This window comes from Chloroflexus sp., assembly GCF_034431535.1.
In the GTDB taxonomy this organism is placed as follows: Bacteria; Chloroflexota; Chloroflexia; order Chloroflexales; family Chloroflexaceae; genus Chloroflexus.
This window is the reverse complement of sequence record NZ_DAOUDC010000042.1, coordinates 1-45361: the sequence shown is the minus strand read 5'-3', so window position 1 is coordinate 45361 and position 45361 is coordinate 1. Positions and strand designations below refer to the sequence as shown.

The following is a 45361-nucleotide window of genomic DNA, read 5'->3' as shown; positions in this document are numbered from 1 at the left end:
AAGGTGGCAGTGGGGGCCGGGGGTGAGGGCCATCAGCCCGCGCAGCGGGTTTCGTAACCCTAGCCCGGCCCTGAAGGGCCGGCTCCCCTTCGCCCCAGCGGGGGATGTGGCCCCCGGCCCCTCAACCCGCTGGGGGAGGGGAGCTATGAGTATAGCCACCAAAAGCCACAAGAGTCACAAGGGTTGTTATGTGGCTTTTGTGTATGTTCGTGGCTATTCCTACAACATCCCCAGCGCGACTGCGCCAATAATCAGCACCCCAGCCACAATCCGGTAATAACCGAACACGGTGAAGTTGTGGGTGGCGATATAGCGCAGCAACCAGCCGATACAACCATACCCGACAATCATCGCCACTGTTGCGCCGAGCAACAGCCGGCCCCAATCGGCGGCCTGAATCTGGTCAAGGCTGCCGATCAAGTCAACCAACGTCGCCGCGCCGAGCGTGGGAATAGCAAGGTAAAACGAAAATGCCGTCGCGGTGGGCCGGTCGAAGCCGGCCAACAATCCGCCGACAATTGACGCGCCAGAGCGCGAGACACCCGGTACCAGTGCGAAGATTTGGGCGATGCCGACCGTCAAGGCCCGCCGGTTCGAGACGGCGGCAAAGTCAACCGCGGCACTGGTGCAGCCCTTGGCGCTACCCCGTTCGATCCAGAGAAAGATGATCCCGCCGATGATCAACGCCGCCGCGATGACTAACGGCGACTCGAACAGCACTGCTTTGATGAAATCACGGGCCACAATGCCTACCGCTGCCGCCGGCACAAAAGCGATGATTACACCGAGCCAGAGCTTGCGCGCCGTGGCGATCGCCGCCGGCTCGCCGCGCCCAATCAGGGCCTGGGCTTGGCCGAGCAAATCGCGCCAGTAAAAGAGCAACACCGAGCAGACGGTGCCGAACTGGATCGCAATCTCAAAGGTGCCGCCAATGCTGCCCTGATAGTTGAGCAATTGGCTGGTCAGCAAGAGGTGCGCGGTCGAAGAGATCGGCAGCCATTCGGTGATGCCTTGCACCATCCCCAACACCACTACCTGCCACCAATCGGGGTTGGCAGGCGCGGTGATGAGTAAGGCGAAAGCGAGCAAGACGGCAAACCCGATAAAGAGACTGGAACGGGGCAACGCGATCGATTGTGTTTGCATGATGGAATTCAAACCTTAATTGGTTACGTGAAAGATGGATCGAATACCTGTGCCAGCAGAGCGCAACGCTCAGTATATGAGAGGGTGTCTGCCGCTAAATGGAACGTTCTCTTATGGAATGCGGCAGTGATACTGCCGCACTCCATAGATGGCTACACACCCTCATCCTCATTCAACACCATCTCAATTGATGCCGCCACTGCCGCGACCGTTGCGCGAATATCCGCCTCGCTATGCACCGCCGAGACAAACCCGCTCCGCCCGCGCATCAGATCCACGCCATTAAGGTGCAGCGCCATACGCAACCGGCGCAAGAGCTGGACATCGCCGCCGCGCTTGAGCGTCGCGAGCGGCAGATTGCGCGGGATGTCGCCGGGGGCAAGATCAGTGGCTGGATCGACAAACACGTGGAAAATGGATCCATCGCCGAAAGCCGTCCACCCGCGCAACCCCTTGCTCGCAAAGAGTTCGTTCAGCATCTTGACCAGTAATTCGCCGCGTTGCGCCGCGATCGCGCCGAGTTCGCCGGTCGCGACGGCGCGCAGCATTGCGATCCCCGCCGCCGCTGAAAGCGGGTTAGCGTTAAAGGTGCCTTGTTGGCGAATGCGCCCGCGCGGCCCGTGCTCGTCGTGGGCCAGCAGGTCGAGCAGCTCGGCCCTGCCGGCCAGCGCGCCGCCGGGCAAGCCGCCGGCCACAATCTTGGCCAGACAGACCAGATCGGGGGTGATACCGGCCCGCGCGCAAGCCCCGCCGGGTGTGACGCGAAAGCCGGTGACGATTTCGTCGGCGATGAGCAAGACGCCGTAGCGATGGGTAATCTCGCGCAGGCCGGGCAGGAAATCGGCAGGCAACGGGATTGAACCATACGATGCGCCGGTTGGTTCGAGGATCACCGCCGCCACATCATTGCGCGAGGCTAGCGTTGCTTCCACTTGCTCAAGATCCGTTGGCAAAATCATCAAGCTCGCCAACGTCTCTGGCAACACGCCGCGATTAGGATCATCGGGGTCGGCGCCGGGTACCAGCGCGTCGTGCCAACCGTGAAAATGGCCGGCAAACCGGATCAGTGTCGTCTTGCCGGTGGCGGCGCGGGCAAGGCGCAGCGCCAGCGTGGTTGCTTCGCTGCCCGAAGCGGTAAACCGGATGCGCTCAGCTCCCGGAATCAGCGCGGCGATCAAATCGGCCCATTCCAGCTCCAGCCGGTGGCTAGCGCCAAGATGGGTTGACACCGGCGCTTGCCGTTCGATCGCCTCGACAATCGCCGGGTGGCCGTGGCCGAGCAACAGCGCGCCGTGGCCGCACCAATAGTCGATCATCCGATTGTCATCCACATCCCACTTATACGGCCCGTTAGCGCGTTCCATGAAGAGAGGGAAAGGATCGGCGTAGCGACCATCGTGAGTCGCGCCGCCGGGAAAGCGTTGCAAGGCGCGTTCGGCCAAGACAGCCGAACCGGCGAATCGTTGGCGGTAGAGTTGTTGGAGTGACATACGCATTACATCCCTACGCTGAGGCGATAGATCAGCGCCGCCGGCAAGCCATAGCTGCGCATCTGTTCTTGAGTGCGTTGCACATCGTAAGCTACCCGCTTAAACGTCAGGATCTGCTTGTCGGTGTCGAGGATAGCGTAGGCGGCTCGTGGATCGTGATCGCGCGGCTGGCCGACGCTGCCGGGGTTGATGAAGTAGCGCGCATCACTGGTGAGCGTAATGTGGCTATTTCCTTCCGGCATGATCCGCTCGCACCGGTCTTCGTCGTTGGGGCAACGAAAGGCAAACTGGACGTGCGAATGCCCGATGAAGCAGACTGGTTCGTGAAACCATTCGAGATTGGCGAGCGCCTGCGATGGCATGAGCAGGTATTCCCAGATCGGTTCGCGCGGACTGCCGTGCGCAAGATAGTAGCGATTGTCAGCCGTGTGGGCTGGTTGGAGCGGCAACATCCATTCACGGTTCGCCGGTTTGAGTTGGGTGCCGTTCCAAAGATTAGCCCGCCGGGCATCAGGGTTAAAGTCGTTGAGGCTAATCTTACCCAGACAGGCCAAATCGTGGTTGCCGGTTAAGATAACCGTGGCGTGCTTCTGCATCAATTCAATGCACTCGTTCGGCGCCGGCCCGTAGCCGATCGTGTCGCCAAGGCACCATAACGCATCAAACGAACCGGCATCGGCTAGCACTGCTTCAAGTGCGACGATGTTGGAATGAATATCAGAGAGGATCAGAATCCGCATATCTTTACGTTTTGACGATGCTCGCAGCCAGATCGTATAATTGGCAGCGACCCGGTTATCAGGAGCGTCGCCGTTATGGTTGAACCGTCAGGACACTGCCCGTACCTTGGATTAAAACAGAATCAAGCGATCCGGTTTGCGTCGCCGACACCAGAGCATCGCTGCTATGCAGCCGGGCAGGCGCAAGAGATTCCTCAAATTGAACCTGACTATCAAGTTCGCTATTGCTTGTCGGCGTCCCATGTACGTTGCCCATTATACATGGGGATGCCATTACCTACAACGTCCACCCCGCTGGCAGCGGCTGCGCCGTCCGGGGCAGCGCCGGCTGCGCTAGCGCCGGTCTCAGCCTCACCTGCGAGCGGTCTGCGGGCATGGTTCGCCGATCTAGCGCCGCGTGATCGCGTCATATATGGTGGATTATTGGCAGTGTTACTGTTGGTCTTGTTCGGATATGCGCTGGGCGGCATTGCCTTTGTTGGCGCAATGCTCAATCCAACCACCGCTCCGACTGTAACCGGTTCCACGGTCGCGCCGCCGCCGACGGCAACTTTGACGACGCCTTCACCGACTGCTACCGAGTCTTCCTTACCCACCGTGACGTTGTCGCCCATAGCGGCCGCTTCGCCAACCGCAACTCTGCTCCCTTCGCCGACAGCGACGCCTTACGAATTGATCCCGGTGACGAACACGCCGACGATCCCGATTATTATTCCACCGCCGCCGGTATTCTTCACGGCCACCCCGACGCCATCGCCGGAATTACCACCGACCGAGCTGCCAGTTGCCACGCCAGACATACCACCGGCAGAGACGCCAACGGTACCGCCAACGGAAGCGCCCACAGCGGCACCCACCGAAGCGCCGGTGGAAGTGCCAACGGAAGCACCCACAGCGGCACCCACCGAAGCGCCGGTGGAAGTGCCAACGGAAGCGCCCACAGCGGCACCCACCGAAGCGCCGGTGGAAGTGCCAACGGAAGCGCCACCGCCTACGGCAACCCCTTAAGTGAGGACGAATCTGAAGTGCGGCAGTTCAACTGCTGCACTCCAGACTCCATGGTATGGCTGCGCTTTTACCCCGCCGCCGGCGCAGTTGCTTGGGGCGCTGGTGCAGCTCCCAATTGCTTTACCAACTGGTCGCCAAGGTACAATATTTGCTGTACAAAGGGATGTTTTGGTTGCTCGAGGATCAGCGGCATGCCCCGATTGACAGATGTCACGACCAGTTGGCCGCCGCTAATGACGTGGAAGTTGATCTTGCGCCGCAAGACGCGCTCGATTTCACCGACGCCGATCCCGACGCCTGAATTGGTCCGATTCAAGACAACGCTGATCGCGTTGGGGTTGATGCCTAACTGGTTCGCTAAGCTAAGGAACAGACTTGTGTTCTTGAGCGGGCCAATTTCCGGCGTAATCACCAGCAAGACGCGATCGGCCCGATCAAACACTGACAGCGTGCGATCGTCATAGCTCGTTTGGCAATCAACGACGACATAATCGGCGCTAACGGCCAGCAAATCAAGGATCTGGGTGATGTGATCGGGATTCACCAAGTCCGCCTCTTCGGGGCGGGGCGGTGCCAGCAGGGCCTGCAAGCCGGAAGGATGGGCCAGCAGCACCTGATTGACCATTTCACGCTCAATCTCATCGCCGCTGCGCACAATGTCAACAATGCTGCGGGTTGGTGCAATATTTAGGTGGACAGCAATGTCGCCGAAGGTGAGATCGGCATCGAAGATAATCACGCGCTGGCGGGTACGCAAGCGAATGGCGAGCGCCAACGATACCGCAATGGTGGTTTTGCCGACGCCGCCTTTCGCGCCAAATACGGCGATAATTTTTCCCTGCCGCAATGATGCGCTCGGCGCTTCGCTGGCCGTGCGGGCGAGCAAGTTTTTCACCCGATAAACTAGCTCTGGCGGTTCAAACGGCTTGGCGAGATAATCATTCGCGCCTGCTTCAAAGCCAGCGATCTTGGCGCTAATATCGCCTTGTGCCGTCAACATCAAGATCGGCAGCGTTTTGGTCAACGGGTGCTGGCGCACGCGCTTGCAGAGGGTATAGCCATCAATGCCGGGTAGCAGCACATCGCAGATGAGGGCATCAGGCGGAGCTTTGTAAATCTGCTGCAAGGCCTCTTCGCCGCTAGCTGCCCGCCGCACCTCGTAGCCGGCATTGCGCAACATCACCTCAAGCATCTCGGCGACAACGTCGTCGTCATCAACGATGAGCAGTGTTGGCAGTTTCATGAATGACTCCTCTCGGATGCAGACAGGCGATCGAGCAGGGCTGGCAAAGCCCCCGCTGCTAGCGGGAGCAAGAGATAGTCATCGGCGCCGAAGGCGATCGTGGCAGCGGCGCGCGGTTCAGCCGCCGCCGGCGCGATCGTCACGACCCGCGCCGCAGGAAAATAATCGCGCAGCGACATCAGGTGCGGGGTTCGCACCCCTTCGATCTGGGTCATATCAACCAGAATCAGGTTGGGCGGAATGGGCGATTCGTACTTGAGCGCATGTTCAACCGTGTTGATCACATCGTATATGATGTTGTGTTCGGTTAGGGCTTGGCGCAGCAACCGGCGCTGAATGCCATTGGCGCTGATGAGCAGCGCGCGCCAATTGAATTGCTGGCTGGCCGTCGAGGGGACGGTTGCGGCTATTGTGATTGCCGAAGGGGCTTCGCTGCTGGTCGTGTCAACCACCACCCGGTTGCGACCAGCCCGTTTGGCTTGGTACACGGCGGCGTCAGCGGCCTGCATCGCCTCGATCTGACTGCGATGCTGCGGATAGCCGGCAATGCCGGCGCTAAAGGTGACACTGAACACACCCGCCGTCCCGTAGTGGCGCAGGGCGGCAAAACTGTTGCGAATGCTATCAATCAGTGTGCGCGCTTCAATGACGGACGTATTAGGTAAAGCGACCAAAAACTCTTCGCCGCCGTGCCGCCCGATCAGATCGCTCTTTCGTAACCGTTGGTGCAAGAGCCGGGCAAAGCTGCGCAAGACCTGATCGCCGACAACATGGCCATAGCTGTCGTTCACCCGTTTGAAGTGATCGATATCGATGATCGCGATGGCCAGCGGTTGTTGCAACCGTTCGGCGCGGGCAAACTCGCGCGTTAATTCCTCCTCGACGGCCTGATGGTTGAGCAGGCCGGTCAGCCCATCGCGTAAGAGAAAACGCTGAATGGAGCGCGCCCTCCCGGCCCGAGCCGAAATTGCGGCGACCAGATCCTCTGGCGTGATCGGTTTCGAGAGAAAGTCATCCGCCCCCAGCGAGAGGGCTGATTGCTGTTGGCTGCGGTTGGTTTCGGCTGACAGAAAGACGATCGGTATGCCAACGTAGCGATCTTGTTGGCGAATGACGCTGGCCAGTTCTTTGCCGCTGCAAATCGGCATGTACATGTCGAGAATGATTAAGTCGGGTTGAAAGGCCTGCAACTGGTCGAGCGTCTCGCGCGGGTCGGCAACCGCGCGTGCGTACATCCCGGCGGATTCCAGACTCTGCACGCAGCGCCGACCAAAATCGGGATCATCATCAACGATCAACACTCGCAGCGGCATATTCTCTTCCGCGCCGGTCAGGCGATCAAGCGCGTCGATCAACCGGCCAGCGTCTACCGGCTTGGCAAAATAGGCATGCCCGCCGCTGCGCACTGCCGCTAAGCGGGCCGTAAAGTCATCCCGTTGCGAGATATAAATGACCGGCACCGGCGCCGTGCGCTCGCGCTGAATGGCGGCAATCGCCTCGGTGCCGGCGAGATCGCCGCTGGGAAAAACGACATCCATTATAATCGCCGTCGGGTTGAGCGCGCGTACCAGCGTTGGCAAGCCTTCCAGATCATTGGCGAGATGGACATCGTAGTCGAAGAGCCGAAGCTGTTCGCTCAAATTGGTTGCAAAGTCCTTATCGTCTTCCACCAAGATAATCGTATGCGGGCGACCGTTCGGTTCCCGTGATGCGGATACGCACGGATAGATGGTTGGCTGTTGGGATGGTATTTCGGGTGGCGGCACCGGCACCGCTGGTTGATCGGTAGGGGTTAGCGCTGGCGCCTGCGCTGGTTCCGATGCCGATTCCGGCAAGACGGTCGTAACTTTGCCTTCCTTCACCATCCGCTGCAACAGCATCATCTGCTGGGCTAAAGCATGGCGTGCGGTGGTATCGAGCGGCTGGTCATGTTCGAGCCACGCTTTCAAGCCAATATCAATCTCGCGGGCAACCGCACCCAAATCGGCAAAACCGAACATCGCCGCCGAGCCGGCCAGTTTGTGAGCAAGTTGGCGGGTCTCCATCCCAGCCGTCTTATCCCACTGGCTCTGCTCGAGCTGGCACCAAGCCGCCACAATTGCCTCGACCCGTTCGTTAATCTGCGCGGCGTAGCGCCGGCGTAACGCTTCAAACTGTTCAGCAGGATCGGGTTTCATAGGCTTTCGTCCAGATTGCAGCCACCTGCGCTGATAACGTCATCGGATCAAATGGCTTCGAGATGACATCGGCTGCTCCGAGCGCCAAGTATTGCTCGACTTCGTGGCGCTGGACGCGCGCCGTCATAAAGACCACTGGCGTCTGCGCCAGCGCCGGTTTCTTGCGCAGTTCGACCAGCGTCGTCGGGCCGTCTATCCCCGGCATCATCACATCGAGCAGGATCAGATCAGGCGCAAATTGTTCAGCTACCACCAACGCTTCAGTGCCTGAACTGCACATCTGCACAGTGTAGCCGCCAACCGCTTCTAAGGCTAATTGGGCCACCATTTGAATATCAGGATCGTCTTCGACGAAGAGAATTTTCTGGAGTGATGCCATGCCAATTCTCCTTTATTTAGTCAATGTGGGCGAGGTTGCGGTTGGAGCAGCCTGATCGAGCAGGCGCGTCACGGCGGCCAAGAGTTCAGTATTCGTCGTGCGTGATTTGACCAACGTGACGGCGACGCGATTGGCAATGTCCGGGTCGAGATCGCGCACCGAGAAGAGGATGACTTGCAGCGGCGGTTGCTGGCTCTCGATCAGTGGCAAGAGTTCGATCCCGTTGCCGTCAGGCAAATTCTGATCGAGAATGACTAGATTAAACGCTTGGGTATGCAACAAGTGCTGTGCTTCAGCGATGGTGGCCGCCTGTTGCACCTCAGCAATATCAGCTAATAACAGCCGCACGACGGCGACCACATCACTATCATCCTCGATATGCAGGACTTGGGGCCGGTTCGCGCCAGCGCGCCGCGCTGCCCGGCGCAACGCGATGAGCAGCCGTTGCTGATCAATCGGCTTTTGCAACCAGTCTACCACATCAACGCCTTCCCCGCTGATCGTTTGTTCTTCGTCGGCTCGTGCCGATACCACCACGACCGGGAGATTGCGCGTGCGCGCTTTGTCGCGCACTTCGCGGATAAAGGCGCTGCCGTCTTCGTTCGGCCACATCAGATCGAGCGTCATCGCCCGGTAGTCGCGTTGTTGCAAGAGTTCGCGCGCCTCGGCCAAAGTGTGGGCAACGTCGGTGGCATAGCCGGCTTGCTGCAACATCAGTGACAGCAGCGCCGCAATGTCGGGATCGTCTTCGCAGATCAAGATCCGCGGCGCATGCTGCGGTGTTGCCGGTATCGGCAAGGAGGTGGCGTTTGCCCGATATTCGAACAAATCAACGTAGAAGCTTGTGCCGACGCCGGTGGCGGTGACGAAGCCAATCTGGCCGCCGTGCCGCTCAACGATGGCCCGGCTGATGCTCAGGCCAAGGCCAGTGCCGCCTTGCTGGCGCGTGTTTGATGAGTCGGCCTGCGCGAATTTCTTGAAGATGCGATCGCGGAACTCGACCGGAATTCCCGGCCCGTGGTCGGTAACGGTCACGCGCACCCGCCCCTGTGGTTCGCGACCGATCGCCACTTCCACTTTGCCCCCCGCCGGCGAGAATTTGACCGCGTTGGAAATCAGGTTGGTGAAGACCTGCGTCATTCGATCGGGATCAACGTACACCTGCACATTGGGCAGGGTGGCGGTCAATTCAATCTTGACATCGTATTGCTGGCCGTAGCCGCGATTAGCTTCGATCGTCTGCCGCACCAGCGTATCAAGCACGACCGGTTGCAGCTTAAACACCATCTTGCCCGACTCGATCTTCTCGATGTCAAGGATGTCGTTGATTAAGCGCACCAGCCGCTCGCTATTCTTGAGCGCAATATCAATCATCGCCGCAGCGCGAGGCGGCAATTCGCCGGCCACCCCTCCCGCTAGTAAGCCGAGCGAGCCGCGGATCGAGGTCAGCGGCGTGCGCAATTCGTGCGAGACGACCGCCACAAACTCGTTCTTCATCCGCTCGACTGCCCGCCGTTCGGTCACATCTCGGAAGAACCAGACTCTACCGTAGTAATCGCCTTCGGCACTGATGACGGGTGCGCTATAGCGCTCGAACGTGCGGCCATCTTTCAGCTCGATTTCGGTTTTGCCGGTCAGGTGTGGGTTCGCGTAGAGTTCCTCGATCTCGTTGCGCACCCGCTCTGGATCGCAGACTTGAGCCAGCATAGCTTCCATACTGGCCACGCAAGTCGCCTGTTCAATCGGCAGATCTTCGAGACCCCACATCTCGCGGAAGCGCCGGTTGGCATAGAGGCAGCGTCGTTCGGGCGAAACGACCAGCACGCCGTCGGGTGAGGCTTCGGTCTGGCATTCGAGCAGCGTCTTCTGGAAACGCAACTCTTGCTCGGCCAAGCGGCGGGCCGTAATGTCGTGGAAACTGGCGACAACGGCATACATCTGCCCGCGTTCATCACAGAGCGGTTGGGAATTGATCGAGATCCACGTCAGATCGCCGCTTGGTTTGCGCACCCCCATAATCACATCACTTTGCGGGCGTCCGGTGGAAAGTGTGATCATTGCTGGGTGCTCTTCGCCGGGGAAGGGGCTGCCGTCTTCGTGAATCGCCTGCCAGCGCGGATCGAAACTAGTGCGGCCTATCAGTTGGTCGTAGGTCAAGCCGAGAATCCGTTCGGCGCTAGCGTTGCAGGTCTCGATCATGCCAGCCTTATTCATCACCACGATCCCCTCGCTCATCACGGTGATGACCGAGCGATAGCGGGTCTCGCTGGCGCGTAGCTCTTCCTCGCTCTTCTTGCGCGCGGTGATGTCAAAACGCACCGAAAGGTATCGTTCAGGTTTGCCATCTTCGCCAATGAACGGCACAATCGTTGTATCAACCCAAAACAAGTGGCCATCTTTGGCCCGGTTGCAGATCTCGTTGCGCCAGATGTGACCAGATTTGATCGTGTTCCACATCTCGGCAAAAAACTCCGGCGGATGCACGCCCGATTTGAAGATACGGTGATCCTTCCCGATTAACTCATCGGGCCGGTAGCCGGTGATCGCGCAGAACCGTTCGTTCACTTCGAGGATACGCCCTTCGGGATCGGCAATCGACAGGATCGCTGATTGATCGAGCGCATTCATCACGTCACGACTCTCTTTCAGCGCCGCGCGCAGCATGCGATCCATCTCTTTTTGATGGGTAATGTCTGACTCGATCGCGATAAAGCGGGTGAGATTGTGCTGATCATCGTAAACCGGCGAGATGTCAAGCGCGAGCCAATAGTGCCGGCCTTGCTTCGTGTAATTGACGATCTCGACTTTGATCGATTCCCCGTTGCGCAGCGCTTGGCTGATCGCAGCTACCGTAGTCTGATCGGTTGCCGGTCCTTGTAAAAACTCACCCGGTTTCCGCCCGCGCACTTCGTCGAGGGTGTAGCCGGAAATGCGGGTGAAGCCTTCGTTGACCCATTCGATCAGACCGTTGCGGTCGGTGATGATCACCGCGTTGTCGGTATAACGCGCCACCAGTGACAGCATGCGCAGTTGGTCAGCTTCGCGGCGGGCGCTGCGGGCAAAGGGGCGGATGACCAGCAACCCGCCAGCCGTCAAGAGCAAGAGGATCATCACCAACACACCCGCTTGCATCAGCGAAACCTGATCGCGCAGGGCTTGGCTTTGCATGAGTAAGAGACTGCTAGTGGCGCTCAGATCGCTCTGCACTGAGATCAGGTTGGTCTGAATGGCGCGCAGATCGAGGTTATCCCGGTTCAGTTGATCGAGTGGCGCTTCAACTAAGTTGTTGACGTAAAACAGAAAGCGATCAAGTGCCGGAGTCAGATGATTAATCGGGGTTGCCGGCGCTTCCTCTAGCAATCGTTGGTGAGTCTGGTGCAGTTCAGTGCTCAGTGTGCGCAGTTCGGCCCGGATCGACGCCGCTTGTGAGGCATTGGCATACAGGGCGAGCTCAGAGGCAAGCAGCGCCGTTTGCTGGGCGCGGATCTGCTGGCGGTGGGTCAGATCGAGCAGCGTATCGTACTGCGAGAGCCGCAGCGAATTGATCGCGAGCAGCGAGTAACCGCCGATCGCGAGCAAAGCAATCATCACCAGCCCGCCAATATACGTGCGCGTCAGTCGTTGAATCGGTGAGATGTGCGCCATAGTCAAGCCTCTTCGCGGAGGGCGGCAGGGAGGGTGAACCAAAAGGTTGCGCCCTGTCCCGGTGTGGACGAGACATCGATCACGCCACCATGAGCCATCACCACCTTCCGGGCAATGGCAAGCCCAAGCCCAGTGCTCTTTTCGCCGCCGGTTGGCCGGGCTGATAACCGGCTAAACGCTTCAAATAGCCGGCTGCGTTCATCGGGGCTAATCCCCGGCCCTTGATCGGAGACCGCAAATTTCCACCAGTCGCCGTCACGTTCGGCGTTCACGGTAATGGTGCTGCCGGGAGGCGAGAATTTGACCGCGTTCGAGATCAGGTTGTCGAGCACTTGGCGGAGACGCAATGGATCGGCATACACCGTGCCATCAATCGCCGTAGACAGTTCGATGCGGGTTTGTTTGGGGTTTGCTAACAACTGGTGGCGGTTGATCGTCTCTTCCAGCAACGGCTTGATCGCCACTGGTTCGGGTGCAATCGTCACGGTGCCATTCTCAATCTGGCTCAGATCGAGCAGATCGTTCAGCATTGCCAGCATGTGTTGGGTTTGGCGATAGATGTCATCGAGCATGCGCTGGCGCTCTTCCGGCGGGCGCTGTAATTGTTGGTTGCGCAAAATAGCGGCCATCATCTGGATAATCGCTACCGGGTTGCGCAAGTCGTGGGCCACCATGCCGAGCAGGTTGTTCTTGAGCGCCGACAAACGGCGGAGTTCGGCGTTTTGCTTTTCGAGCAGCTCTTTCTGCGCCGCGAGTTGCGAGACGAGGTCGCCTTTTTCCACGATCACCGACAACTGTTCAGCGATCTGCATATAGCGTTCGACGTGCTCGTTGGTGTAGGTGTTGTCTTTAACGCTCGAAAAGAAGATAAAACCGACCGGTACGCCGTTGGCGATCAGCGGGCAGGTCAGCGACGAGCGAATCCCTTCGTTGACGATCAGACGGGTTGATTCCGATTCGGGCTTGCGGCGCAAATACTGCACGAGATCGTTGATAATGCGCGGTTGGCCGGTCTGCATAATCGTCTCAAGGCTGCTACCGGCCATCGGCGCTGAGTAACCGCGTTTCAAATGGACTGCCGGCAAGCTGGTGCGAGCCCAGCGCGCGCGCAATACCTTACCACCGTCTTCGAGTAGAGCAAACCCGATCCGCTCGTAGGGAATCACTTCACGAAAATCGTTGTAGACGCCATCGAGGATCTCATCGAGCAGGAGACCGGCATTAATGCGGGTGGTAATGCGGTGCAGCGTCTCAATCTCGCGCTGGCGGCGGGCAAGGCTGGCCGCCAGTTCACGGAGCGAGGCCGCCAGCCGGCTGATCCGTTCGTCGTGACTTTGCACTGCTGGCACCTCAATCGCGAAGTCGCCATCGCGCAGGTGTTCGGCAATTTCGACGAGCCGTTCGATCTCATCGGCCGTGTGATCGGTGATTGATGTCATAGCGCGGCTCCTCGGAGTAGTGCGGCGACTCTTTGGTGTATTATACGTCGCTAATCTTTCCATAACATTGCTGTTTAGCTACGAAAGGCGCGAGTTGCGACAATTGCGCCTATAACCGATCAATTGGTGCGTTTTTCGCTGCACCAATTTGTTACAATACCATCACGCAAGCACCCACCTTGCGCTGGTGATGCTATGAAGAATAAATCACTTCCAACCCAGTACCGTGTTCGCTTGACTGGCGGCTATATCCTGATCGCGACGATTTGGCTCTTGATCGTGCATTTCTTGATGCAGCAGAGTCAAGCGCTGCCGTCTTGGACGCGATTGCCGCTCGATATCAGTTTTATCGCCGCCAGCGCCTTGTTCGGCTATAGCCTCATTACCCAGCTTTGGCATCAAATCGACTTGCAACGCGGCTTGAGCCGTTTAGCCACCCGGCTGCATCAACTATCCATTAACGCGCCGCCGTCACCGCTCTTCGAGCAGGAAGTGTGCCGGTTGGCGATCGAAGAGGTTGGCTTGCGCCTTGCGTGGATTGGACTGGTTGATCCGGCGACCCAGCAGGTTGTGCCGGTAGCGCGCTGGGGGCCGGCCAGCGATTATGTGGATGTAGTGCAGATCCGGTTGAGTGATGCTGAGCGTAGTCGGGGCCCGACCGGAACGAGTTTGCGGCTCGGCCAGCCGGTGGTTGCCGCCGATATTGCAACCGATCCGTGGATGAAGCCGTGGCGTGATGAAGCCTTGCCGCGCGGGTTGCGATCGTCGGCGGCGCTGCCGCTGCATATTGATGGCCGGGTGATCGGCACGCTGAATCTGTATGCTGGGCAGCCGAACTTGTTTAGTGACATGGTGATTGATATCGGCATGTTGTTGGCCGGGAATTTGGCCCGGATCGTCGAGTCGCGCCAACGTGCTATGGAACGTGATGCGGCTCAAGCGGCATTTCAGCAGAGCGAAGCCCGTTTTCGCCGCTTGGCCGAACAAGCGCCCGATATTATCTTTCGCTATGTGCTTACACCACAGCCGCAGCTTGATCTCGTCAACCCGGCGGTACGCGATATTCTTGGCTATGAACCGGAACAATTGCTCGCGCAGATGCCGGCGTTTAGCGAATTCATTGATCAACCGCAGATCGAGCAAGTTGAATGCCTGATCGCCCAAGGCCGCGGCCAGACTCTGCTGCATACCCGCCGGAGCGATGGCCGGTATGTCTGGCTCGATGTGCGTTTTGTGGTGGTTGATGGCGCTGTCGAAGGGATTGCGCGCGATGTGACAGTGCAGGTCGAAGTGGCGGCCCGGTTGACGCGCTACGAGTTGCTAAGCGCCCATGCCCGCGATATTGTCCAGTTTATCCGCGGCAGTGACGGCCAAATCCTCGAAGCCAATACTGCCGCCGAACGTGCCTATGGTTATAACCGGGCCGAGCTCTGCGCCAAGACGATTTTTGACTTGCGTTCGCCTGAGACGCGCCAGATCATGCATGATCAGATGACGAAGGCTAATACGCAGGGGATTTTGTTTGAAACGACGCATCTGCGCTGCGATGGCAGCGTGTTTCAGGTTGAGGTGAGTTCGATCGGCGCTGATATTGGCAACGAACGAGTGCTGTTGAGCGTGATCCGCGATATTACCGAACGCAGAAAAGCCCAAGCCGAGCTTGATCTGCTGCGTACGGCACTGAATGCGTCAGCGCAGGCGATTGTGATTACCGATATTCACGGTGTGATTGAATGGGCGAACCCGTCGTTTACTGTGCTGACCGGCTATCCGGTTGCCGAAGTCATTGGCCAGCCTACCCGTTTGCTGCGCTCAGGTAAGCATGATCAGTCGTTTTACGCCGCGATGTGGGCGCAAATCCTGAGCGGCCAACCATGGCGAGGCGAGCTGATCAATCGCCGCAAAGACGGTTCGCTCTACTACGAAGAGATGACCATTACGCCGGTCAAGTGTGATGGCATGATCGAGCATTTCATTGCCGTGAAGCAAGATGTTTCCGAGCGAGTGCAACGCGAACAGAAGCAGGCAATGATTGATGCGTTGGCTGAGGCAATGCGTCCGGCCCAAAACCGGACTGAGTTGGCGTGGGTGTTGGGGACGCAATTGCATGAAATAACCCAAGCCGATGCGGTGGCCTTGTGGCGGAAACTGGACGATGAATGGCAGATCGAGCAAGTGTGCGGCGATGCCGTCCGCTTTGATCGGTTGGCCGAGCAGTTGCCAAGGTGGCAGGAGCAGTGGGAACATCGCCCCTTGTTGCGCGAATCGGCCCCCGTTGATCTGATGCCCAATGGTGACATCGTTGTCGTTCCATTCCGCTGCGTTGATTGCACTAACGATCATTGCCATGCGGTGGCGACATTGATCTGCGCACATCCTATCTCGGAACAAATTGTTGATATCTTGGTGGCTGCTGCCGAGCGGGTTGGCAACGCGCTGCGCCGCACCGAGTTGTTTGAACAGATTCAGCGCGCTAATGACGAATTGCACGCGGCCTACGATGCCACCATCGAAGGTTGGGCCCGGGCCCTCGATCTCCGCGATCACGAGACTGAAGGTCATTCGCGCCGCGTGACCGAACTGACGATGCGCATCGCCGAGTGGATGGGATTTTCGGGCGAAGAGCTGGTGCATATCCGGCGGGGTTCGTTGCTGCACGATATTGGCAAGATGGGCATCCCCGACGCGATTTTGAATAAGCCCGGCCCGCTCGATGAACGGGAATGGGCGATTATGCGCACCCATCCCACGCTGGCGGTCTAATTGCTGCGCCCGATTGCCTTCCTTGCTCCGGCGCTGGCCATCCCGTGGTGCCACCACGAGAAATGGGATGGCACCGGTTATCCGCGCGGTTTGCGCGGCGAGGATATTCCTTTGGCCGCGCGGATCTTTGCCGTGGTGGATGTTTACGATGCGCTGACCAGCGCTCGCCCGTACCGGGCAGCTTGGTCGCCGGAACGCGCGTTGACTTATATCGGTGAACAGGCGGGCCGTCATTTCGATCCGCACGTGGTTGAGGTGTTTTTGGCGCTCTACGCCGAGAATGGGTATACGTGGGACGGGTTTGCCAGCGAGGAATCACACTATGCTTGATCGCTGTAGTACCGATGTGACGCTCAGCAAAGAGGAATATCAGCAGACTGCTCCTGAATTGCAGGCGCGGCTCTTTGATCTTGAGCAGATGTTGCTTGATGCTCGCATCCCGACTATTTTCGTCTTTGAAGGTTGGGCCGGCACGGCCAAGGCCCGCACGATCGCTACCCTGACTCGCCGCCTCGATCCGCGCGGTTTTCGTGTGCATTCTATCACGCCTCCCCGCACCTATGAACAACAGTATCCGTGGTTGTATCGCTTCTGGCTGAAGGTGCCGAGCTATGGCCAGATGACCTTCTTTGATCGATCGTGGTATCGCGAGTTGCTGGCCGCCTACACCACCAAGGGCGATCGCGATCAGTGGCGCACCCGGTGCGAAGATGCGGCAATCTTCGAGCGCCAATTGGCTGACGATGGCGCGCTGATCCTCAAGTTTTGGCTGCACATTACGAAGAAACAGCAGTCGCGCCGGTTTGCTAAGCTCTTGGCCGATCCGCTCAATGCGTGGCGTGTGACCGAAGAGGATCGCTGGCAGAACCGGCATTACAAGCGGGTCTATCGTGCCGTCGAAGAGATGCTGGTTCGCACCGATACCGCCTTTGCACCGTGGCACATCATTCCGGCGGCTGATAAGCGCTATGCACGCTTGACAGTGCTGCAAATCATGGTCGGAGCATTGGAAAGCCGGTTAGGGATCACTGCCGCCGATCGCGGCACCAGCATTGACGATAGTGGGGTGGGGTTGCGGCGCTACAATGTAGCAATCCGGATGCCGGTGTTGGGTGCGATTGATAGTAAGCCGGCAGCAGTGGTGGCTATGCCTATTGCCACGACGAATCACCAGATCGAACCGATCCCGACGCCAGTCGTTACCACGCCGGCTGTGCCGCTGCTGCGCGCAGCCGGGCCGTTGCAGCGCGTCGATCTGAGTTTGCGCCTTGATGACGATACGTATCACCGCGAGTTGAAACAGTTGCAGGCCAAACTGTATCTGCTTGGTTTGCAAGTCTACCATCAAAAACGTCCGGTCGTGTTTGTGTTTGAAGGCTGGGATGCCGCCGGCAAAGGCGGCGCTATCCAACGCCTGACAGCCGAACTCGATCCACGCGCCTATACCGTGCATGCCATTGCCGCGCCTGCCGGCGACGACAAAGCGCGCCACTACCTCTATCGCTTCTGGCGCCGCTTGCCGCCCCGTGGCCAGTTCGCCGTCTTCGATCGTTCGTGGTATGGCCGGGTGCTGGTCGAACGAGTCGAAGGCTTTGCTCGGCCCGATGAGTGGCGGCGGGCCTTTGCCGAGATCAATCAATTTGAGCGCCAGTTGGTCGATTTCGGCGCGATTATTGCTAAATTCTGGCTGCATATTAGTCCTGAAGAGCAACTGCGCCGGTTTGAAGAGCGCCAGCATGTGCCGTATAAGGCTTGGAAACTGACCGATGAAGATTGGCGCAACCGTGAGAAGTGGCCGCTCTATCTCGAAGCCGCCGATGAGATGTTGCTCCGTACCAGCACACCGGTTGCGCCGTGGACGATCGTCGAGGCGGAAGATAAGAAGTACGCCCGTATCAAAGTCTTGCGCACAGCAGTGCATGCGCTTGAATCGGAGTTGGGGCCGGTGAAATTGGAGTAGGATGCGATGTTTGCTAATCGATGGCTGCGTTGGAGTATAGCCATTATAGCAGGGTTGATGGTCGCGATCGGCTTGGAGCTGGCGCTTGGCCCCGGCGGTGGCGGCATGGGTGTGGCCTTGAGCCTGATCGGCGGCGGCGTGATTACTCATTTGCGCCAGCGGGCCGCTATCTCGTGCCGGATCGATGGCCCGCGTCTGCGCCCGTTGCAAGTCAGTGCGTTTGGCTTGATGGGCCTTGGGGTGCAGTGGTACCAGTTGTACGGCAACGGCGCGGTCGCTACCCTCAGCGCATTCTGGCCGGCGCTCGGCGCATCGTGGTTGCCGTTGGCGCTGGTGGTTGCCGGTGTGGGTTGGTTGGCCTTCCTGAGCATCGGCAGCGATTGCCGCGATGAGCAGTTGCTGGCCGCGATGGGCGAACACGAACGCCCGTAAGGGCAATGCATGCGTCGCCCTCAACATGCGGTACAATAACCCTATCATCCGCGTTAAGTGGCACGAATCCGCCTATGCAGACACTCTGGCACGCTCTCGATTCGCAAGCCGAACGCCAGCCTGGTCGCGTTTTCTTGCGTTTTGCCGATCAAGCGTGGCGCTACGCCGAAGCAGCCGGACTAGCCCGGCGCGCCGCTGGTGTCTTTGCCGAGCTTGGCGTGCGTCCCGGTGATCGGGTTGCGCTGATGCTCGGGAATACACCTGATTACCTGTGGGCATGGTTTGGCAGCGCGTGTCTCGGTGCCGTGACAGTGCCGATCAATATTCACCTCAAGGGTGATGTGTTGCACTACATTCTTGACCATGCCGGCGCAACGGTGCTGGTCATCGAGCAGTCGTTGCTCGATCGCGTCGAGACGATGCGCGATCGCTTGCCGGCGTTGCGCCATCTCATAGTTCGGGGTATGGCAACAGCGCCGGGCAGCTTCGCATGGCACGATCTGCTCGCCGCTGCGCGGCCCGCCGATCCTTCTCCCGGCAATGCGACCGATCTGCACAGCATTCTCTACACCTCCGGTACTACCGGCCCGCCCAAAGGGGTGATGCTCAACCACCACGCTTATCTCCACTCGGCGGCGCTCTTTGCCGATGTCATGATCGGCGCGACGGTGGATGATGTTTTTGGCACCAGTCTGCCGCTCTTTCATATTAACGCGCAGGCTCATACCGTGTTGCCGGCGATCTACCGCGGTACGACGATCGCGCTGCTCGAACACTTCAGCGCCTCGCGCTACTGGCGGCAATTAGCTGATCTAGGGGCGACCATCTGCAATCTGCTGGCTGCGATGATCCCGATCTTGATGAAACAGCCGTCATCGCCCGATGACCGTACCCACTGGGTGCGCATCGCGGCCTGCGCGGCCACCCCGCCCGATCTGTGGCGCGCATTTGAAGAGCGGTTTGGCCTGACGATTATCGAAGGCTATGGCCTGACCGAAACTACCGGTTTCTGCGTCGCTAATCCGCGTGACGCGGTGCGAGTGGGTACCTTCGGCACCGCTATGCCGGGGTTTGAGCTGGCGATCGTTGGTACCGACGACACCCCGCTTCCGCCCGGCGTTCCCGGCGAGATCGCGATTCGCCCGCAGCGCGAGAATCTTATCATGATGGGGTATTACCGGCAGCCTGAACAGACCGCGACGGCAATGCGCGGCGGCTGGTTCCACACCGGCGATCTGGGTCGGCTCGATGAGGCGGTGTATGCGATCTTCATCGACCGGCTCAAACAGTCGATCCGGCGGCGCGGCGAGAATATCTCATCGTGGGAAGTCGAGCAGGCCGTCAACACGCATCCAGCCGTGCTTGAGAGCGCCGCCGTCGGCGTGCCGAGCGAATTAGGAGAAGAAGAAGTCAAAGTCGTGGTGGTGCTGCGCCCCGGCGCGACGCTCGATCCGCTCGAGTTGGTGCGCTGGTGCGAAGAACGGCTCGCCTATTTCGCCGTGCCCCGCTACATCGAATTCCGCGACAGCTTGCCCAAAACGGCGACTGAGCGGGTCGAGAAGTACAAACTCAAAGCTGAGGGGGTTGGTAACGCATGGGATCGCGAGGCGGCTGGCTATCGGATCAAGCGATCGCGCTGAGATAGGGGACGGGCGGGTTTCAAACCCACCCGCACACCTTACGCCTACATCCCTACGGCCAATGCACGCTCGATCAATCCTGCCGCCGGTTGCTCGCGCAAGCCAACCTCGACAATCTGATTGGCGATTGCTAGCGCCGCCACCCCTGCCTCACCGCTAACGACCGGTTCGGTGCCGTTTCGCACCGCTTCGCAGAAACTGCGCAGCTCTTCGTACAGCGGTTCGCGCCGCGGCACCTTCAGCCGGATGCTGCGCCCCTCGCTGACCCCAATCAGCGCCAATTCCGGCCACGCCCGCCCTTGGCACGAGTCGTTCTCGTAGAAGGTCAGGTCTTGGGTGAGGTAATTGGCCACGAACATCCCCCGCTCACCGACGACGCTCAGTTCGCGGATTTTGGTCGGCGTCAGCCAGTTAATGTCGAGTACGCCGATCATGCCATTTTCAAACCGCAGCAGCGCCGAGAGCATGTCTTCGTGGCTCTGGTGCAGGTGACGGTGCAACTCGACATGCATCCGCGTGATCGGCGAACCGATCAGGTAGTTGAGAATATCGATCTCGTGCGTCGCGAGATCAACCACCACGCCGACATCCATAATTCGGGCCGGGAAGGGGCCGACGCGGCGTGACATAATCTGGAATAGGTTGCCTAACTCGTGGTTGTTCAATTGCTCTTTCAGCGCGATGATCGCTGGGTTAAACCGCTCGATGTGGCCAACAGTGAGGATCACGCCTTGCCGCAGCGCTGCTTCGATCAGCATCCAACCCTGCTCGACGGTCGCGGCAATTGGTTTCTCAATCAGCACATGCACGCCATGCCCAATCACCGTGCTCGCCACCGCAAAGTGGTATTTGGTTGGCACCACTACTGACACGAGATCGAGATTCTCGCTGCTCAGCATGTCGTGGTAATCGGTATAGACGTGACAACGGTAGATGCTGGCCAGACTGTTCGCAGCCGCGAGATTGGTGTCACAGACCGCAACCAGTTCGACCCCCGGCATACTCGCGTAGACGCGGGCATGGTTGCGACCCATGCTGCCAACTCCGATCACCGCTGCACGTAGTGTGCGTTGTTCCATGGCTCCCCTCCCCGTGCTATGACATATGATCAATAGGCCCCTTCGCCCTTCAAGAGCGCCGGGATGGTGCGATAGATGATCAACAAATCCAACCAGATCGAATAGTTGCGGATGTAGTGCATATCGAGCCGGACGCGATGCTCATAACCGAGATTGCTCCGCCCGCTGATCTGCCACAACCCAGTCAAGCCCGGTCGCACGGTCAACAAATTATGCTGCCAGCGTCCAAAGTGATGCATCTCGCTGGCGGTGATCATGCGTGGCCCGACCAAGCTCATCTGGCCCAGCAACACATTGAAGAGTTGCGGAAGCTCATCAATGCTCGTGCGGCGCAAAAAGCGACCGATCGGCGTGATCCGGGGATCATCCTTCAGCTTTCCGTGGGTGTGCAATGTTTCCCGCTGTTCCGGCGTGAGGCGCTTATCGCCGTCAACGTACATGGTGCGGAACTTGAAGGCATCGAACTCGCGGTAGCCGACCCCGATCACACGCCGGCGGTGGAAGATCGGGCCGGGACTATCGAGCTTAATCGCGATGGCAACCATCAGAAACAGCGGCGCGAGCAAGATGAGTCCAACCAGTGCCCCTACCCGATCGATGATCGTCTTTCCGATCGCATGCAAGCCGGTAATGCGCGTCTTGTTGAGGCTCAAGAGCGGCACCGCGCCTTGCTCGCGCACCTGTACGCCAATCGTGAGCAGGTCAAACAACCCCGGCGCCAGCCGCACTTCGAGTTGGTTCAGCAGATCCATGGCGCCGTTGACGTTGATCAGGCGTTCGCGGATCAAGTTGGTATCGGCAATAATAATCGTCTCAACATTTTGCTCTTTGACCAGTTGCGCAAAATCAGTGGTTGTCCCCAATACACGCGCCTTGCCGGCAATCACTTCACTGCCCACCGGCAACCGGTCATCAATAAAGCCCACAATCTGCGCGCCGGCCCGTTGCTCGGCCAGCAACTGCTCGGCAATTGCCCGGCTCTCTTCCGTAGCGCCAACCAACAAGACGCGCTCAAGCAGATGGCCGCGTCGCCGTAACCAGTACACGATGCGGCGAAAGCCGAATCGCCACGCGATCGTCAAACTAAACGAGAGGATCCAGCTCATCACCAGCCAGCCACGGGCCACGACAATATCCGGGAAGAAGAAGGTGAGCATCACGACCAACAGCATTCCTTTGCTGGCGGCGTTGAAAACCTGATTGTATTCGTGGGTGCCGTTGAACAGGGCCATGCTCTGGTACAGTCCATGCATCGCAAAGAGCGCGATCCAACCGGGCACCAGCATTGCAATCAAGAGACTATAAAACTCTGGTTGCATGGCGCCTTCGGCGAAGATGGGCAAGTTGGTGAAGAAGCGCACCGCATACGCGAGCAGGAAGCTCAAGGTAATCACCGCTGCGTCGCCCACAATCAGCGTGCCGGTCAGCGCTAGCCTCCGGTACGAGATCGCCTCGCAGTTGGAATGGGTGGCGGTTGGTTTGGTTAGCTCAACACTGGTCAGGCTCATACTTCACCTCAGGCGAGTGATAAAGCGGCTGCCGACGGCTGCCGGGTAACGATCGGCTGGATCTGTTCTGCTACCGAGCGCGCAAAGGCACAGACCGATTCGCCATTGGTGAGTTGCGGGTAGATTTGGCCGGTATTGGCAAGGAACAGACCGTGAATGTCCGTGGCGATCGGCGGGATCAAATCAGTTGCGCCAATCGGGTGAATCGGTTCCACATACCGTTCCCGCCCGATCCGGATCGCAGCGATATCATCATCACGCAGATCGGGGAACATCTGCCGCAGATAGCCGAGGAAGACAGGCCGCAATTCATCGTCAGGCATGCGGGCAAACCGGCTGTCGGCGGCGACGTATTTCGGTAGATAGACGAGGTGATACCCGCCCACATACTGCGGATCGATCAAGTTGGTCGTCTCGATGACGCCGGTGAACGGAATGCGCTCGTCGGTGATATTGAGCGTGTAGTAGGGCGTCAGCCGGCGGCGCAGCACGACCAGCATGCAGACGATGCCCAAAAAGCCGTCGAGTTGGCCCCACCACGCTGATACGGCTGCCGCTTCCGGCGGCAACAACTGGCGAGCAATCGGGGTTTGGGCCGTAATCACCACATGGTCGGCTGGGATTTCGTGACCATTGACAACTAACCCGCTGACGCGCCCATCCTCAACCTTGATCGTGTCAATCGTCGCGTTCAGCTCAATCTGGCCGCCGCGCTGCCGGATTGCCGCCGCTAGCGCATCGATCAGCTCTTGATAGCCGTTGGGCAGGTAGCACATCAACTCTTGGCTGCCGCCTTTGGTGCGGGTATCGGTCGTGCGCACCAGCCGCGACCAAATGTAGGTGGCCGGCACTTGGCTGAAATCGCCGTCGAACTTGGCCCGCAGCAGCGGCGTCCACACATGGCGCACCGTGCGTTCACCGCTCAGGCGGGTGAGCCACTCGGCGACCGGGAGTTGTTCGAGACGGCGCCAGTCTTTGATCTGGCGGCAGGCGAGAATGGTATAGGCAAGGCGTAGGCGATCGATCAGGCGCAGCGGCGGAAAGCGTAGAAACTCGAGTGGCGTTGACATCGGGTAGATGTTGCCGTCGTGGTAAAAGCCCATCTTGGTCGCGGTATAGCGCAAGCGGCTGCGCAGTCCAAGCTCATCGAACAGGTTCATGAGGGTACGATCGCTGCTGAGGATTGCGTGATAATAGCGATCGCACGCCATCCCGCCAAGCTCAGGAAAGCGCGTGCGGCCCATGAGTCCGCCAAGCGTGCTGGCGCGTTCCCACACCCGCACCGGTGTGCCGCGCTTGAGCAGCTCATAGGCAAGGCTGAGCCCAAGAATGCCGCCGCCGATAATATCGACCATTGATTGCATCTCCCTTTCTTGACCTTGTTGCCCCTCGCCCGCCGCCAGCAGCGGCAAACGGTCTGGTGTTACGACGTTGCTATGCAGCCACCGGCTCGTTCACCGTCAACGCATTGACCGCCGCCGCGATCTGGTGTAGCTCGTCGTTGCTCAACGCCGGATGCACCGGCAAAGCGATAATTTCGCGCGCCACCCGATCAGCTACCGGGGTTTCAGCTTCAATGCCCAATTTGCGGTATAGCGGTTGTTGCGGGATCGGCAGTGGGTAGAAGATCGCCGTGCCGACGCCGGCTGCGTGCAGTTGTTTGATGGCCGTGTCGCGATCACCTACCACCCGGATAGTGTACTGGTGGAAGACGTGCCGCACATCGGGTTGGACAAAGGGCGTAATTACGGCTGGGTGGCGAATCTGTTCGCTGAGAAACGCGGCGTTCGCGATCCGTTGCGAATTGAACCGATCGCACTTGGCCAATTGGGCCCGACCAATCGCCGCCTGCAAGTCGGTCATCCGGAAGTTATAGCCAAGCAGTTCGTGGTAGTAGCGCACCCGGCTGCCATGGTTGCGCAGTAACCGTAACCGTTCGGCAATGGCCGGATCATTGGTCGTGATCATGCCCCCTTCGCCGCTGGTCACGTTTTTCGTCGCGTAGAGCGAGAAACACCCAACCCCAAAGCTGCCGACCGGTTGGCCGCGGTAGGTCGCGCCAATCGCTTGCGCCGCATCTTCGATTACGGCCAGATGGTACCGCTGCGCCAACTCCATAATCGGCGCCATATCAGCCGGTTGCCCGTAGAGATGCACTGGCATAATCGCCCGCGTCCGCGAGGTGATCGCAGCAGCGATCAGATCGGGATTGATGTTGTAGGTGTGTGGATCGATATCGACGAACACCGGCGTCGCGCCAGTCATCAAGATGCTGTTGCCGGTAGCGATGAAGCTGAATGGCGTCGTGATCACTTCATCACCCGGCCCGATATTGTGGGCCAAGAGCGCGAGGTACAGCGCAACGGTGCCATTCATCACGGCAACGGCATGGCGCGTGCCGCACAACGTGGCAAATTCGGTCTCGAACCGCTCTACTTCTGGCCCTTGCGCGATCATGCCCGACCGCAGCACAGCGAGGACGGCCTCTTCTTCTTCACGCCCAATCAGAGGACGGGCAACCGGGATCATAGCTAACCTCCTACTGCAACTGTCTGCAAGATTGCCGGCTGGAGCGACAGTTCAATCTGCTGGCCCAAGTTGACCGCCAGCGCGTGGCAGATGGAGCTGTGAATGTCTTCCACTTGCGGCATCACGTGGTTGTTGATGTGCAGACCGATCTGGGCAATCTGGTGCAGGCGCCCGCCGTTGAAACCGGTCAGGCCAATCGTGACAGCGCCAACCTCATTGCCCCACTCGATGGCGCGCACCACGTTCGGCGAATTGCCGCTGCCCGAAATGGCGACGATGACGTCGCCATCGCGATAGAGCGCCTTTAATTGCTCGACGAAGACATCGGCGTAGCTTTGATCGTTCGACCATGCAGTAATGAGGGGTACATTGTCGGTGAGGGCGATCGCGCGCACCCGGCGCGCTGATGATTTGATCGTCCACTTCGCCAAATCACAGACAAAGTGCGAGGCAGTCGCGGCGCTGCCGCCATTCCCGCACACAAAGATGGTGGCATCGCGCTCATACGCTGCCCACAGTGCATCAGCCACCTGTTGCAGCGACGCCTGCGGCAGTTGCTCAAGCGTCTGGCGGATTTGGCTAAAGTATGACGTGAGTATGTCCATGATCCTCCCCCCATGCGGTAATGTGAACGATAGCTAGGAACGTGCAACCATCAACATACCGGCGCAGATCACAAGCACGCCGGCGGCGCGCAGCGGGTTTACCTGTTCGTGCAACACGAGCCATGCCAATAGGAAGATGATGATATGGTTGAGACTCACGAACGGGTAGGCCACGCTGAGTTCGATTCGCGAGAGGGTGATCAGCCAGAAGAAGGTGCCAATGCCATAAATGAGCAGGCCGCCAATGACCATCGGCGAGGTGACGATGCGCAAAATAATGCTGGGAGTCGCGTCTAAGGTCAGCGCCAATGGCCCCATCGCGCCCATCCCCTGCTTTAGCATCATCTGACCGATCACACCCAGCGCAGTGGCGATCAAAATCAGCATAATCGTGCTCATAGCCAGTTTGCCCTTTCGTGGCGTTGGTTGCTCGGTTTCCGCGGCGTCTGCAAGTGCGGTCGTTACAATTGTGCGTTCTTCCACCTGCTGCATGCGTTTCTCCCATCATCTCGCAGTCGTTGCTTAGTGGCTGCGCGGTAGCGCTTTAGTTCGCGGTTGCGCCCCTAACCGGCGGCGCAGTATGCCGGCCATGTACCGGAGGTGGGTTTTCGTGATTTGCCACACCCGCGCTTTCGATTGCCCGTACTGGCGCACCCGCAGGGTGGTGGGGTATTCGGCGACGCGATAGCCGCTGAGGAGCGCTTCAACTAACCATTCAGTCACCATCAAAAAGCCGTCGGCAGAGGTGGTGACCCGTTCGATGACTTCACGCCGGCAAGCGCGGAAGAGGGCAGTGTAGGTGTGGATGCGCGGATTGACCAGCACGCGATAACAGAGCGAAGCGGATTTGCTGATGAAGACCCGGTAGGTCGGTACGTTCTCGATCCTGCCGCCTGCGTGGTACGGCGACGCTGTCACCAGATCGACATCGGGCGTGAGCCGGTCGAGCAGCGCCGGGATCTCGCTGAACGGGTAGGTGCCATCACTATCGCAGGTAACAATTACATCACCCGTGGCATGCGCGAAGCCGGTGCGTAAGGCGGCCCCTAAGCCGCGATTGGTGGCGTGATGCGCAATGACCGTATCGGGCCAGCCGCCAAAGGTCTGTTCCAGTAATTCGCCGGTGCCGTCACGGCTGCCATCATTAACCAGCACCAATTGGATCCGCCCGCGCTCGCGGAGGGTGACCAGCGCCTGTGCGAGCCGCTCGCGCATTACATCCATGCCTTCAGCTTCGTTATAACAGGGAATCACAATCGATATGTCGTATCCCGTCATGACTTTCTCCTCAGTAAACAGGCGCTAGTGATGAGCGAGAAGGTGATGTTGAACAGAAAGCGCTACTAAATGCCATTCAAATTATCTGTGCATGAGCTAAAGATGCTCTGAAGATTAGTGTGGAAAAAATGAACATTTTTTTATCGCTAGTAGTGATACAGTGATGTGCCGGCTGAAGCGTAGACGGCTTCCAGCCGGCTCACACTCTGCTGCCAGTTGTGGTGGCGCTCGACGTACAGCCGCCCCGCTTGCCCAATCGCAGCGCGGCGCTCATCATCATCGAGCAAGGTGAGGATGGCGTGGGCGAAGCTGCCGGCATCGCCGGCCACAACCAGATCGTGTCCGGGTTGCGCGCTGAGCGCAACCGTCGCTTGCCGGGCGGTAATGACAGGGGTGGCGGTGGCCATGGCTTCCAGCACTTTATTCTGCACCCCGACGCCATAACGAATCGGTGCAACCGCCAAGGTGGCTTTGGTGAGGTAGGGGCGGAGTTCAGGGACAGCGCCGGTCACGATGACCCGCGGATCGCGGGCATAGGCGCGCAGGCGCGGCCCCGGCTCGGCCCCGGCCAAGGTAACGGTCACTTCGGCCCGTTTGGCCCATACCAGCGGCATAATGTCTTCAATCAAGTAGCGGGCGGCGGCCTCGTTCGCGTGATAGCTCATCTTGCCGGTGAAGACAAGGTGATGCGGTTGGCGCGGGCCGGTGTAGGCTTGAAAGTAGGTTAGATCAACCCCGTTCGGCACGACGATGATCGGGCTGCCTCCCGGACGGTCGAGGGCGCGGCTGAGGGTGCGTAATGCCCAGCGGTCTTCCGCCGATGTCACCGCGATTGCGGCGAAGCGATGCGGGTAGGCGGCTTCGTAACGCCGGGTGCGGGCCAGATCGATCAGGGCGCGCAGCCGGCTGCTCAGGTTGGCGCCGCGCCGTAGCGTGCGCTCGAATAAGAGGGTGATGCTGTCAACGGCATCGAGCACGGCGGGAGGGCCGTCGCCGCATTGGTGCAAGGCGGCGCGGACGATCTCAGCCGCGCGGAGGTGTTCGATGTGGATGACGTGATGTTCACCCTGCTTGATTTCGTGCGCAACTGCTGCGACCATCGCTGGGGTGAGGCAGTGCGCCGTTTGCAGTGGTAATTCGCTTGGTACGGCGCGCATATATGCCAGCAGGTGATCGGTGCGCCGTACCGGCACCGCTACCACTCGCTGGCAGATCGCGCGCAGTTCGGTGAGGGCCGCCGCGTTGTCGGCGGCGCACACCAGCGTAATCGCATGCCCGCGTTGGGCTAAATGCCGGATGAATTGGTACGGGCGCACGCGGATCGGTGATGGAGTGTAGGGCGCAACAAACAAAATGTTCATCATCGCTGCCCCGCTGGCAGACTATTGGCTCGTTGCAGCGCCGTGGCGTACAGGTGATCGATTGCCGGGCAGACTACCCGCCAGTCGTAGCGTTCTTCGGCGACGCGCCGCCCTTGCACGGCTAATCGTCGCCCTAGTTCCGGATCGCGCAGGAGCCGGATCAACGCTTCGGCAAACGCCTGCGGTGTGTCTCCCACTAGCAGGTGTTCTCCCGGCGTGAGATCAATCCCTTCGTACCCGATGGTCGTTGAGACGATCGGCAAGCCGCGAGCTAAAGCTTCCAAAATCTTCACCCGCATGCCGCCGCCGGCATGTACCGGCACAATCAAGGCTGCCGTTCGTTCGAGGTATGGGCGCGGATCGGCGACGTAGCCGGGTACTTCAATCGCGGGATCGGCGGCCAACTGGCGCACCGTCTCCGGCGGTCGCGAGCCAACCAATGCCACCCGTGCCTGTGGTACGGCTTGCCGCACTAAAGGCCAGACTTCGCGGGCAAACCAGAGCACGCCATCGACGTTGGGCGGCCAAAACATCGTCGCCATACTGAGGATCGTATTGGGCGCGCTGTGCCGTTGTACCGGCGCTTCGCTGCGCGCATCAATCGCGATCGGAATGATCGCCGTGGGCGGCAATGCGACCCCAGCGTCGGCGGCGGCTAGCTTGAGAAACGCATAATCCGGTTCGCTGACCGCCAGCATGCCATCAAAGCGCGCGCACAACCGCGCCTCGGCCCGTCGCAGACGACGCGCTTCGATCTGCAATCCGATCCGCCGGATCAGATCAGACCGGGCCGCCATGCGGGCGACGATCGTCCACACGGCATTGTGTTGATCAATGATCCGCGCCCCTCCCGGTAAATCAACCGCAAAAGGCGCCATATTGAGCTGGTCGGCATGAATAATGTCAAAATGCTCACGCGCCGTCAGTAGACGCAGCAACTGGTGCAGTTCCGGCGAGGCGTCGCGGCTGAGAATGAACGACTCGCCGGTGAGGGAGCTCTTGAGTAAAAAGTGCGCATCTTTCCAACGCGAACGCTGAAACGGCACCGTGTACACGTCACGGCAGATCCGGCGGAGCGATTCGGCATGCGCACGCTCTTGCTCGTTTCGCACGAGCGATACCAGCGTGACCTCGTAGCGCTCGCACAGGTACTGCAACACGTTGTAGGTCTTGATCTTGGGTCCGCTGTCGGGCGGGTAGGGCGCGATCAGCGTCAGCATCAAAATACGCATGAGTTCACCTCTGGGCAGGCGGCGCCACGGGTGTGGTTGGCGGTGTTGCGGCTAGGCGTGCAGCCGTGCGCTCGGACGCTTCCAGCGGGTGCAATAAGATGATGGTGCCGGCGACCAACCCGGCGAGCAGCGGCAATAAGCTGGCCGCTCCCTCAAGTTGCAAGACCATGCCGGCGTTGCGGGCAATATCGCCCTGTTGCCATGCCGGAATCACATACTCGCGCCATGTGGCCCGAATGGCGTCGCTGGGGAAGAGCTGGGTTGCGGTTGTCTCCATCCAAATGAGGATCAATGAGACGCTGAGCAAGCCGAATGCGCCAAGGCGCCACCCGATCCGGCCCCAGCAGTGCCCGATCAAGAGCGCCGCCGGCAGGGCAAGGAAGGGGAGCAGCGGCACCATGTAGCGCGGCCCGGCGGCAAATCCGCCCCACCACATAATCGACGACCCGTAGAAGAGCAGAAAGGCCAGTGGCACCAGCACCAATACCCACCACTCGGCCCGCTGCTCGCGCCGGCGCCAGCCGATCCAGTAGGCCGGCAACGCGAGCAAGAGCCACGGCGCGCGGAAAAAGAGACCGCGGAACTCGCTGAAGGTCAATCCCCAGATGGCCTCCCATTGGGGCGACGTGAGGCTCATGAAACCGGTGTGGTGCTGCTCTTGCCAGAGCGCGGAATAGGCGTAGCCAATAGGCCATGGCGTGCCAAAGGCGGCAAGGTCATAGCTAATCAACAATGCTCCCGGCAACGCGCCTCCCGCTGCCATCGCTGGCAGCCAGCGCCAGCCGCGCCGGTAGAGCACGTACAACCCGATAATGGCGGCTGCCGGCGCTGCCGGGTATTCGCTGATCACGGCCCAACCAAGCAGCAGGCCAACCAGCGCACCGCTGGCCCACGGCGACCAGCGCGCCGGTGGCGACCACGCCAAAGCGAAGGCGGTAAAGAGGAGCACGGCCACTAATTGGTGGGCGTAGAAGTTGCCGGCGTACGGCGCGGCGCTGGTGGCTAACCCATACCCCAGCGTGCCGATGCTGGCCGGTGCCGGCGCCATGCCGAGCCGTTGCAGCACTAGAAAGAAGAATCCGCCGAACAATGCCGCCGGTAACGCTATTACGACCAGCGTGAGCAGGTACTGCACCAACGCAAACCGGATCTTGTCAGCCCGTAAGCCGCTGCCATCGGGGTTGAGCGTCTCTTCAAACCGGCTGCCGATCCGCTCGAATTGGGCTTGCACCGGCGATGCATCAAACAATGGCCGGATAGCGGCGTAGACCGGGATGCCGAGAAACGACAAGCCCGGCGGTTTATCGGTGTAGGCGTGGCCGTTGTAAAGCGCATAGTCGCCGGTATTTGCAACATAGCGATCAATTTTTGGCGTGCCATCGTCAACCAGAGCCAACACTAAGTTTAACCGCGAGTTCTGGTTCCAATCTGACCAGCGCGGTAAGACGTAGGCATAACTGAAGAACAGCAGAAAGACGATCAGCCAAAAACGACGCATAGCGATCCTTTCGTCGGGTTATGGTTCCCGTCGCTGCCACAGTGTGTACGGTCCGGTGCTGTAGATGATGGTGTACTCACGCGCTAAAGTATCGACAAGATAGATGCCGGTATACGCGCTAAATGGCCCGGTCAGCACGTATGGCGGCTGGGCAGCAAGGCCATCGTAAGCCACCGGCGGCCCGCCCAACCATGCCTGCCGCACCGCCGGATCAAGCAGTTCGGTTGGCACGTAATGGTAGGTGTGGTCGGTGAAGGTAGCTAATTCCGGTTCCCATGTCTCGATGATGCGGTCAGTGGGAACGGTCTGGTTGAGGAACGCCGCCATCCGGTGCGCTGAATCATCGGGCGTAAACACCACCTGTGCAGTCAGGCTCAACGAGAAGCCAATCACCAATGCTAGATATGCGCCGGCGGCTCCGGCCAGCAGTGGTTGCCGGCGTCGCCAGAGCCAACCGATCAGGTCGGCGATCATCCGCGCCACTGCCGGCGCGCCGAGAGCCACTGCCGGGAAGGCGTAGCGCGGCCAGCCGAGCGATATAAGGTACCACGCCAGCCAGAGCGCCGCCAAGAGGGTTGGCGCCAGTTCGGCGAAGGCAGCGGTGCCTCGACGCCGGCAGCGCCAGAGGCTGTACACCAGCGCCGGCACGAGCAAACCGCCGTACACCTGCACCAGATAGCGCATCGCACGCAGGATCGCTTCCAGATCAAACACAAAGATGGCGCCGCCGGCTGCTTGCCGGGTCTTAGCGAGATTGGCGCTGAAATCAGCCGGGCCGAGGAAGGCCAGCATGATCAACAACCAACCGGCAAACATACCACCGGCAATGATGGGCGGCGCTAAGCGCAACCACCAGTCACCCACCCGGAAGTAGCGCCAGTCGAGCAGGGCCAGCAACCCTAAACCCGGCGCGACAATCAACGCAAACTGGTTTTTGGTGATCAGGGCCAGGCCAAAGCCAACCCCGGCGAGCAGCGCGTAGCGCCGGCGTAGCTCCGGCTGAAAGATGGCTACCGTGTACGCCAGCAGACCAGCTCCTAGCCACGCTATTCCCGGCACCTCACCCAACACTTGCCGGCCATATTCGACCATGCCTTCAAAGCCGCGAGTGCGTGAGGCGAGCAGTAACAAAATCGTCAGCAGCGCCAAGCGCCCCCCGTGCAGGCGGCGGGCCAGTTGATAAAAGATCAGCAGTGCAGCCAAGAGGTATGCTACGATCACCAGCCGCGCCGGCAGCAGATCAACCCCAACCACTGCAAAGACCGCCGCCACCGGTAACATCACTGTCGGCCCGACCCCGATCGTCGGCCCAAAGTAGCGAAACCCTTCGCTGCTGATGTCGGCATAGACCCCATAGCGCACCAGCGTCTCTGGCACGTGCAGATGCGATCCTTCATCGAACCACGTGCGGGGCGCGTAGGGCAGGTTGATCAAGGCGAGCATCGCGATGAGAACAACGACGATCAATGCTGTAATCCGCTCGCCATAGTGAATAAGTGTGGTTGGCAAGCTTCGTGGTTGGGTGGCGATGGGTTGATTCATACTCCCCCGCTGCTAACGTCAATGGCGTCCGGCGGTATTGTGCTCGGCGGCTCTGGTGGCGGCCCAGAACGCTGCGCGCTGCGGTGCTGTATTTCCCCTCTTCTGCAAGGTTGAGGAGCGGGTAGAACATGTGGTCGAGTGAAACCGTTGAACGCTGTGCAATGCCTCAACGCTTGGCGCTGCGCTCCTCTCTCCTGCGCCGGTGGGAGAAAGGCTGGGGGTGAGGGCCAGCAGTCTGCGCAGCAGGCTTCATATCCCTAGCCCGGCCCTTTAGGGCCGGGTGCCGGATGAGCGGTTCCGTCCACCCTTCTCCCGTGATAGTGAGATAGGGGCTGAAGGACGCGGCGAATGCCGCGCATACCGTTACAGTATCGCCCCTCTCCCACCTTGTGAGAGAGACGGAGGTGATCTACATCATGCCGCTGCCGCTCAGGCGGCGCAGACCTTCATTGCGCAAGCTGCCGCCGATCCACTTCAGATGGTTGACGCCGATCTGCCAGAGCTGGCCCCACGTTTCGGGGTTGGATGCGCCCTTGAGGAAGGTCATGATCGGGCGTGGCCTCAGTGACCACTCGCGCGCCGCTCGCTTGGCCCAATACTCCAGATCAGCCGAGCTGAGGTGCGGGTAGTTCAACACTGTGTGGGAGTACATATCGTAGTCTTCCCACTGATTCATCCGGATCCAGCCGTTGGCTACCGCTTCGTAATAGAAGGGCGTGCCGGGGTAGGGCGTAGCGATATGGAAGAGGGCAATATCAAGCGGCAACCGCTTCGAGAGGGCGATCGTCTGCTGAATCGTCTCGACCGTCTCACCTGGCAGGCCGATGATGAAATAGCCCCAGTTCATAAGCCCGGCCCGGTGGCTGGCGGCAATCGTCTCTTCGATCCGCTTGACGGTAGTGCCCTTGCGCGCCCGCTTCAACACCTCTTCGCTGCCGCTCTCAAGGCCCCACGCGATCATGAAGCAACCGGCCTTGCGCATCAACCGCAACTCATCCTCATCAACGAAGTCAACCCGGCTGTTGCAGCTCCAGCGCAGCTTGATACCCTCTTTGATAATTGTGTGGCAGAGATCGTAGACAAACTCCTTCTTGACCGTAAACAAGTCAGCTTCGAAATGGATGTGATGCATGCCCATCTCTTTGAGCATGATCATCTCTTGCAAGACGTGGTGCGGGCTGCGGTGGCGCACACTCGATTGATAGGTCACGTGCTTGATGCAGTAGCGGCAGCCGGCAGGGCAGCCGCGGCTGGTGAGCACGAAGGTGTAGGGACCGCCGACGATCGGCACTTTGTAGCGCTGCCACGGCAACTGGTCGTGCAACGGGATGGGCAAGGTGTCAAGATCTTCAATAAATGGTCGGTCAGGATTGATCTGCACCTCGCCGTGCTCGTCGCGGTAGCCGACGCCGAGTGTTTCGCGCATGGCTTTGGTGATAATCTTGGGATGCACACCGAGAAACCGCCCGCGCGTGGTCAGATACGAAGCGTCAGGGAAGGGCAGTTTGCGCCACGGTGCAGTGAGATCGGGGTTGCCGACCGGCACCGTCTCATCGGCATGCTCTTGCTGAACCACGCGGTCGATCGTGCGGATGACATCAACAATGGTCAGCTCTGGTTCCCCGCGCACCACGATGTCAAGCGTCGGGTAGGCTTCGAGCGTCTCGCGGGTCATCGGCGTGACGTGGGTGCCAATCGCCATCGTGATGGTACCCACCGCTTTGCCGATGAACGTCGTCCGCATGTCGTTCGTCAAAGTGGGAGCCGTCGCGTGGATGATCATGTAGCGCGGCTTCTTTTCCCACATATACTTCTCGAACGACTTCCAATCCATCATGAGGCCAATTGCATCGATCACCTCGACCGTGTAACCGGCCTCTTTGGCAACTGCGCCGATTTGGGCCAACGCGGTTTGCGGCCAGATAATACCGTCGCGGGTGCGCCGGCCAACGCGGGCGATATCACGCAAGAAGAGATCACCGTCGGGCGATGGCGGGTTTAACACCAGCACATCAAGCCGGGGCGTCTTCTCGCGCGGCATTTCAACAAAGCGGATCTCACCGGCGCGTTCGTTAGGCCGGGCCGGGGCGACCAGCTTAATGCCGGTCGGTTTATCGCCTGGTGCTTGTTTGCGTTGAGTTGGCGTCGTTTCCTGCTCGCTCATGGTTCTCCTCTTGTGGTTTTGCATCACGTGATGCGGTAGTGCCGCTTGTTGTCGTATTGGTGCGGGCAGGGTAGCAGCGGCGGAATGCGTTCATCATAGACGATCCGAACGAAAGGTACAGACCGTGAAACACCATCAGAAAGGTGATCAGGACGAACCCCGTATTGATCACTGGGCCGACGATGAAGTGCAGCGGCCGATTCCAGTGGGCGATTTCCAAGCCGAACAGCATATCGATTGCGTGATGAAGTTCGCCAGCCACATGTTTTTCGTATTCGTACCCGATCCCAAATAGCAGCGCGCTAAACAGCCAGACGGCATTAGCCCGTAATGGTCGCCGATAGAGCTGGATACTGAAGAACAGCGCCGCTGCCAGTGTGACCATAATCGGCCAGTTGTGGCTCACCAAGACGATCAGATAACCGATCACATAATGAGTCTGGCCGAGGTTCTGTTCACTCCATACGTAAAACTGTTCCACGTTCTTGCCTCGCGCTAGGCTATTTGCGCTACCGGCTCAACCGGCGTTGTCAGCGGTGTATATGTCCAGTTGAGATCGGCGGCTTGCTCGCTCTCGCGCCGGCTCAGTTCGGCCAAGACTCGCGCCAGCCCCCACGCGCTGACCAATTGCACTCCCATCAGCACCAGCATCGCGCTGACTACCGGCGCGAACCACGAATTAGCTAGTACCGGATTGGTCAGATCAAACGCGACCGCGGCAATGTAAGTGGCGATCCCGCCAAGGATGGCCAGTAAGCCCAACCACCAGTAATGGCGCTCGATCCGGCGCCCGTTGCCGCGCTGGCCAAACAAGCCCTGCCGGATGGCGCGCTTGTGGAAGAGGGCGACCAGATAGCTGAACGAGGTGCCGGTGGTGTAGAGAGTCACACCGGCGACGGCGAGCACTAGCGCGCCGAAGAGCTGCGGGAATGACCAGCCGGACAGTAGCCCTAGCCCGATCCCGATGCTCTGCCCCAGTGTGATCAGCAAGGCTAATACCAGCAAGGCCAGCCCGACACCGCCAAAGATCCGCACCGGGTTATAGGTCAGCGCCGTCCAAACGATCGATTTGGTAAAGCGCAGGCCATCGCGAATCACGTGGAGCTTGCTGCGACCCGACCGCTCTTTGTACGGGATGGGCACTTCAACCATCCGCAACCCTTCGTGGAGGGCGCGGGTGCTCATCGCCGGGGTGAAATCGAGGGTGTTGGGCAGCGGGTAGATGACCGGCAAGATGGAGCGGCGCAACACGCGCTGGCCGCTGGCGCTGTCGCTGATCCGCACGCCGGCTACCAGCGAGAGCATCGTAGCGAAGATCGTGTTGCCGATCCGGCGCACCAACGGCATCTCGCTGTGCGCGCCCGCCATGCGGCTGCCGATCACGATGTCGGCGCCTTCCAGCGCGACTTTGCACATCTGCGGGAAGTATTCGGGCGGGTAGGTGCTGTCGGCGTCGAGGAAGCCGATCAGCTCGCCGCGCGCTTGACTGAAGCCGGTCTTCAAGGCGCCGCCATAGCCGCGATTCTGCTGCCGGATCAACCGCACCCGGTCGCCGAAGCTCTGCACAATCGCGGCGGTGCGATCCTTCGAGCCATCGTCAACCACAATGCACTCGAGATCGTCAACGCCAACCTTTTGCAATGCCGGCCTGATCGCCAAAACTCGTTCGACAATGGCTGCGATCCCGTCCTCTTCATTGTAGGCCGGTATCACAACGGAAAGCGTGGTCATGTCTTCCCCCTCCCTTTGGTCGCACACGTGCAACCCTACTGGACGCACCGTCGTGCGCCTCGCTGTTTAATACACGGGAATTGCCAATTGTTCGATCGGTAACGGATCGGTGCTCAGATTGCGCACCACCCGGGCTGGATTGCCCACCGCAATGCAGTAATCGGGAATGTCTTTCGTCACCACTGCGCCCGCGCCAATCACGACATTCTTCCCAATCCGCACTCCGTCGAGAATGATGGAGCCGCTCCCGATCCAAGAGCCGTCGCCGATGCTGATTCCCTGTGCGGTGATGCCTTGGGCGCTGATCGGGCGAGTCGTATCGCTAAAGACGTGATTAACCGCTAGTATTTGCACGAGCGTCCCCAGATAGACATCATCGCCGATGGTAATACCGCCTTGACCGCGTAGAATGCAGCTCTCGCCGATGAGCGATCGCCGTCCGATGGTGATATGGCTATGGGGGAGATTGCGAAAGTTGTAGACGTGGAGAATGGCGTTTTTCATCACCATGCTTTCGGCACCGATGGTGATGCCACCCGGACAAGCGTGGAGGTAGACGCCATGATCGAGGTATACTCCCGTCCCTAGCCGCACATTGCTGGCAAAGCGGATGCGCACGCCGTCTTCAATGGCAGCGATGCCGTCCATGTGTATCATAGCGCGGTAGGCGATCGCGCGGACGCCAATTCCGATCACGCTCGGTATCCAGCCGAACATACTCTGCACGAGCTGTTCGGCAACGTACCGTGGCAGAGAATTGGCTTGCCGGCTAAGGTAGAGCTGCAATCGATCGGTCATGGTTTGTACTCATCCGCCCACACATCGTTATTCTAGGTGTTGCCAGCATAACTGGCAGGTCTGAACTTTGACTAACTACTGATAGGCGTGGGTATGAAAAAAACGTAATGAGGAATCTGAAGCGACGTTGCATTGTAACGTCGCTCTGAAGAGCCTGCCAAGCGTGGTTGCTACTGCGCGTATGCAGCCATAATTGCCACGGCTCGCTCGGCGGCCCCGCTGATAATCGGCGAGCGCGCCGCACGCAGGCGAGCGAGTCCAGCAGGACTGAGCCACGTCGCGGTGCCTGCGAGTATACTCTCATAACGGTTGCCGATCAGTACCGCAACCCCTGCGTCAACCAGATAGCGCCATTCGGTCTCGTTGCGCACCAGCAAGATCGGGGTACCGAGCACGGCGGCCTCTTCTTGCAACCCACCTGAATCGGTGAGCAGGGCTTGGGCCGCTTGCACGAGGCAGAGCGTGTCGAGGTAGCCAAGCGGGCGTGTGGTCAGGATCCGTGGTGAGAGCTGCAACCCTTGCCGTTCCAGTGCTGCGGTGGTGCGCGGATGCACCGGGAAGACGATCCGGTGGCTTTCGGCGAGTTCGTTGAGCACGCGCACGATGCCGGGTAGCACCGCCGGTTCGGTGTTCTCGGCCCGGTGCAGAGTGAGCGCGAGGTATTCGCCCGGATGGAGTTCTAATTGGGTTAAGATCGCGCTCTGTTTGGCCCGCTCACGGTGCAGCAGCGCTGCGTCAATTGCAGTCGAACCGATCACGTGAATACGCTCCTCCGGCAACCCCTCCGCGCGCAGGTTGTTGGCGGCAATCTCGTCGGCGGCCAGCAGAATCTCAGCAATATGATCGACAATGATCCGGTTGAGTTCTTCAGGCATAGCCCGGTTGAACGACCGTCCTCCCGCTTCGAGATGCACCACCGGAAAGCCGAGTTTCGCCGCGCAGAGCGCGCCGGCCATGGTCGTGTTGGTGTCGCCTTGCACCAGCACCAGATCGGGCCGTTCTTGCAGCAAAATCGGTTCGAGCCGGGCCAGAATGCGCGCCGTCTGTTCGCCGTGCTGGGCCGAACCGACGCCGAGGGTGTAACGCGGCGCTGGCAAGCTCAGCTCCTCGAAGAAGATAGCGTCAACTTCGTAGGAGTAGTGCTGGCCGGAATGCACCAAAATATGATCGAACCGCTCCTCCAGCAGCGGAATGAGTGGTGAGAGTTTGATAATCTCAGGTCGGGTGCCGAGCACGGTGAGGACACGAGCCATAGCTTACCTCGCTTCGTATTCGAGTTGGATGCCGTAGTATCGCTGCAAGAAGGTGCAGAGCGAATCGAGCGGCGCGGCGTGGCGCGGACTGCGTCGGTTGGTGGTCAGGTCGAGCCACAGATCCGACGGTGGCCGCCAGTTGCGCCGGCAGATCAGCCAGATGGCAGGGTGGGTGGGATCAACCGCCGGCACGTCACTTGCAGCCGGCGCGATCGCAATCTGATAGGTCTGCCGTCCGGCCTGCACGAGCGGGTGGGGCTGTTCGGCCAGCACCCGTAGATCGCCGTGCGCAGCCGCCAGCGTCACGAAGTGGCACATCATCTGCCCGGCGATTGCGTCGAGCCGGCGCGGGGTGATGGCGCGTTGCATGCGGCTCATCGCGTTGATCACCCGCGCCGGGTTGCCTTCCACGATCGAATCGGGCGGGATTTCGCCGCTCACCACCGCGCGCGAGTTCACAAAACTGTTATCGCCGACCGTCGCGCCGGGATGCAAAAAGACCCCGGCGGCGCACCAGACCCGGTTGCCGACCATAACTGGTGCGAAGCGCACCCAGTAGCCTTCAGTGTACGGCAAGAACGAGCCGTGGGTATAGACCATACACCGCGCGCCGAGCGCACTCCAGTGACCGATCCGTACCTCTTCTTCGGTGTTGATCAGCGACTGCGGGCCGATATAGCTGTGATCGCCGATGCGCAAGCCATCAGCGCCGTACACCAGCGTAAAGCTACTGATGATACTGTAGCGGCCAATACTGATGTCGCCGCCGCAGTTAATCACCGTTAGCGCGCGGATAGCGCTGTAGTCGCCGATGCTGATATGCCGGCCCATCACCGTGGCGAACCAACCGATCGAAACGCCGCGCCCGATCTGCGCACCGCAGCAGATGCGCAAGATCGCCGGCTTGGTTGCCGGCGGCGCGATGAAGAGCACGATGAAGATGATGGTGCGATACAAGTTCATAAGGATACCATATCTGTCATTGCGAGGGAGTTCAGGGACACAGCGCCGCTGTGTCCCTGAACACATCTGCAGGCGAGCTGCCCACGTTCCCTTACGACCCTTCCGGTTGCGGGCGAGCCGCCTGCGCTCCACATAGGTGCCGGGGCGCGGGCCGCCGGCTCGCAAGCTGCCCCGTTGCTCGGCTCGCAATGATCGGCCAGTCTGTCATTGCGAGGGAGTGGCGGCTCCCCGCACAGCGGGGGCCGCCCGACCGAAGCAATCTCCTGCTGGAGCGGCAAGCATGTCTGAGCGGTTGCCTCCCGTGCTCGCTGGGGATGGCTTCGCCGCCTTCGCTATGTCATTGCGAGGGGGCGCAGCCCCGAAGCAATCATCTCCCGCTAGAGCGGAACCGCTGCTTGTACGTACCGGGTGCGGGCGAGCCGCCCGCGCCCCTCCGCTCGGATCGCAATGACAAGCGGCGAGCGGCAAGCATGCCTGTACGCATTGGCTGTGGACGAACCGCCCGCGCTCCCCTACGACCCTTCCAGCTGCAAGCGTGCTGCCCGCGCTTCGCCGGCATTGGCGCATTCACGGCCCTAACCCCTCGCTCGCTGCCGCGATCTGCGCTGCGCGTTGCCACCAGTGTTTGGCGATCGTTGCCGGCGTGGCGAACCAGACTCTCCCTCGTGCGGCCAAATCTTCCCACAACGCACGGTAGGTTGCCGCCCATCCCGGAAACAGCTTATCGTCATAGACATAATCATGCACGTCAACGAGCAGTAAGCCACCCTGTCTCGCCACCGTCTCGCGCAGCTCATCGAGCAAGGTTTGGCGATCGCCGGGATTAAACGGTTTCTGCCCAAATAGGTGGTCATCCATCCAACCAGTGGGCAGTTGCAGGGTGCGAATCTCACGGCGCAACCCGCGGTGCCATGGGAAGAATGGCCATACGCTGCTGCGCCGCCAACCAAGGTAACGGTTGTGGGTCAGCGAGGCATCGTAGCGAAAGCCGACCTGCTCGTGCATCAGCAAGGTCTGTTCGGGTTGGTGCGGGTCAAGGTGCCAGTAGTGGTGGCGGTTGCCGTCAACTGGCTGCCCGCTGGCCGCAGCGAGACGAGCGCGTTCAGCGGCAAAGAGCGTGCGGTCGGTGTAGGCGCGATAACTCGCGTGCAGCCCGATCTCCCAACCCGCTGCACTGAGATCTTGAAACAAAGCCCGAAAGTGAGGCGCTTGCACGTCGTAGAAGGGATCGGGCAGGCCAGTGGCGTATTCCAACAACGAGCCTTGGCGAGCGACGAAGTAAAACGCCGAGCGCGCCCCGATCCGCTCTTCAAGCTCCATCCACGAGCGAAAGTGCCAGTGCGTGCGGCGTCCACTGATGACATCAACCGCCGCGCCGAGACCGCGTGTACCTTGCCGCAACAGAATGCGCAGCGGTTCGAGCCAGCGCACCACTTCCGGGTAATCGACATCGTGGCCGCAGGTGGCGGCGAGTTCCGCCCCATTTGGCCAGCGCGGCAGGCCGGGTGGCAAGCCGCAGTGCTGGAGCAAATCGGCTAGCCAGCAACCAACCGCCGAGGCTAAGGCGTGGCGCAGCAGGCCCTGCTCGATCATCGGTGTGCCGGTCAGGTCGCGGTAGCCGTGTTTGACCGTCGGGTATTGTTCCTCTTCGTAACCGCTGAGCAGCCAGAACGCGGCGAAGATGGGGTCGTCGGGAATATGCAGCGTACCGTTGCTGGTTGTTGGCTGAGCATCGGCCTGATCACCCGCCAACAGCGGCAGCTCATACCCATCCCACTGCTTCGCGCCAAGCAGGTGCGCTTGGGCCGGGTTGGCCCACCGGTCGGGCCGCGCGTGGATCACGATCTGGGCCGGCGGGGGTTGGGCCGGCCCAGCGGTGTACGCAATTGTCACCCGCTCGCTGTCCCACGGTTGTTCGCGCCAGCTGTACCCTATGCCAGTGAGCAAGGTGCGCCAGATGTAGCCGATCTCGGCGCGATGCGCCGCTAGCGATGGATCAATGGTAAGCGTGATGGTTGGAATCATGGTTTGGATGCTTACGCTTTCCGCATCTTCTTAAATCGGGCGCTGTGCTGTTCGTTTTCAGTGATGATGATCTTGACTGGAATCTTGTACGGCGCTAACCGGTTGCGGCAGAAGGCGCGCACCCGTCGCTTAAACTCGTTCGGGTCTTCTGGCTCGAACAGGTTGAAGCGAGCGGTGACGATCTGGCCGGTGATTGGGTTGCTCTCACCTACCACTGCCACGTCTTTCACATTTGGCACTTGCAACAGCACGCTCTCGACCTCTGCCGGGTAGACCTTCTGCCCGCCGACGTTGATGATCTCGCTCCGCCGGCCCAAAATGCGGATGTATTCGCCATCAACTTCGACCACATCCTGCGTATTCATCCAACCCTCTTCGTCGAACGGGCTCGGTGCGTTGAGGTAGCCGAGCATGGCCGATTTAGCCCGCACCCACAGCACGCCCTCGACGATCTTTATCTCGAAGCCTTCGCCGCCGACTTTGACCCATAGTGAATTGGAATCGCGTGACTTCGAGCGTAAAATGCCGAGCTCTGAGAGGCCATACGTTTGTAAGAGCTGCACATTGGGGAAGAGGTCGTGAATCCGGTGCAAGGTGCTCTCTGGCATCACCTCGGTACCGTAGGTGATCAGCTCAAGCGACGAGAGATCATAGCGCCGGTAGGCTTCCGCAATCAACAACAAATTGAGAAAGGTCGGCGACGTCGGCAGGGTTTGCACCCGGTGCGTCTCGATGGCGCGGCAAACGACATCGGGATCGCGCGATTGCACCGCCACCACTGTGCCGCCGTTGGCTAGCGTATAGAAGAGCGTATTGATCCCGCCGATGTGGTCGAGCAGTAAAAAGGTCAGTGTCACCCGGCGATGGCGCGGCACTTGGAACTTCTCTAACAGCGGGATGAAATCGTGCAAGGCAGCCTTGCTCTTGCCGGTCGAGCCCGACGAGAAGAGCACCAACCCCGGATGGCCGCGTTCGATCAACTGACGGGTGAGCGGATTGGTCACGGCAACGGCACGGCGCTCGATCCGCCACTGATCATTGTCGTCGAAACTGACTACAACCTGCACTTCGGCGATAGCCAGAAACTCGTCGCGCTGCGCAGCAACGCTGCGGGTCAGCGGCACGACAATCGTGTTGCGCTCGATCAGGGTCAAGAGCAAACTCACCGCATTCGGCGAATAATCGCCTTCGATCGTCACGACATAGCCGGGGCCGACATCGTGTTGGTCGAGTGCCGCGTGCCACGCTTGCATGCGCGCTAGCAGGTCACGGTATGAGTAAGGATGGTCGTTCCAGACAATGGCCGGGTGATCGGCCCACTGTTCCATCCGTTCACGAAGCCATGTGATGCTCATAGCAGCCTCCATGCGGCAACCGGCGTCAGCCGCCGCCGCCGAGATAGATCACTTGGCCGGTGATATAATCACTGGCCGGATTGGTAAAAAAGTCAATCACATGGGCCACATCGGCAAAGGTGCCAAAGCGCCGGATCGCAAGCGTGTCGATGATATGCTGCAACTTCTCGCGCGGCACACCCCGGATCAGATCGGTCTCGATAGGTGTTGGCCCAATCGCGTTGACTGTGATCCCAAAGGGCGCAAATTCGCGCGCCAGCACGCGGGTCAGCATTTCGACGGCGCTCTTCGCGGTGGCGTAGAGCGCCTCTCCCTCAAGCCGTAGCGGCACTGCGATGGTACTAAAGTTGACGATACGACCATAGTTGTGCCGGCGCATCAGCTTGGCCGCTTCCCGGCAAACCAGAAAACTGCCCAGCACGTTAATGTTCAACAGGCGGCTGGCCGTTTCTCCCGGCGTCAGCATGGCATGGTTCATCGCCGCAATCCCGGCATTGTTGATCGCGATATCAAGCCGGCTATGCCGGCGCTGAATGGCGCTCAACATCGCTTTGACCTGCCCCTCGTTGCTGACATCGACTTGATGGTGCGTGTAGCCGGGCAGTTCCCAATCGACTGCGCTGCGCGCGCATCCTTCAACCAATGCGCCGCGTTGCAGAAAGTGCTCGACCAGAAAGCGCCCGATCCCGCGGCTGCTGCCGGTAATCAGCACCACTTCCTGCTCAGTCACGTCCGTGCTCCTCGATGATCAATTGATCGAGGTAATCAACCAATGCCCCAACGCTATGGAACGGACTGTTGCGCTGCGACATCGCCCGATCATCGGCTAAGGTCAACGTCAACCCATACTCTTCTTCGAGCCGTTGCTCAAGATCGACCACCATGGACACGAGCGCCAAAGAATCGAGCAGTGCTCCCTTGCCGAAGAGGAGCGTGGTCTCGTCAATCGTTTCCGGCAAGGGACGTCCGCTCTGTTCGAGCACGTCGCGCAAGCTGGTGATGACGAGGTTGGTGAGGTTTGTTCGGTTAACGGGTAGGCTGGTCATACGCTGGTTACTCCTGTATCGATGATGCTTGTACGCTATGCGAACAGCTGATCAGAGGTATATAGATACGAATTTCTTGGTCGTCTTCCGGTGGCGCGCTCACTGTTGTTAGCGTAGTGGTCGGTGTCGTAGTGACAGTGCTCACCGAGGTAGTGGTGGCGGTGTTCATCGGGGTAGTGGTGGCAGTAAGCGCCGGGGTGCTGGTGTCCGTAGGTGTACGAGTAGCCGTAGGCGCCGGGGTGCTGGTGTCCGTAGGTGTACGAGTAGCCGTAGGCGCCGGGGTGCTGGTGGCAGTGGGAGTGATCTCGCCGCCAAACGGCGTATCGGTTGACCAGTGCTGGGTTGGGTCGCCATCGCGAGGTTTGAGCTCGCCGGTGCTGATTCCCCCCGGTGCGCTGTCGGTGATAACCGTTCCCGCACCTTCATCAAACCGGTAGAAGGCCACAGTATCCGCATCAACCGGATGCGGCGCGGTTGGGCGGAGAAAGGCGTCAGTATAGCGCACAACTCGCGAGAGGTGGAGATCGTCGAGCAAGCCGTTGTAATACCGGCTGCCGGGGTAATCGTGCTTTTCGGCTCCCAGCACCAAGAAGGGGTCGCTAGCAGGGTACGCAGTGGTGCGATTGAGCCGGTAATCGATCCGTCCGACTGGGCCGGCAAGAACTCGATCGGGTTGGCCATCGACAAACAAGCGCACCTGCCCGTTTTCGGCACGGGTGATCGCGATGTGATGCCATTGCCCGTCGGTTACGATCGTAGTGCCGGTCAAGAGACGGTCATCGCTGCCAACACTCACCCCCACCGCCAGCCGCTGATTGCAGATAGCGACGCCGTAATCGCCATAATCGCCGGCGCCAAACACATCGCGGTCGATGAGGATATTGCCAGTATACCAACCGCCGGGACAGGCCGGGGCAGGGTTGTTGGTAGCCGTCGCTTTCATCCAGAACTCAATCGTGAATGTACTACTTACATTGACAGGATACGACGTAGTAAGACGGCCACTAGAGTCGATCAAACCAAGCGGAATCTTAACACGATCATGATCGGTAGCGCCACTTCCGTAGAAGCGTAGCGATGAACCTCGCTGTGCTTGCAGTGGTTTAACCAGATTCTGCATGTCGAACAACATCGTAAGGCATAGCAGCCCAGCCAACATGAGTTTGAACGTGGCTTGGTTGAGATAGTATCCTTGGAGGGTCTGCATCCCTTACCTTCCTCCTTTACGGTGCTGCCGGCGTGGTTGATGTTACCCAGAGGGGGTCGTCGGCATCAGTGTTGGGGGTGGTGCCAAGGGTCAAGGTGCGATTATTGCCGGAACGGTCGGTGGTG

36 protein-coding genes are annotated in these 45361 nt (G+C 59.8%); 6 read left to right on the top strand and 30 right to left on the bottom strand.

Features of this window, described 5'->3' with window-relative positions:
- Positions 1-219: 219 nt before the first annotated feature.
- The 3 genes from U9R61_RS10185 to U9R61_RS10175 form a co-directional block, all read right to left on the bottom strand.
- Entirely contained in the window at positions 220-1146 is a 927-nt protein-coding gene (locus tag U9R61_RS10185) for an undecaprenyl-diphosphate phosphatase (RefSeq protein ID WP_322488707.1), read from the bottom strand.
- A 152-nt stretch (positions 1147-1298) separates the two neighbouring features.
- Positions 1299-2636 carry an aspartate aminotransferase family protein gene (locus U9R61_RS10180; protein ID WP_322488706.1) on the bottom strand — a complete coding sequence of 446 codons (1338 nt, stop codon included), beginning with the start codon at positions 2634-2636 and terminating at the stop codon, positions 1299-1301.
- A gap of 5 nt (positions 2637-2641) precedes the next feature.
- Entirely contained in the window at positions 2642-3376 is a 735-nt protein-coding gene (locus tag U9R61_RS10175) for a metallophosphoesterase family protein (RefSeq protein ID WP_322488705.1), read from the bottom strand.
- A 267-nt stretch (positions 3377-3643) separates the two neighbouring features.
- Here U9R61_RS10175 and U9R61_RS10170 point away from each other — a divergent pair, with 267 nt between their 5' ends.
- Positions 3644-4384: a hypothetical protein gene (locus tag U9R61_RS10170; RefSeq protein ID WP_322488704.1), complete on the top strand. Its 741-nt coding sequence runs from the start codon at positions 3644-3646 to the stop codon at positions 4382-4384.
- Positions 4385-4451: 67 nt separating this feature from the next.
- Here U9R61_RS10170 and U9R61_RS10165 read toward each other — a convergent pair whose 3' ends face one another.
- From U9R61_RS10165 to U9R61_RS10145, 5 genes are read right to left on the bottom strand one after another with little or no spacing between them, the layout of a single operon-like run.
- Positions 4452-5627 carry a response regulator gene (locus U9R61_RS10165; RefSeq protein ID WP_322488703.1) on the bottom strand — a complete coding sequence of 392 codons (1176 nt, stop codon included), beginning with the start codon at positions 5625-5627 and terminating at the stop codon, positions 4452-4454.
- Positions 5624-7804: a response regulator gene (locus tag U9R61_RS10160; RefSeq protein ID WP_322488702.1), complete on the bottom strand. Its 2181-nt coding sequence runs from the start codon at positions 7802-7804 to the stop codon at positions 5624-5626. The genes U9R61_RS10165 and U9R61_RS10160 overlap by 4 nt, the downstream gene beginning before the upstream one ends.
- Complete coding sequence (locus U9R61_RS10155; protein ID WP_322488701.1) at positions 7785-8183, bottom strand: response regulator; 399 nt, start codon at positions 8181-8183, stop codon at positions 7785-7787. The genes U9R61_RS10160 and U9R61_RS10155 overlap by 20 nt, the downstream gene beginning before the upstream one ends.
- A 12-nt stretch (positions 8184-8195) precedes the next feature.
- Positions 8196-11828 (bottom strand): PAS domain S-box protein, encoded by a 3633-nt coding sequence (locus U9R61_RS10150; protein ID WP_322488700.1) that lies wholly within the window; start codon positions 11826-11828, stop codon positions 8196-8198.
- Between the two features lie 2 nt (positions 11829-11830).
- A complete protein-coding gene (locus U9R61_RS10145) occupies positions 11831-13267 on the bottom strand; it encodes a GAF domain-containing sensor histidine kinase (RefSeq protein ID WP_322488699.1) in 1437 nt (478 codons plus the stop codon).
- Positions 13268-13462: 195 nt separating this feature from the next.
- Between U9R61_RS10145 and U9R61_RS10140 the strand changes: the two genes are divergently transcribed.
- From U9R61_RS10140 to U9R61_RS10120, 5 genes are all read left to right on the top strand, one after another.
- The gene (locus U9R61_RS10140) at positions 13463-16030 is read left to right on the top strand and encodes a PAS domain S-box protein (RefSeq protein ID WP_322488698.1); all 2568 of its coding nucleotides are present in this window, start codon (positions 13463-13465) and stop codon (positions 16028-16030) included.
- Positions 16031-16360: an HD-GYP domain-containing protein gene (locus tag U9R61_RS10135; protein WP_322488697.1), complete on the top strand. Its 330-nt coding sequence runs from the start codon at positions 16031-16033 to the stop codon at positions 16358-16360.
- A complete protein-coding gene (locus U9R61_RS10130) occupies positions 16353-17990 on the top strand; it encodes a hypothetical protein (protein ID WP_322488696.1) in 1638 nt (545 codons plus the stop codon). Before U9R61_RS10135 ends, U9R61_RS10130 begins: the two co-directional genes overlap by 8 nt.
- Positions 17991-17996: 6 nt before the next feature.
- Complete coding sequence (locus U9R61_RS10125; protein ID WP_322488695.1) at positions 17997-18422, top strand: hypothetical protein; 426 nt, start codon at positions 17997-17999, stop codon at positions 18420-18422.
- 74 nt (positions 18423-18496) lie between these two features.
- Positions 18497-20062 (top strand): ATP-dependent acyl-CoA ligase, encoded by a 1566-nt coding sequence (locus tag U9R61_RS10120; RefSeq protein WP_322488694.1) that lies wholly within the window; start codon positions 18497-18499, stop codon positions 20060-20062.
- Positions 20063-20106: 44 nt separating this feature from the next.
- Here the strand turns inward: U9R61_RS10120 and U9R61_RS10115 are convergent, their stop codons facing one another.
- The 22 genes from U9R61_RS10115 to U9R61_RS10010 all read right to left on the bottom strand — a co-directional run bounded on the left by U9R61_RS10115 (position 20107) and on the right by U9R61_RS10010 (position 45236).
- A complete protein-coding gene (locus U9R61_RS10115; RefSeq protein WP_322488693.1) occupies positions 20107-21141 on the bottom strand; it encodes a Gfo/Idh/MocA family oxidoreductase in 1035 nt (344 codons plus the stop codon).
- A 29-nt stretch (positions 21142-21170) separates the two neighbouring features.
- Positions 21171-22649, bottom strand: coding sequence for a sugar transferase (locus U9R61_RS10110; RefSeq protein WP_322488692.1), 1479 nt, complete (start codon positions 22647-22649; stop codon positions 21171-21173).
- An 8-nt stretch (positions 22650-22657) separates the two neighbouring features.
- Positions 22658-24004, bottom strand: a complete 1347-nt coding sequence (locus tag U9R61_RS10105; RefSeq protein WP_322488691.1) for an NAD(P)/FAD-dependent oxidoreductase — start codon at positions 24002-24004, stop codon at positions 22658-22660.
- A 79-nt stretch (positions 24005-24083) separates the two neighbouring features.
- The gene (locus tag U9R61_RS10100) at positions 24084-25178 is read right to left on the bottom strand and encodes a DegT/DnrJ/EryC1/StrS family aminotransferase (protein WP_322488690.1); all 1095 of its coding nucleotides are present in this window, start codon (positions 25176-25178) and stop codon (positions 24084-24086) included.
- A 2-nt stretch (positions 25179-25180) separates the two neighbouring features.
- On the bottom strand, positions 25181-25783 hold the full coding sequence (locus tag U9R61_RS10095; protein WP_322488689.1) for an SIS domain-containing protein: 603 nt from the start codon (positions 25781-25783) through the stop codon (positions 25181-25183).
- A gap of 33 nt (positions 25784-25816) precedes the next feature.
- Entirely contained in the window at positions 25817-26182 is a 366-nt protein-coding gene (locus U9R61_RS10090; protein WP_322488688.1) for an EamA family transporter, read from the bottom strand.
- Positions 26183-26305: 123 nt separating this feature from the next.
- Positions 26306-27061: a glycosyltransferase family 2 protein gene (locus tag U9R61_RS10085; protein WP_322488687.1), complete on the bottom strand. Its 756-nt coding sequence runs from the start codon at positions 27059-27061 to the stop codon at positions 26306-26308.
- 146 nt (positions 27062-27207) lie between these two features.
- A complete protein-coding gene (locus U9R61_RS10080) occupies positions 27208-28425 on the bottom strand; it encodes a glycosyltransferase (RefSeq protein ID WP_322488686.1) in 1218 nt (405 codons plus the stop codon).
- A complete protein-coding gene (locus U9R61_RS10075) occupies positions 28422-29654 on the bottom strand; it encodes a glycosyltransferase family 4 protein (RefSeq protein WP_322488685.1) in 1233 nt (410 codons plus the stop codon). Before U9R61_RS10075 ends, U9R61_RS10080 begins: the two co-directional genes overlap by 4 nt.
- A gap of 4 nt (positions 29655-29658) precedes the next feature.
- Positions 29659-31152, bottom strand: a complete 1494-nt coding sequence (locus U9R61_RS10070; protein WP_322488684.1) for a hypothetical protein — start codon at positions 31150-31152, stop codon at positions 29659-29661.
- A gap of 18 nt (positions 31153-31170) precedes the next feature.
- Positions 31171-32694 carry an ArnT family glycosyltransferase gene (locus tag U9R61_RS10065; protein ID WP_322488683.1) on the bottom strand — a complete coding sequence of 508 codons (1524 nt, stop codon included), beginning with the start codon at positions 32692-32694 and terminating at the stop codon, positions 31171-31173.
- A gap of 409 nt (positions 32695-33103) precedes the next feature.
- Complete coding sequence (locus tag U9R61_RS10060) at positions 33104-34858, bottom strand: B12-binding domain-containing radical SAM protein (protein WP_322488682.1); 1755 nt, start codon at positions 34856-34858, stop codon at positions 33104-33106.
- The gene (locus U9R61_RS10055) at positions 34806-35339 is read right to left on the bottom strand and encodes a hypothetical protein (protein WP_322488681.1); all 534 of its coding nucleotides are present in this window, start codon (positions 35337-35339) and stop codon (positions 34806-34808) included. The genes U9R61_RS10060 and U9R61_RS10055 overlap by 53 nt, the downstream gene beginning before the upstream one ends.
- Before the next feature lie 14 nt (positions 35340-35353).
- Positions 35354-36589, bottom strand: a complete 1236-nt coding sequence (locus tag U9R61_RS10050) for a glycosyltransferase family 2 protein (protein WP_322488680.1) — start codon at positions 36587-36589, stop codon at positions 35354-35356.
- Between the two features lie 66 nt (positions 36590-36655).
- Entirely contained in the window at positions 36656-37387 is a 732-nt protein-coding gene (locus U9R61_RS10045) for an acyltransferase (RefSeq protein ID WP_322488679.1), read from the bottom strand.
- A gap of 170 nt (positions 37388-37557) precedes the next feature.
- Complete coding sequence (gene wecB / locus U9R61_RS10040) at positions 37558-38640, bottom strand: non-hydrolyzing UDP-N-acetylglucosamine 2-epimerase (protein ID WP_322488678.1); 1083 nt, start codon at positions 38638-38640, stop codon at positions 37558-37560.
- 3 nt (positions 38641-38643) lie between these two features.
- A complete protein-coding gene (locus tag U9R61_RS10035) occupies positions 38644-39603 on the bottom strand; it encodes a transferase (protein ID WP_322488677.1) in 960 nt (319 codons plus the stop codon).
- A 567-nt stretch (positions 39604-40170) separates the two neighbouring features.
- A complete protein-coding gene (locus tag U9R61_RS10030; protein WP_322488676.1) occupies positions 40171-41628 on the bottom strand; it encodes a polysaccharide deacetylase family protein in 1458 nt (485 codons plus the stop codon).
- An 11-nt stretch (positions 41629-41639) separates the two neighbouring features.
- A complete protein-coding gene (locus U9R61_RS10025; protein WP_322488675.1) occupies positions 41640-42983 on the bottom strand; it encodes a fatty acid--CoA ligase family protein in 1344 nt (447 codons plus the stop codon).
- Positions 42984-43008: 25 nt separating this feature from the next.
- Positions 43009-43713: an SDR family oxidoreductase gene (locus tag U9R61_RS10020; protein WP_322488674.1), complete on the bottom strand. Its 705-nt coding sequence runs from the start codon at positions 43711-43713 to the stop codon at positions 43009-43011.
- Positions 43706-44029, bottom strand: a complete 324-nt coding sequence (locus U9R61_RS10015; protein ID WP_322488673.1) for a hypothetical protein — start codon at positions 44027-44029, stop codon at positions 43706-43708. The genes U9R61_RS10020 and U9R61_RS10015 overlap by 8 nt, the downstream gene beginning before the upstream one ends.
- 7 nt (positions 44030-44036) lie before the next feature.
- On the bottom strand, positions 44037-45236 hold the full coding sequence (locus U9R61_RS10010) for a LamG domain-containing protein (protein WP_322488672.1): 1200 nt from the start codon (positions 45234-45236) through the stop codon (positions 44037-44039).
- Positions 45237-45361 lie beyond the last annotated feature (125 nt).

What these genes read in the sequence shown, in the direction of transcription:
- U9R61_RS10185 (WP_322488707.1), bottom strand. Translation starts at nt 1,146, where the DNA reads ATGCAAACACAATCGATCGCGTTGCCCCGTTCCAGTCTCTTTATCGGG.
- U9R61_RS10180 (WP_322488706.1), bottom strand. Translation starts at nt 2,636, where the DNA reads ATGTCACTCCAACAACTCTACCGCCAACGATTCGCCGGTTCGGCTGTC.
- U9R61_RS10175 (WP_322488705.1), bottom strand. Translation starts at nt 3,376, where the DNA reads ATGCGGATTCTGATCCTCTCTGATATTCATTCCAACATCGTCGCACTT.
- U9R61_RS10170 (WP_322488704.1), top strand. Translation starts at nt 3,644, where the DNA reads ATGCCATTACCTACAACGTCCACCCCGCTGGCAGCGGCTGCGCCGTCC.
- U9R61_RS10165 (WP_322488703.1), bottom strand. Translation starts at nt 5,627, where the DNA reads ATGAAACTGCCAACACTGCTCATCGTTGATGACGACGACGTTGTCGCC.
- U9R61_RS10160 (WP_322488702.1), bottom strand. Translation starts at nt 7,804, where the DNA reads ATGAAACCCGATCCTGCTGAACAGTTTGAAGCGTTACGCCGGCGCTAC.
- U9R61_RS10155 (WP_322488701.1), bottom strand. Translation starts at nt 8,183, where the DNA reads ATGGCATCACTCCAGAAAATTCTCTTCGTCGAAGACGATCCTGATATT.
- U9R61_RS10150 (WP_322488700.1), bottom strand. Translation starts at nt 11,828, where the DNA reads ATGGCGCACATCTCACCGATTCAACGACTGACGCGCACGTATATTGGC.
- U9R61_RS10145 (WP_322488699.1), bottom strand. Translation starts at nt 13,267, where the DNA reads ATGACATCAATCACCGATCACACGGCCGATGAGATCGAACGGCTCGTC.
- U9R61_RS10140 (WP_322488698.1), top strand. Translation starts at nt 13,463, where the DNA reads ATGAAGAATAAATCACTTCCAACCCAGTACCGTGTTCGCTTGACTGGC.
- U9R61_RS10130 (WP_322488696.1), top strand. Translation starts at nt 16,353, where the DNA reads ATGCTTGATCGCTGTAGTACCGATGTGACGCTCAGCAAAGAGGAATAT.
- U9R61_RS10125 (WP_322488695.1), top strand. Translation starts at nt 17,997, where the DNA reads ATGTTTGCTAATCGATGGCTGCGTTGGAGTATAGCCATTATAGCAGGG.
- U9R61_RS10120 (WP_322488694.1), top strand. Translation starts at nt 18,497, where the DNA reads ATGCAGACACTCTGGCACGCTCTCGATTCGCAAGCCGAACGCCAGCCT.
- U9R61_RS10115 (WP_322488693.1), bottom strand. Translation starts at nt 21,141, where the DNA reads ATGGAACAACGCACACTACGTGCAGCGGTGATCGGAGTTGGCAGCATG.
- U9R61_RS10110 (WP_322488692.1), bottom strand. Translation starts at nt 22,649, where the DNA reads ATGAGCCTGACCAGTGTTGAGCTAACCAAACCAACCGCCACCCATTCC.
- U9R61_RS10105 (WP_322488691.1), bottom strand. Translation starts at nt 24,004, where the DNA reads ATGGTCGATATTATCGGCGGCGGCATTCTTGGGCTCAGCCTTGCCTAT.
- U9R61_RS10100 (WP_322488690.1), bottom strand. Translation starts at nt 25,178, where the DNA reads ATGATCCCGGTTGCCCGTCCTCTGATTGGGCGTGAAGAAGAAGAGGCC.
- U9R61_RS10095 (WP_322488689.1), bottom strand. Translation starts at nt 25,783, where the DNA reads ATGGACATACTCACGTCATACTTTAGCCAAATCCGCCAGACGCTTGAG.
- U9R61_RS10090 (WP_322488688.1), bottom strand. Translation starts at nt 26,182, where the DNA reads ATGAGCACGATTATGCTGATTTTGATCGCCACTGCGCTGGGTGTGATC.
- U9R61_RS10085 (WP_322488687.1), bottom strand. Translation starts at nt 27,061, where the DNA reads ATGACGGGATACGACATATCGATTGTGATTCCCTGTTATAACGAAGCT.
- U9R61_RS10080 (WP_322488686.1), bottom strand. Translation starts at nt 28,425, where the DNA reads ATGATGAACATTTTGTTTGTTGCGCCCTACACTCCATCACCGATCCGC.
- U9R61_RS10075 (WP_322488685.1), bottom strand. Translation starts at nt 29,654, where the DNA reads ATGCGTATTTTGATGCTGACGCTGATCGCGCCCTACCCGCCCGACAGC.
- U9R61_RS10070 (WP_322488684.1), bottom strand. Translation starts at nt 31,152, where the DNA reads ATGCGTCGTTTTTGGCTGATCGTCTTTCTGCTGTTCTTCAGTTATGCC.
- U9R61_RS10065 (WP_322488683.1), bottom strand. Translation starts at nt 32,694, where the DNA reads ATGAATCAACCCATCGCCACCCAACCACGAAGCTTGCCAACCACACTT.
- U9R61_RS10060 (WP_322488682.1), bottom strand. Translation starts at nt 34,858, where the DNA reads ATGAGCGAGCAGGAAACGACGCCAACTCAACGCAAACAAGCACCAGGC.
- U9R61_RS10050 (WP_322488680.1), bottom strand. Translation starts at nt 36,589, where the DNA reads ATGACCACGCTTTCCGTTGTGATACCGGCCTACAATGAAGAGGACGGG.
- U9R61_RS10045 (WP_322488679.1), bottom strand. Translation starts at nt 37,387, where the DNA reads ATGACCGATCGATTGCAGCTCTACCTTAGCCGGCAAGCCAATTCTCTG.
- wecB (WP_322488678.1), bottom strand. Translation starts at nt 38,640, where the DNA reads ATGGCTCGTGTCCTCACCGTGCTCGGCACCCGACCTGAGATTATCAAA.
- U9R61_RS10035 (WP_322488677.1), bottom strand. Translation starts at nt 39,603, where the DNA reads ATGAACTTGTATCGCACCATCATCTTCATCGTGCTCTTCATCGCGCCG.
- U9R61_RS10030 (WP_322488676.1), bottom strand. Translation starts at nt 41,628, where the DNA reads ATGATTCCAACCATCACGCTTACCATTGATCCATCGCTAGCGGCGCAT.
- U9R61_RS10025 (WP_322488675.1), bottom strand. Translation starts at nt 42,983, where the DNA reads ATGAGCATCACATGGCTTCGTGAACGGATGGAACAGTGGGCCGATCAC.
- U9R61_RS10015 (WP_322488673.1), bottom strand. Translation starts at nt 44,029, where the DNA reads ATGACCAGCCTACCCGTTAACCGAACAAACCTCACCAACCTCGTCATC.
- U9R61_RS10010 (WP_322488672.1), bottom strand. Translation starts at nt 45,236, where the DNA reads ATGCAGACCCTCCAAGGATACTATCTCAACCAAGCCACGTTCAAACTC.